Raw genomic sequence first — 42,954 nt, forward strand, 5'->3', positions numbered from 1 at the left:
GCAGCCAACGCTTGGCGACCTCTCGCACTCACAGATTGAATGTGAACAGGCCCTAATGCAAATCAACGGAGGTCAGTCATGACGCGCATGTTCAACCCGCCGCACCCGGGCGCGGTCCTGAGGGAATATCTGGGTGAGATGACCGCGACGGAAGCAGCCATGCGCCTGGGCGTCGCCCGTGTCACGCTGCAGCGGATCGTCAATGGCGCTGCCGGCATCTCGCCGGACATGGCCTATCGACTGGCGGCAGCCTTCGGCACCAGTCCCGAGCTCTGGGCCGGGATTCAATTGCAGTATGACCTGCATGAAGCCGGCAAGCTGGCGCGTCCCGTGATCGAACGCATTACGGCATGACAATGCAAAACCGCCGGCACCTCACGATGCCAGCGGTCTTCACCAAACGCGGTCCGGGCGCCGGACGGCAGCGCCCGGCATGGGCCATCGATCAGCCCGGTACCTTGCCGTCCACGCCTTCGACGTAGAACTTGATGCCATGCAGGAAGCCGTCATCCGCCACGGCATCCTTGCCCAGCACTTCCTTGCCGGTATTGTCCTTGATCGGACCCTTCCAGATCGGCGCGCTGCCGTCGATGATGGCCTTCTTGCGCTCTTCGACCAGCGTCTTCACGTCGGCCGGCAGGTCAGGATTGAAGGCAGCCAGGTCGATGCCGTTGTCCTTCAGGCCGATCCAGCTGGTGCTGCTCTTCCAGGTGCCATCCAGCACGGCCTGCACGCGGGCGGTGTAGTACACGCCCCAGTTGATCATCGAGGCGGCCAGGTGGGCCTTGGGGCCGAAGCTGGTCATGTCGCTGTCCCAGCCGAAGGCATACACACCCTTTTCCTGCGCGGTCTGCACTACGGCGGCCGAGTCGGTGTTCTGCATGAGCACGTCCACGCCCTGACCGATCAGGGTGGTGGCCGCTTCACGTTCCTTGCCCGGGTCGAACCACTTGTTGACCCACACCACGGCAGTGGTCGCCTTCGGATTGACCGAACGTGCGCCCAGGGTGAAGGAGTCGATGTTGCGGATCACTTCCGGAATCGGCACCGAGGCCACCACGCCCAGCTTGCCGGACTTGCTCATCTTGCCCGCGACCACGCCGGCCAGGTAAGCGCCTTCATAGGTGCGCACGTCGTATTGCGCCAGGTTGTCGGCGGTCTTGAAGCCGGTGGCGTGTTCGAACTTCACGTCCGGGAATTCCTTGGCGACCTTGAGCATGGCTTCCATGTAGCCGAAGGTGGTGCCGAAGATCAGCTTGTTGCCATCGGTGGCCAGCTGGCGGAAGACGCGCTCGGCGTCGGCGGCGGATTCAGGGATGTTTTCCACGAAGGTGGTCTTGACCTTGTCGCCGAACTTCTCTTCGACCGCCTTGCGACCCTTGTCATGCGCGAAGGTCCAGCCGGCGTCACCGACCGGGCCGATGTAGACGAAGGCGACCTTCAGCGGATCAGCCGCCGGAGCAGCTGCAGCCGGCGCAGCAGCGGGCGCGGCGGCAGCAGGTTCTTCCTTCTTGCCGCAACCGATCAGGGTTGCCGCCGCCAGGGTGGCGAGCATCGTCAAGGATGCCCTGCGCGAAATCTTCATTGTGTTCTCCCTCAAGGTCAGTGGATAAATGCAGGTGCTGCTACAAAAACGACTAAACGAAATAAACGATATAAATGATATAAAAAATTTAGGAAGCCCCCGGGCGGAACGGTTTGCCCAGCGAGGCCGGCATGTTCAGGCGGATCCAGTCAGGGTTGCGCGAGATCAGCGCCAGCACCACGATGGTGGCCAGGTAAGGTGCCATCGACAGGATCTGCGAGGGCACCGTCACCCCCATGCCCTGCAGGTAGAACTGGGCGATGGTGACGCCACCGAACAGCAGCGACCCCAGCAAGACCCGTGCCGGACGCCAGGTGGCGAAGGCGGTCAGGGCCAGCGCGATCCAGCCGCGGCCGGCCACCAGGCCCTCGACCCACATCGGGGTATAGACCAGCGACATGTAGGCGCCGGCCAGGCCGCAGCAGGCGCCGCCGAACAGCAGCGCCAGATAGCGGATGCCGCGCACCGAATAACCCAGTGCGTGCGCCGATTCAGGCGACTCGCCCACCGCGCGCAAGACCAGCCCGGCGCGCGTGCGATAAAGGAACCAGATGCTGGCCAGGCACAGTGCGAAGGCGACATAGCTCATCCAGTGCTGATGGAACAGCGCCTGTCCCAGGAAGGGAATATCGCCCAGCAGCGGAATCGAATTCGGTTGCGCCGGCAGTGCCAGGCCAACGAAGCGCTGGCCCACGAACGCCGACAGGCCAGCACCGAAGATCGACAGCGCCAGGCCGGTGGCCACCTGGTTGGTGGCCAGGCGCAGCGCCAGCCAGGCAAAGAGCGTGGCCATGAGCATGCCGCACACCGCCCCGGCAGCAAATCCCAGCAGCGGGCTCTTGGTGGCATAGCCGACCGCAAAGCCGGCGATGGCCGACACCAGCATCATGCCCTCGGCGCCCAGGTTGAGCACGCCGGAGCGTTCATTGATCAACAGCCCGATGGCCGCCAGCAGCAGGGGGGTGCCGGCATTGATGGAGGCTGCGATGAGAGGAGCGAGTTGTTCCATGTCCTGTCCTGATTCCTTAGACTTTCTTTTTCCACGCCAGGCGGTAATCGATGAGCGTATCGCAGGCCAGCAGCAAGAACAGCAGCATGCCCTGGAACACCCCGGTGATGGCCGAGGGCAGCCCCAGACGCGATTGCGCCAGCTCGCCGCCCAGATACAGCAGCGACATGATCAGACCGCCGAGGATTGCCCCGATGGGATGCAGGCGTCCGATGAAGGCCACGATGATGGCCGCAAAGCCATAGCCCGGCGACACCGAGGGCAACAACTGGCCGATCGGACCGGCGATCTCGAAGGCTCCGGCCAGCCCGGCAAAGGCACCCGAAATCAGCAGCGACACCCACAAGGCCGAGCGCGCCGAGAAGCCCGCATAGCGCGCCGCATGCGGGGCCACGCCACCGACCATGAGCGAGAAGCCGCGCAGGCTGCGCATCATGAAGATCGCCATCAATACGGCCGCCACGATGGTCACCGCAAAGCCGATGTGCAGGCGCGTGCCGGATATCAGCATGGGCAACATGAATTCGCTGGAGAACACCTTGGACTGCGGGAAGTTCATGCCATTGGGATCCTTCAGCGGACCGTTCACGGCCCACATCAGTAGCAGCTGCGCCACATAGGTCAGCATCAGCGACACCAGGATCTCATTGGCATTGAACTGGTCGCGCAGGAAGGCCGTGATGGCTGCCCACAAGGCCCCGCCGATGATACCGGCCACGATCATGAGCACCAGCCCCATGCCGCCGGAGATGCCATGCCCCGGCACATCCAGCCACACCAGCATGGCCCCCGAACAGAGCGCACCGACCGTGAACTGGCCTTCGGCACCGATATTCCAGATGCTGGCGCGGAAGCACACTGCCAGCCCCAGTGCGCACAGGATCAGCGGCACCGATTTCAACAGCAGTTCGCTGATGGCGCGCTTGCCATTGAAGGGATCGACCAGGAACACCTTCAGCCCGGCCAGCGGATCCTTGCCCAGCGCCAGGAACAGCAGCGCACCGAGCAACAGCGTGGCGATGATGGCGATCACCGGCGAGAGATAGGTCATGGTCCTGGACGGCGCACCGCGCAGTTCCAGTCGCAGGGGGAAGCTCAAGCGTTCAGCCATGACGCACCTCCGTAGCGGCTGCCGCCGGTTCATCCCACAAGCCGCTCATCCACACGCCGACCTGCTCGCGCGTGGCCTGTTCAATCGGAATGGAGGGCGACAGGCGCCCCTTGGCGATGACGTGCAGGCGATCGCACAAGGCGAACAATTCATCCAGTTCTTCCGAGATCACCAGCACGGCACAACCTTCCTGTTTCAGTTTCAAGATTTCGCCATGGATCTGGGCCGCCGCGCCCACATCCACACCCCAGGTCGGCTGGGCAACCACGAAGACCGCAGGCTTGCGCTCCATTTCGCGGCCGACGATGAATTTCTGCAGATTGCCGCCCGAGAGGCTCTTGGCCGGCGCATCCGGTCCTGCCGCCTTGACCTTGAAACGCTCGATGATGGATGCCGCCGCACGGCGGGTGAAGCCGAAATCGATCATGCCGCGCTTCACGTAAGAGGCCTTCTGATGCGACAGCAGCATGTTGGCCGTCAGCGACAGAGTCGGCACGGCGCCGCGTCCCAGGCGTTCTTCCGGCACCAGGCCCAGACCCGCCGCGCGGCGCGGATTGGGCGAGAGATTGCCCACTGCCTTGCCGGCCAGCAGGATCATGTTGGGGGCGGCGCGCTGGTCTTCCCCGGACAGCGCCGCCAGCAGTTCCTGCTGGCCGTTGCCCGAGACCCCGGCGATGCCGACGATCTCACCGGCGCGCACTTCGCATTCGATGTCCTTGAGTTCGGTGGCAAACAGATGCGCCTTGGGCAGCGAGAGACGGTTCACGTGCAGCTTGCGCTCGTTGCGCAGCGAATCCGGATTGCGCTCGCGCTGCAGGCGCACCAGTTCGTCACCGATCATCATGCGCGAGAGGCTGGCGCTGCTTTCATTGCGCGGATCACAGTTGCCGGTCACGCGGCCACCGCGCATGACGGTGGCGCTGTGACACAGTGCGCGGATCTCGTCGAGCTTGTGGCTGATGTAGAGAATGCTGCAACCCTCATCGGCCAGGCGACGCAGGGTCACGAAGAGTTTCTCCACCGCCTGCGGCGTCAACACCGAGGTCGGCTCATCCAGGATCAGCAGTTGCGGTTCGGTCAGCAGGGCGCGCACGATCTCCACGCGCTGGCGCTCGCCGACCGACAAGGTATGGACGTGGCGCTGCGGTTCCAGCTCCAGGCCGTATTTTTCGCCGGTGCGGGTGATGCGTTCGGCCAGTTCCTTCAGATCGGTCCTGGCGTCCAGACCGAGGGCGATGTTCTCGGTCACGGTGAGGGTGTCGAACAGCGAGAAATGCTGGAACACCATCGCAATGCCCAGCTTGCGCGCCACCTGCGGATTGGCGATCTGTACCGCCTCTCCGTTCCAGCGGATTTCGCCGGCATCGGGCTTGACCGCGCCGAAGATGATCTTCATCAGGGTGGACTTGCCCGCACCGTTCTCCCCCAGCACGGCGTGGATCTCGCCGGGCGCCACCGCCAGGCTGACATCGTCATTGGCCAGCACGCCCGGATAGGCCTTGCGTACCTGGTTGATTTCAAGACGGAGTGGAACTGCGCTCACGTGATTTCCCTGTGGTGATGGTTGTCGTCATGTCGTATTGCAGCGGTCCGCGTGCCTGCGGCCACCGCGAGCGCCCCCGGCGGCTCGCACGCGCGACATCATAGACAAATTGCGCTGCGCCGCATACCGCTTTTGCCGGGATTTCCGCCGCGACGGCAGCGCAAAGCCGGATTTACCTCATTTTCCGCGATGCGCCCAACCGGTGGTGCGTTTCTCGATGATGGCAAAGAGCTCGTACATGGCCATGGCCATGGCACCGATCACCACCAGCCCGGCAAAGGCCAGCGGCATCTTCATCGAGGAGCCGGCCGAGACCAGCAGGTAGCCGATGCCCTGGTTGGAGGCATTCATTTCAGAGACGGTCGAGCCCACGAAGGCCAGCGTGATGGCCACCTTCAGCGAGGCAAAGAAGTAGGGCATGGAGCGCGGCAGGCCGACCTTGAGCAGGATGTCCATGCGGCGTGCACCCAGTACCCGCAACACGTCTTCCAGCTCCGGTTCCAGCGTGGCCAGGCCGGTGGCGATGTTGACCATGATCGGGAAGAAGGAAATCAGGAAGGCTGTCAGGATCGCCGGTCCCGCACCGATGCCGAACCAGACCACCAGCACCGGCACGAAAGCCGCCTTGGGCAAGGCATTGAAGGCCGTCATGAGCGGATAGGCGGCGGCATACAGCATGGGTGAAGATCCGATCACCAGGCCCAGCGTCACACCGACCACCACGGCGATGGCGAAGCCCACCATGGTGACCCAAAAGGTAGAAAGCGCGTGCTCGGTAATCGGGCCGGCGTAATCCACCATGGCCTGCAGGATGGAGGCCGGACTGGGGAAGATGAAGTCGGAGACCTGCCACACGCTGCAGATGAACTGCCACACGCCCAGGATGGCGACGAGGAGGAACCAGGGCGCCAGCGTGGTGGCGGCGCGATTGAGTTTGCCGTTGAACGGAGTTTTCATGAGTTTCCTTGGCCGGGCCGTGGGTGGTCAGGTATTGCGCACGTGGCCGATGTGCTCGCGCAGCTCATGTACCAGCGCGTTGAAGCCGTCGGTATAGGTGGTTTCCAGCGGGCAGGGGCGCGGCAGCGGATTGTCGCGTCGAACCACGATACGGCCTGGCCGCTTGCTCATCACGTAGATGGTGTCGGCCAGGAAGGCCGCCTCGCGCAGGTCGTGCGTGACCAGGATGACGTTGAAGCGGCGCTCGGCCCACAGGTCGCGCAGCACGCACCACAGTTCTTCGCGGGTGAAGGCATCGAGCGCGCCGAAGGGCTCGTCCAGCAACAGCATCTTGGGTTCATGGATCAGCGCGCGGCAGATCGAGGCACGCTGCTGCATGCCACCCGAGAGTTGCCACGGAAACTTGTCGGCATAACCGTCCAGCCCCACGGTCTTGAGCAACTTCTTTGCACGCTCGATGTATTCGGCCTTCTTTTGCTTGAAGTCGTGCCGGTAGGGCTCGACGATTTCCAGCGGCAGCAGCACGTTCTCCAGTGTCGTGCGCCACGGCAACAGGGTGGGCGCCTGAAAGGCCATGCCGACGAACTTGAGCGGCCCGCTGACCGTCTGGCCATTGATCACCACGCTGCCGCGATTGGGTTGTTTCAAGCCCGTGGCCAGTTTCATGAAGGTCGACTTGCCGCAGCCGGAGGGCCCGACGATGGCGATGAATTCACCGGCGCGGGTCTGCAGGTCGATGTCTTCCACCGCAAAGTCGGCGGCGCCATCATAGGCCAGGTAGACGTGGCGGAAATCGACGAAGGGTTCGCTCATGAATGCAGTCGGGTGAAGATGGGTTGAGTAAACGATATAAATGATTTACTTGGGGAACACGTCCAGCTCGGTCCTGGACGGCAGGAAACTGCCATTCCAGATCTTGTCGGCGTTGACGCGGGTCTTGGTGCCATAGGCGTCCGAAACCTGGGAGGCCATGAGGGTCAGGCGCGGGCCGTAGACCTGGCCATAGCCTTCCGATTTTGCGTGCGGCGTGGCGATGGCACTGGCGATGGCCAGCTTCAGGCGGCGCAGTTCCAGTTTCTCGTCAATCAGGCCGTCACGTTCCTTCAAGACCTTGATGGCCGCTTCCGGGTTGGCCATCACGTCGCGGCTGGCCTTGGCGAAGGCGCGCAGGAAGCCCTTGATGGCTTCCGGCTTGTTCCTGATCATGGTGTCGGAGGCGATGATGGCATTGCCATACAGGCGCACGCCGTAGTCCGGATACATCATCACGTTGATGTCGTCATCCTTGATGCCGCGCGCATTGAGGTTCAGCAGCGAGGTGAAGTAGAAGCCGGTGATGGCATCCACGTCGCCGCGCGCCAGCATGGTCTCGCGCAGCGGCGGGTCCATGCTGGTCCACTGTGCCTTGGCGGCGTCCAGGCCATTGGCCTTGGCAAAGATGGGATAGGCACGGCGACCGGCATCGAACACCGGTGCGCCCAGTTTCTTGCCGGCCAGATCGGCCGGTTTCTTGATGCCGGATTTCTTGAGTGAGAACACGGCCGCCGGCGTGTCGTTGTAGACCATCATGACCGCCACCGGCTTGCCAGGGGCATCGGGGTTGTTGGCCGTGAATTCCATCAGGGCGGCCATGTCGGCAAAGCCCATGTCATAGGTGCCCGAGGCCACGCGATTGACGGCGTTGCCCGAACCGTTGCCGGCGTCGATGGTGACATCCAGTTTTTCCTGCGCGAAGTAACCCTTGGACTTGGCCACCAGGAACAGGGCGGCCGGCCCTTCGAAGCGCCAGTCCAGCTGGAACTTGATCTTGGTGTCCTGCGCCTGGGCCAGCGAGGAGCTGGCGGCCAGCATGAGGCTGAAGAGGCTGATGCCGAGTTTGAAGAGCTTGCTGGATTGCACGGTGGACTTCCTTCCCTGGTCGTTTGAATGTCGGATCCCGCAGCTTCAATAGCATTTAATGTGCCAAGCCTGGGGACAGTTCGCGTCCGCGCTCCTTGCCCTGCCGTTGCAGGCGCAAGGACGTCGGCAAGAGCCGGGCCGGATGATCGACAGCACCCGTTATTTTTGTCGACAATCAAAAAATTCATTTGCAACAATTTGGTGCTTGTCTGCACCTAAGTAGAAAAAGATGCACTAAAAAAAATGGACTTGCAGGGCTGGAAGGCCGATGGTGTGCGCCTCCTGGGGGCTTTTGTCGTATCGCATCGGCTTGTTGTGATTGTCGACAATGCGAGTAGCCAAGCTGGGGAAAGTGGTGAGAGGGCTTGGGAAAGTGGCCGGACTCGGCTAGGATTGCGCCCCGGCGCGCGCGCGACCTTGACCATCGGGGCGGCAGTTCACTCGCGTTGGGCATGGCCGCGTGTCGGCCGGAGGGGCCGGTCTGGGGGCTGGCACGGGCTTTGCGTAAACGCTGCCGTCGGTGCGGGTGTCGGCAGCGCTGTCAGCAATGGGCCAGACCTGATTTGACGAAGGCAAGCACACGAGGTGTCCGGATCTCGATGCTGTGGCGGGGAGAGCGCAGTGCGCCGCAGGATGCGAACCGGGCACCGGATCAACAGCCATTTTTTTTAGACAAGCAATACAGGGAGAAACTTATGAAGAAGGGTATCAAGGGGAAGTACTGGATGATGGCGGCGGTGGTTGCTTCGTCCGCAATCAGCATGTCGGCTCATGCCTTGGACTGGTCGGACACCTCGATCGGCTACCGTTACGGCACGAAGTTTGCCGAGCCCTTCAATTCGAAGGACATCAGCAAGAACATCGTCAACCTCCAGCACTCCGATGGTTACAAGTACGGTACCAATTTCCTCAACATCGACATGCTGCTGTCGGACAACAAGAATGACAATGCCACGGAATTCTACGTCGTCTATCGCAATACCCTGGATATCGGCAAGATCAGCGGCAAGGACCTTTCCTTCGGACCGGCACGTGGTGTCGGTCTGACCCTGGGCTTTGACTGGAACACCAAGAACGACAACAGCTACGCCTCCAAGAAGCGCATGTGGGTGGTCGGTCCGACCCTGATGATGGATGTGCCTGGTTTCCTGAACGTGAGCGTGCTGGCGCTGTTCGAGAGCAACAAGCCCATCGGTGTGACGAGTCGCTACGAGTACGCTACTCACCCGATGCTGAACCTGGCCTGGGGTATCCCGCTGGGTGGTTCGGGCTGGGCCTTCGAAGGCTACATGAACTATATTGCGGCCAAGGGCAAGAACGAGTTCGGTGGTCCGACCTCGCCCGAAGTGAACTTCGATGGTCAGGTCATGTATGACCTGGGTACCTCCATGGGCTTGGGCAAGAACAAGCTGCGCGTGGGTCTGGAGTACCAGTACTGGCGCAACAAGTTCGGCAATCCGAACACTGTCGCCGGTTCGCTGGCCAAGACCCCGATGGTGCGCGCCGAGTACCACTTCTAAGCGTCCGGTCGATCCGGCTGCTTGCAGCATCATGGCGATGCCGGGTCTTCGGATCCGGCATTTTTGTTGGGCGTCCGGTGCAGTGCAAGCAGTGACATGTGAGTCGGGTGGCGATTGGCTACACTGTATAGCAGCAGGTGGGGCCGGGCGTGCTCATATTGATATGGGTGCAGACATATGCTGTCTATATGTTTGCAGGCATATGGTATCGGTCGGGCTGATATCTAATTGCTGGGTTTTGAACAGGGTGGAGGTGCGCGTGTTGCGGCCTTCGTCATCGATAGGGATTTGAGAGCGGAGCATCATGGAAGCATACTTACTTGACTGGCTCAATCTGCTGCTGCGCTGGCTGCATGTGATCACGGCGATTGCCTGGATCGGGTCTTCGTTCTACTTCGTCTGGCTGGACAACAGTCTGGTGGCACCGACCGATCCGGAGTTGAAGGAGAAGGGGGTGGGGGGCGAGTTGTGGGCGGTGCATGGGGGCGGTTTCTACAATCCGCAGAAGTATCTTCTTGCACCCAAGGTATTGCCGGAGCATCTGCACTGGTTCTATTGGGAGTCCTACAGTACGTGGCTGTCAGGCTTTGCCTTGTTCTCGCTGCTGTATCTCTTCAATGCGAACGTGTTCCTGGTGGATCGCAATGTGTTCGACATGTCGGCGTCGATGGCGGGTGGAACGGCGATTGCCTTCCTGGTCTTCAACTGGCTGATCTATGACGCGATCTGTAGCACCATCGGGGATCGGCCGGGGGCGGATCGTCTGGTCAATCTGTTGGTGGGCTTGCAGGTGATCGTGTCGGTGTGGGCGGCTTGTCATCTGTTCTCGGGGCGCGCTGCCTTCCTCATCAGCGGGGCTTCGCTGGCGACCATCATGAGCGCGAACGTGCTGGTGTGGATCATTCCGGGGCAGCGCAAGATGGTGGCTTCCATGCGAGCCGGGCAGGCGCCTGATCCAATTCACGGCAAGCGGGGCAAGCAGCGCAGCGTCCACAATACCTACTTCACTTTGCCAGTGCTGTTTGCCATGCTGTCCAATCACTACAGCATGACCTACAGCGCGCCGCATAACTGGGTGGTCTTGTTGTGCATCATGGCCGCCGGTGCCTTGATCCGGCAGTTCTTCGTGTTGCGGCACAAGGGCGTCTACAACTGGTGGTACCCGGGAATCGCCGTGGGCTTGCTGCTGGCCGTGATCCTGTGGATGAGTCCGGCCATGCAGGCCAAGCCAGCGGCCGCCGCAGCTCCTTCAGCCGACAATACATCGGCGACCGCCGCAGCCAGCAATGAACCCGTCGGATCGTTCGCTCAGGTTCAACAAGTCATCCAGGCACGCTGCATTCAGTGCCATGCCGCTCAACCTACCCTCATGCCCGTTCCCGGCAAAGGCATCTTGCTGGACTCTCCTGAACATATCTCCCAGCATGCACAACAGATTTATCAACAGGCCGTCGTGCAGAAGGCCATGCCTCTCGGGAACATGACCCATATCACCGATGATGAACGCGCCATCATCGGGAAGTGGTTTGAAAATGGTGCTCCCGTTAAGTGATGTTTGGGGTCTGGTTTGGCTTGGCGGGCTTGGTTGTTGGTTTTTTGTTTTTGGGTAGTCTGCACGGGCCTCTTTCCTGCGCTCTAGCTTAATTATTTTCTCTCTCCGGGCGGAACGGAGAAAGATAGGCATTAAGCTAGAGCGCAGAAAAGCATTCCGTGCAGACTACCCCAAACCTAAAAACCACCGCCGAACTAAAAAAGTACCGCCAAAAATTAAATCAGCGCTCCGAAAAAGGATGCGTCTTCTTCCAATGTTCAGCAATATCGATGCGTCGGCAAATCCAGACCTTGTCGTGTGACTGCACGTAATCGAGGAAGCGTTGAAGAGCACGGAATCGTCCGGGTCGTCCGAGCAGGCGGCAGTGCATCCCGATGGATAGCATCTTCGGAGCCTCTTCACCCTCTTCATAGAGCACGTCGAAACTATCCTTCAGGTACTGGTAGAAGTGCTCGCTGGTGTTGAAACCTTGCGGCGTAGCAAACCGCATGTCATTGGAGTCCAGCGTATAAGGCACCACCAGATGCGGCACCTTCACGTCGGCACTGGTTTCCACCTCCATCCAGAACGGCAGATCATCCCCGTAATAATCCGAGTCATACGCAAAGCCACCGTGTTCCACCACCAGCTGCCGCGTATTGGGCGAATCCCGCCCCGTATACCAGCCCAGCGGCGCGCTCCCGGTGAGCTCACGGAAAATCTGCACCGCCTCCTGCATATGCGCCCGCTCGGTCTCAATATCCATGTTCTGATAATGAATCCACTTCAAGCCATGGCAAGCGATCTCATGCCCCAATTCCTGGAACGCCTGGGTCACATCAGGCGAACGCTGCAAGGCCGTGGCCACGCCAAAGATCGTCATCGGCAGACCACGCTTCTCGAACTCCCGCAGGATGCGCCACACCCCCACCCGCGACCCATATTCGTAAATCGATTCCATCGACATGTGCCGCGCCGGATAAGCCGCCGCCCCCACGATCTCGGAAAGGAATTGCTCCGACGCAGGATCACCGTGCAGCACGCAATTCTCGCCGCCCTCCTCATAGTTCAGCACGAATTGCAAAGCCACCCGCGCCTGGCCAGGCCAGCGCGCATGCGGCGGGTTGCGGCCATAACCGGCCAGGTCGCGAGGATAAGTTTGTTGCTGTGACATAAGTTCTTCGTTTGGCTGTCAAGAAAAGAAATCGCAGCGCCGGACAACAGCACCGCATGGAAAATCAGACACGGGCAAAACCGCTGAGCAATCCATGATAAGCCTTGGGCAAGGGCCGCGCCCATTCACCACCCTTGGCCGTGCCCAACCCCAGTGCCACCAGCGACTCCGCCAGCTTGACCGCTGCGGTCACGCCATCGATCACCGGCGCACCAATGTCGCGGCCAATGGCCGCACACAGGTCGGCCATGCCGGCACAGCCCAGCACGATGGCCTCGGCCCCGTCCTCGGCCAGTGCCCGCCGACACTCCTCGGTAATGCGCGCCCGCGCATCGGACGCCGGATTCTCCAGCTCCAGCACCGCAATCTCGCAGGCCCGCACCTTACGGCAAAAACGCTGCATGCCGTAACGCTCGGCCAGATGCCAGGCCATGCCGCTGGTGCGCGCCAGCGTGGTCACCACCGAGAAGGAGGGCGCGACCAGGCTGGCCATGTGCATCGCCGCTTCCGCAATCCCGATCACCGGTCCCCGCGCCAGCTCACGCGCCGCTGACAAACCAGGATCGCCGAAACAGGCAATCACGTAGGCATCCACGCCCTCGCGCTCACCCCGCTCGATTTCCTGCAGCAGCCCCGGCACGGCCAGCGCCTCGTCATAGTGGCTCTCGATCGAGGCCGGTCCCATCTGCGGACTCACGCCCATGATCTCGGTGCCGGGGGCCGCCACCTGGCGGGCACAGGCCGTCATGGCCTCGGTCATGCTCATGGTGGTGTTGGGATTGATCAGCTTGATGCGCATGCTTGTTCCTTGATGCAATGAAGTCCAGGTCAGCGACGCTCAGCGCTTGCGCGCGAACATCAGGTAAAACACCGCGCCCAGCGCCGCACCGATGAACCAGGAGAAGTCCGCTGCTTTACGCAGCTGCGGCAGCATCACGCAGGCCACGCAGACGGCAGCGGCCAGCACCAGCGCCTTGACCGCATCACGGTTGACGCCATTGGTGTACCAGTAGCGGCCTTCAGGACGCATGGTGTAGAGATCCTCGACCTTCACCTGACGCTGCTTGACCAGGTAGTAGTCCGACAGCAGGATGCCGTACAGCGGGCCAATGAAGCCCCCCAGCACATCGAGCGTGTAATGGATCACTTCCGGGTTGCCGAACAGGTTCCAGGGCGTGATGAAGATCGACGCGGTGGCCGCGATCATGCCGCCGGCACGCCAGCTGATGCGGCTGGGCGAGAGATTGGAAAAGTCGAACGCCGCCGAGACGAAATTGGCCACGATGTTGATGCCAATGGTGGCCGTCAGGAAGGTCAGCGCGCCAATCACCGCAGCCGTGGTGCTGTCGATGCGCGAGACCGTTTCCACCGGGTCGGTGATCAGTTCACCGAACACGGCAATGGTGGCCGAAGTGGTCACCACCGTTACTATCGAGAACGCCAGGAAGTTGACCGGCAGGCCCCAGAAGTTGCCGCGCTTCACATCGGCGAAAGTATGGCAGTAGCGGGAGAAGTCGCCGAAGTTGAGCATCGGCCCCGAGAAATAGGACACCACCAGCGAGATGGCCGTAATCATCACCGAGACTGCCGCCCAGCCGCTGTACTTGATCTCGCCCAGGTTCAGGCCGACGTTCTGCCAGCCGGCCTTGTAGATCATCCAGCCGGCCAGGATGAACATGACCACATAGACCGCCGGACCGGCAAAGTCGATGAACTTCTTGATGGTTTCCATGCCGTTCCAGAACACCAGCGCCTGCAGCACCCACAGCAGCAGGAAGCCGCCCCAGCCGAGCGTAGAGAGACCGGCGAAGGAATGCACGTGAACATCGGCATAGGGCTTCAGTTCAGGGAAGAACTTCAGCACCACCACCACGAAGGCGGCCGAGGCCAGGTAGGTCTGGATGCCGTACCAGGCCACCGCGATCAGGCCGCGGATCATGGCAGGGACGTTGGCACCCAGGACGCCAAAGGACAGCCGGCTCATCACCGGATAGGGCACGCCATGCGCCTGGCTGGGACGCGCCACCAGATTGCACAGCAGATAGACGATGCTGATGCCGATGAGCAGCGAGATCAGCACCTGCCAGCTGGTCAGGCCCAGTGCGAACAGGCTGCCGGCAAAGACGTAGCCGCCCACGCTGTGCACGTCGGACATCCAGAAGGCAAAGATGTTGTAGGAACCCCAGGTCTGCTTCTTCAGCGGGGCAAGGTCTTCATTGATCAGGCGCGCGTCGTCGGCGCCGGCGATATAGGCGCCGGGTGCAGCGGAGGGGGAAGCATCGGTAGTCATGGCCGGTCTCCATCAAAGAGAAAGGGTGGGGCGAAACGAATCACGCCCGGCCTCAGCCGGGCTGTTCAACGGACTTCCTGCATGCTCTTGTCGGCATGGTGGTGGTCACACGGTCTGCATCGAGCCGCGCGACGTGGCCCTGTTCTGTTTCTCACTTCCTTCTTCCATCTTCCTGACGCTTCCTGTCGGAAAGGTCAGGGTGTGCGCGCCGGCCCGTGGGTCACAGTCCCTTGCCGAGCACGGCGCGCAGATCGAACTGATCATCCGCATCCGGCCGCACCCGGTCCTCGCACAAATGCAAGTGATGTGCCATATGCGACTGGGCAGCGGCAACGTCACCTTTTTCCAGCGCTTCCAGCACGGTCTCGTGTTCATCGAAGGAGCAGGCGTTGTGGCCCGGTGCCTCCGTCTTGGCGATCATCAGCGTGGTGCGCGAGACCAGCTTGCGCAGCGTCTCCACCAGCAGCGCATTGCCGGTCAGCTCCGCCAGCGCCAGGTGGAACTGGGCGGAAAGCCGGATCCAGCGCGGCCGGTCACCGTTGAGGTAACAATCCCGCTCCTCTTCCACCATGCGCCGCAAGCCGGCAATCTGGCGCGTACCGGCCTCGCGTCCGACCTTCTCCAGCACTGCGTGTTCGAGGATGTTGCGCAGCTCGAACATGTCGCGCACCTCGGCATGCGAAGGACTGGCGATGAAGGCGCCACGGTTGGCCTCCAGATCGACCATGCCCTCCGAGGCCAGGCGCGAGAGTACCTTGCGCACCGTGTGGCGGGCCGTATCGTAGATCTGGCACAGGGTCTGCTCGGTCAACTTGGTTCGCGGCGGCAGCCGATGTTCCATGATGGCGTCGTAGATGTCCTGGTACATCCTTTCCTCCACCGCGCCCGTACTTTCGCGCTCGCGCGCACTGGCACGCGCCGGGGCGGCAGGGGAGCGTGCGGTTTTGCTGGCTTTGTTCATGATGCTCATGCTCTGGCTGGAATGACTATCGGGAGGGTCTTGCCGGTCAACAACGAGGCGCATGGATCGTCAACAATCTGAAAAAATATTTGCAACAAAATGGGGCTCATTCTGCACCAAAAAGAGAGGCGTGTGACCCGCTTTGGGTCAGCGCAGGCAAGACTTTCGATGCTGCGGCGCAGCGCCGATAACGCAATCTTCCCTTGTAGCCAATAGTGGAGCCCATGCTGCATGGCGTAATCTTTATTTCAGAAATTGTTGTCAATCTGTGTGTTCGATTGCGGCAAAAATGTGTGGTCAATGGCGCAGGAGGTGCGCCGCAAAACGGCGTCCGGACCGTTGCCAATCCCCACGCACACTCATGCAAGAAGTGTGCTTGACCGTCGGGGATGCGAAAACGCCCGGCGCAGGGCCGGGCGTGGTGATTGACGACGTGGCTTGCTCAGTGGCTGGCGGCGTACTGTTCCAGCTCCTGATGCAGGGTGGTCTTGTCTTCGTCGGAGAGGAAGCAGGCATCGATGCCATTGCGGGCCAGTTGCAGCACCTGCTCGCGCGAGAGGTTCAGCGCGCGGGTGACGGCGTGGTAATTGGCGTTCATGTAGCCGCCGAAGTAGGCCGGGTCGTCGGAGTTGACGGTTACGGCCAGGCCGGCATCGAGCAGGCGTGCCAGGTTGTGTTCGGCCATGTCCTTGACCACGCACAGCTTGAGGTTGGACAGCGGGCACACCGTCAGCGGGGTGCGCTGTTGCGCCAGGCGCTGCATCAGGGCCGGATCTTCCTCGCTGCGCACGCCGTGGTCGATGCGTTCGACGTGCAGCACGTCGAGTGCGCCGATCACGTAGGCGGCCGGACCTTCTTCACCGGCATGGGCCACCAGGCGCAAGCCCAGTTCGCGGCAGCGCGCGTAGACGCGTTCGAACTTCTCCGGCGGGTTGCCGCGTTCGGAAGAATCCAGGCCGATGCCCAGCCACAGGTCGGCGTATTGCTCACGCAGCGGCAGTGCCGCTTCCAGGGTGGCGAAGGCGTCCTCTTCCGAGAGGTGGCGCAGGAAGGACATGATCATGACGCTACCGAAACCATCGCGGCGGCGCGCATCGCGCAGGGCGGCGGCGATGCCGGCGAATACGGTGGCAATGGGAATGCCGCGCTCGGTATGGGTTTGCGGATCGAAGAAGATCTCGGCATGGCGCACGTTGTCGGCTTGCGCACGTGCGATGTAGGCGGCGGTCATGTCGTAGAAGTCCTGCTCGGTGCGCAGCACGTTGGCACCAGCGTAGTACAGATCGAGGAAGGACTGCAGGTCGCTGAAGTTGTAGGCCGCACGCAGGTCCTCTACCGAGGCGTAGGGCAGGGCGACGTTGTTGCGCTGGGCCAGGGCGAACATCAGCTCGGGTTCCAGCGTGCCTTCGATGTGCAGGTGCAGTTCGGTTTTCGGCAGACCGGCGATGAAACCGTCCAGCGCGGCGCCGGTAGCGGAGGAAGAAATGACAGCTGAGCTCATGGAAACGACCCTTCAAAAATGGCAGAAACAGGGAAGGCGTGCGCAGGGAGAGTGTTCCTTGGCACCGCGCGACACCTCGCCGCGCCAGCATAGCCGCCTTCCGGACCCCGCATTATCACGCAAATCGCATACCTGGCTCCACAAAGCCAAAGGCCGTCAGGTCACTGAACCAAATGAGGTGCCATGGGCTCTGAGCAGCAGTGCTGTGCCTCCCGCGGGGCGGGACTTTGGCCGGGATGCAACTAAATCTCGCCAGCATCGGGCCAGCCATGTTTAAATGCTAAGCTTCTTGGGGGAAACGAATGCGCAAGTCGATCACGCAAAGCATGCAGTGGGTCTTGGGTGGCGCCGTACTGGCGGCCATGGCGGGCTGTTCCATGATGCCGTGGACGGATCCCGAGGACCCGACGGTCGTGCCTTACAAGACTGTCCTGAGCGGTTCGTATCAGGGGTTCCTGAAGAACTGGGATGAGCAGCGCCAGCCGGTCTTCTGCGCCCTCATCCGCAGCCGCGCCGACTGGGACCGCTGGATGCAGCCGGCACCGGTGATGGAGGACAAGCGCCCCTTCGGTCCCTCGGCCGATCATTTCGAACGCAAGCAATATCTGGTGGTGGCGCGCAGCATGACCGCTCCGGATGCGGCCGAGCGTCCACACATCTTCACCCCGCTGTCGGTGCGTTTGCGCGATGGCTCCCTGCGCCTGAACTATCTCTACCGCGCACCTGCTTCGGGTGCCTCGTACCGCGTCAAGGACTATCTGATGGTGTCCATTCCCAAGGACCGGTTCACTACGGGGCCGGTGGTGTTTTATGAGAATGACAGCAAGGTGTGTGAAGTGGCACGGTGATATCCCGGCTCTTCTCCAGGGGGAGGCTGCATGCTCCCCGACCAAGAATGAAAAAGCCGAAGGCAAAACATGCCTTCGGCTTTTTTCTGACGATCTTTCGGCTGCCGCTTCAAGCCCCCTGCGTCATCCCGATGAACTGCTGCAATTCCGGCGTCTTGGGATTGCCGAACAATTCTTCCGGCGGTCCGATTTCATGCACCTTGCCCTGGTGCATGAACACCAGGCGGTTGCACACCTCGCGTGCAAAACGCATCTCGTGCGTCACCATCAGCAGCGTCATGCCTTCCTTGGCCAGGCCGCGCATGACGGTGAGTACTTCGTTGACCAGTTCCGGATCCAGCGCCGAAGTGATCTCGTCACATAGCAGCGCCTGAGGATTCATCGACAGCGCACGCGCAATCGCCACGCGCTGCTGCTGGCCGCCGGAGAGTTGATCCGGATAGGCATCGAACTTGTGACCCAGTCCGACCTTCTCCAGATTGGCCTTGGCAATGGCCATGGCCTCGGCTTCGGTCGTGCCCTTGACGATCATCGGCGCAATCATCACGTTGCGACCCACCGAGAGGTGCGGGAACAGGTTGAACTGCTGGAAGATCATGCCGACCTTCAGGCGCAGGTTGCGCAGTTCCAGTTCACTCGCCCCCAGCTTGGCACCGGCCACGCTGATGTTGCCTTCGTCGATGCTCTCCAGGCCGTTGATGCAGCGCAGGAGGGTGGATTTGCCCGAGCCGCTCTTGCCGATGATGGCGATCACTTCACCCGGTTCGACGTCCAGGCTGATGCCTTTGAGGACTTCGTTGTCGCCGAAGCGTTTCTTGACGTTGTCAATGGCGATGAGCGGCATTGTATTTCCTTTCTAAAGACTGGCTGTACTTGGACAGCGGCCAGCAAAGCACGAAGTAGAAGGCACCCACGATGGCAAACACCGTGAAGGGGCGGAAGGTGGCGTTGGTGATGACGGTGCCGGCCTTGGACAATTCGATGAAGCCGATGATGGAGGTCACCGCAGTGGACTTGATGATTTGCACGCCAAATCCCACCGTCGGTGCAATCGCAATGCGGAAAGCCTGCGGCAGCACGATGTAGCGCATCTGCTGGAAGTAACCCATGGCCAGCACCGAGGAGGCTTCCCACTGCCCCTTGGGAATGGCTTCCACGCAGCCGCGCCAGATCTCGGCCAGATAGGAGGCGCTCCAGCACATCAGCGCCAGTCCCGCCGCCAGCCAGGCAGGCACTTCGAGACCGAACAACGCGATGCCGAAGAACACCAGGAACAACTGCATCAGCAGCGGCGTGCCCTGGAACAGTTCGATGTAGAGCCGCGCCGTCATGCGCAGCCAGCTCTGGCGCGAGGTGCGCATGAACAGGATGATCAGGCCCAGCGTGCCGCCGAGCAGAAAGGTGACCAGTGACAGGAGAATGGTCCAGCGCCACGCCAGCATCAGGTTGCGGACGATGTCCCAGGTGGTAAACGAGATCATGCGGACCTCCGGGCAGTGATGAAGTAGTTGCCGATCAGGCGCAGCAGCTGGCGCAGCAGGATGGCCAGCACCAGGTAGAGGGCGGTGGCGACGATGTAGGCTTCGAAGGCGCGGAAGTTGCGGCCCTGGATGTAGTTGGCCGCGAAGGACAATTCTTCCACCGCGATCTGCGAACACACGGCCGAGCCCAGCATGACGATCACCACCTGCGAAGACAGTGCCGGCCAGATCTTCTGCAGCGCCGGACGCAGGATGATGTGGCGGAAGATCTGCCCGCGCGACATCGACAGCGATTGCGCCGCCTCGATCTGTCCGCGCGGAATCGCCTGCACCCCGGCACGAATGATTTCGGTGCTGTAGGCACCCAGGTTGATCACCATGGCCAGGATCGCCGCCGTGATTTCACTGATGTGGATGTCCAGCGAAGGCAGACCGAAGAAGATGAAGAACAACTGCACCAGGAAGGGCGTATTGCGGATGATCTCCACATAGCCGCTGACGATGGGTTTGAGCCAGCCCGGCCCCTGCGTGCGCGCCCAGGCACCGAAGATGCCCACGGCCACGCCCAGCACGCCGCCGATGGCGATGAGCTCGATGGTGGTCGCCACTCCCTTGACGATGACGTCGGTGTAGTCGAGCGTGGAAAGAAAATCGAATTGATAAGCCATGATGTCGTGTCTGCCCTGCCTCGAAAATGCTGCGTTTGCCGGGTTGTCCGCCTGCCTGCTGCCTGGATCAAACTGTATTGCTGCTGTATTGCTGCTGTATTGCGGAGGTATCGCTACTATATTTTTACTGTACTGCTACTGTATTGCTGTCGTGTCGAGACTGTACCGGAGCTCTTTGGCCACTGTATTGCTGCACCCCCCGAGGTGTGCAGCAATACGGCAATACGGCAATACAGCAAATTACAGGCCAGCCGGCAGGGGCAGGCCCAGCCACTTCTGCGAGATGGCGTTGAGGCTGCCATCCTTCTTGGCTTCGGCCAGGATGGCATCGACCTTGTCCTGCAGCTTCTTCTCACCCTTGTTCAGACCGATGAAGCAAGGCGAATCCTTGATCAGGAACTTGGTCTCGGGCTTCTTGGGCGGGTTCTTGGCGATGATGGCGGCAGCCACCACGTTGCCGGTGGCCACCAGCTGCACCTGACCGGAGAGGAAGGAACTGATGGTGCTGTTGTTGTCCTCGTAGCGCTTCACGGTGGCCGAGGCGGGCACGATCTTGGTCAGTTCCAGGTCTTCCACCGAGCCACGGGTCACCGCAATGGTCTTGCCGGCCAGATCGGCTGCACTCTTGACGGGCAGGTCGGCCGGGCCGAAGACACCATTGAAGAAGGGAGCATAGGCAGTGCTGAAGTCGATCACCTTTTCACGCTCGGCATTCTTGCCCATGCTGGAGATGACCAGGTCGACCTTTTTGGTGGTCAGGTAGGGAATGCGGTTGGCGCTGGAGACCGGGATCAGTTCGACCTTCACGCCCATCTTCTTGGCGATCAGGGTGGCCACGTCAATGTCGAGACCCTGCGGCTTGAGGTCGCTGTCGACCGAGCCGAACGGCGGGAAGTCCGCCGGCACCGCCACGCGCAGCGTGCCGTGCTTCTGGATATCGTCCAGGGCGTCGGCACGGGCGGCCGAAGCGGAGAACATCATGGCGCCGGCCATCAGGCCGAGCAGGAGTTTGGTCAGTTTCATAGCAGTTTCCCTTGGTTGACTACGTTGATGAGTGGCCCGTGCGATGCGCTGGCTAAGGCCGTTTGTTTTCCTGACGCGTTGGTCCGCTCTCGCCGGCGGCCCCCTGCCGCGAGACGGACGCCAGCGCCTGCCGCAGCGGTTCCAGCGGATCGCTGCTGCGCACCTGGGTGAGCCCTGATTCCACGTGTTGCAGGTGGTCCTGCATCAGTTGCTCCGCCTGTTCCAGATCGCCGCGCTCCAGCGCCTGGACGATCAATACATGTTCCGAACACGAATCCTCGGCCTGTTCCGACGACTGGTGCAGCATGGCCGTGAGCGTGGTGCGTGCGGTCAGGTCGCGCAGCGTCTCCGACAGCAGCGAGTTGCCCAGGCATTCGCACAGGCAGACATGGAAGTCGCCCAGCAGATAACTGCGTGCTCCCACGTCGGCCCCGGCAATGGCGGCCTCCTCGCGTGCAATGTGATCGCGCAGCTGGCCGATGGCCTGGGCACTGATGGGGCGCACACGCGCCTGGCGCAGCAGGCCCAGCTCGATCACGCGGCGCGCCTCGAAGGCTTCACGCGCCTGTTCGGCAGTCGGCTCGATGACGAACCAGCCGCGCCGCGCACTGACGGTGACGATGCCGCGCGCCATGAGCCGGGTCAGCGCTTCGCGTACCTGGGTGCGCGAGACGCTGAACAGGTCGGCCAGTTGCTGTTCGCCCAACCGGGTCCCCGGCGCCAGTTGCTTGGCGAGGATGGCCTCGGTGATGCGGACCGCAATCTGCGACGACGACTTGGCGGAAGGATCGATGCTCATGAGCTCTCATCAGCAAGTTGTGTGCCACACTGATATACAAGATTGGCATACAACAAGCCGCGACGATTATTGGCGGCCAGAGGTCGATGTGGCAAGGGTTTGCGGCAGGTGTGGCAGCGTGGTCACGGTGGCATCGATGGCGCTGATGCGGTGCGGCAACACTCAAATGAAGGTTCAGGCATCGCTATTGCCTGCTTTTGGTGCGCCTGACCCCATTTCAGGCGGGCGCTGGCTGCCCCGCTTTTGTGCAGCGCGTTAGCTGATATGAAGGAAGTTGTCTGTTTTTGGCAGTGAATGGTGGCCCGGTCATCGCGGCAGCTCCCGGGCCTGCCATTTTTTCCACCGGCGGTGCATGCGCGCATGCCCGTCCTTGACCTGGCCGGCCAGGTAGCCCCGCGCGTAGGCGATGCTGGGTGCCAGGCGCGCCTGCTTCTGCTGCAGTTGCTGCAGCAGGGCATCGGCCACCACCAGGTCGTTCTGCAGTCCCAACTGTTCCTGCAGGCGCGACAGGGCCTTCAGGTAGGGCCGACTGCTCTTCTCCCCATACAGGGCCTGGAAGAATTCGATGTCATAGCGCATCTTCTTGGCCGCGATGCGGGTGCGGTGCCGGGCACGGTCGTTTTCTTCAAGATGTGCGCCGCGCTTGTTGAGTCGCTTTTCATCCCGTCGCAGCATCTGCCGCGCAAAACGCGAGAGTGTTTGTGCCAGGGCTTCCTGGGCGTCCTCATCGCGACCATCACGCCAGCCCGCCAGCAGCAGCCAGCGGCTGAACTGCAAGACCAGTGCGGTATAGCGCGGGGAGGCTACGGCCTGCACGGCATGCGCATGTTCCTTGCCGGCCTCCACCAGCGCCGCGTGGCGCACCCTTTCCAGATCGATGGCGCCGATGGCCTGCGGGGGCAGCTTGCCCAGCGTCTGGGTCGCCAGCACATCCCAGTCGCGCGCGTGGCCGATGGCTTGCGACACCCACTCGAATTCGGTCGCCAGGGAGGCCGGCAGAGCGATCACCTCATCAAACAGGGTGAAGGCCGAACGCAGGCGGCGCAGGCCCACGCGCATCTGGTGCAGGCGTTCGATATCGTGGCTGTCCTGGTCGGCGATGTCGTTGGCCTGGATCTGCTCCACACAATTGCTGAGCACGGCCAGGAAGGCCTGCTCCACCGTCATCTTGCGCGCCAGTCGCAGCGGCCTGGCGTGGCTGGCGGAGGAAACGGCGGCAAGGCCGTTCTGTTTGCGGATCGCCTGGTGGAACAGGCCATAGCCGCGCTGCGCCTTGCTCTGGATGCCGATGCGCAGCGGCAGGTCCTGCAGCAGTTGCAGGGCGAAGTCGAACAGGGCGCGGGCATTGCCCTCTTTGAGTTCGAGTTCGATCTCGCAGACCTGCGCCTTGAGGTCGCCGTGTTCCACCGTACCCTGGTCGAGCACGCATTCGACCTGTGTGCCCTCGTCCAGCACCAGGTCCCACACCATGCGCTGGATGCGGGTACTGAAGATGGGCGTGAGCTGCGCGGCGGTGCGCTCGGAGAAGATCTTCCTGGCCCAGTCCTCGTCGGAGGCGACCAGGTCGCGCAGCACCGGAAGGTCAGGCGCTTCACCTTCCACCAACGACTCCCATTCATTGCGCTGGTGCAGGCCGCCATGGACGCCACCGCCGGCCTTGAGGGTTTGAACAAATTCATTTCCGGTCCGACGCACCCGCAGGCCGGCCTCGTTCTGGCGCAGCAGCAGGTCCGGCGTATCGAAGTAGGTACCGGTCTGGTCCTTGATGCGTGGTGCGGCCTGGGCATGGCGCTTGATCAGCGGATGACGGATGAAGGCCTTGGTGTGCTCGGGGGCGAGCAAGAGTTTCAGTTCGGTTTCCATGAGGCTTGCCGTGTCGGTTGGAAGTAGGGCGCCGTCGGACTGAGTGGCGGCACAGCGTTTGAGCGGGCAAGTGGCGCCTGGCGTTGCGCCATGTAGCGCGCGGGTGGTTTACCCAGGGTTTTCCGGAACATGGTGATGAAAGCGCTCACCGAGTCATAGCCGAGATCCTGCGAAACACGCTGCACCGAGCGGCCCGAGGCCAGCCATTGCAGGGCCAGCATCAGGTGGATCTGGCGCCGCCAGCGGCCAAAGCTCATGCCGGTCTCGGCCTGTACGAAACGCGCGAAGCTGCGCTCGCTCATCGCATGGCGCTGGCCCCATTCGGCCACCGTGCTGCGATCGGCCGGATGCTCGGCCAGGTGACGCGCAATGGCGCGCAGGCGCGAATGCTGTGGCACCGGCAGATGCAGGGGCAGGGCGTGACGCTGGCTGTGTTCCAGTTCTTCCACCAGCACCGCCGCCAGGCGGGCGGTGCGCTCGTGCGGGGCGTAGTCCTGGCGCTGCTCGGCCAGGTGACAGATCATCTGCACCAGCAGGGGCGTGAGTGCCAGAGAACAGCACTGGTCCGGCATGCTGGCCGCCTGGGGCGCGATGAAGAGGAAGCACAGCTGCCCGTCCAGGGTGACCCGGTTGCTGTGCGGCATGCCCGGCGGAATCCAGACCGCCGATTGCGGCGGCACGATCCACAGGCCCAGGGCCGTCTCGCAGGTGACCGCACCATGCAGGGCCACCACCAGCTGGCCCTTGCGATGACTGTGGAAGGGCGTCTCGCGCTCATGCTGGCAGGTATGCACGCGCAGAGCCGTGACCGGCGTATCGAGACGGTCCGGATCATGGTCGATCAGGCTGGCGTAGAGAGTGGCCATGGTGAGCGGGGGTTGACCGTTTTTAGCAATAAGCTGGCATTGTAGCCAAATACGTGCAAGCGGCGATTGGCTAAGCTGGGTGCTCCCTGCTTTCGATCACTCTTTCTGCTTTCTTCAGGCCGGCCATGCACGCTACGCACCCCCCTCACGTTCGCCCCGTTCATCGTGGTCTCTGGCTCATTGCCGGCATCCTGCTCATCGCCGCCAACCTGCGCGCCCCGGTCACTGCCGTCGGGCCGGTGATGGGATTGTTGCAGCAGACCTTTGCCCTTTCAGCGGGTGCGGCAGGGCTGATGCTGACCTTGCCGCTGCTGTGTTTCGCCCTGGTGTCGCCCATGGCTGCCCGCGTGGCGCGCGCCCTGGGACTGGAACGCACGCTGTTACTGGCCCTGCTGCTGATCGCGGGCGGCATCGTGCTGCGCTCTTCCGGATCGCTATTGGCCCTGCTGGCGGGCACCTGCATCATCGGTTGCGGCATTGCGGGTGGCAATGTGCTCTTGCCCAGCCTGCTCAAGCGTGACTTCCCCGATGACCTTACCCGGATGACGGCCATCTATGCGCTGACCATGGGCGCTGCCTCGGCGCTGGGCTCGGTCTGCGCGGTACCGTTGGCAGCCGGTCTGGGCTGGGCGTGGGCACTGGCCGCGTTCATCGCGCTGCCCGCACTGGCGATACTGGTCTGGCTGCCGCAATTGCGGCGTGATACGCGCCCGGCCACCGCTTCGATGCGAAGCGCGTCGATGTGGCGCCAGCCGCTGGCGTGGCAGGTCACGTTTTTTCTGGGCAGCAATTCGCTGGTGTATTACGTGGTGACGGCGTGGCTGCCCTCCATTCTCGCGGCCAACGGCCACAGTGCGGTGGAAGCGGGCAACCTGCACGGCCTGATGCAGCTGGCGTCGGCGTTGCCGGGAGTGTTGCTGGTCCCGCTGGGGCCGCGCATCGGCGATCATCGTCCGGTCGCCGTCGGCATGTCTGCCGCCACCGTCCTCAGCCTGGTCGGCCTGATGGCCTGGCCGCAGGCGTCCATCGTGTGGGTACCGCTGTTCGGATTCGGCACGGGGGCGGTGCTGATCCTGGGGCTGGCCTTCGTCGGCACGCGGGTATCGACGCCGCCGCAGGCCGCCGCGCTGTCGGCCATGGCGCAGAGTGTAGGCTATCTGCTGGCAGCAGCCGGGCCCATTCTTATGGGGCGGCTGCATGATGCCAGCGGGGGATGGACGCCGGTGCTGGCCCTGTGCGCGGGCGGGGCGGTGTGTATGGGCGTGCTGGGCTGGCTGGCGGGGCGGCCGGGGAGGGTAATCGGGGCGCAGGTGTAGAGGGTCGCTACGCGACTGGAAAAAGTCGGCGGCTTCGCCGATGATGGCGGCTGCATCGTGAACGGGTGACCTGATGGTCGCTGGTTCCTGGCCTTCCTGATCTGCGACGACTTGCTGGTAATGCCCACCATGATTGATTCTTTATTTTCTCCGGTAGACCTGTATTGCGAACGGATCGGTACTGCTTTCTGGGCGGAACCCGTGAACGCGATTTCCAATATTGCCTTCCTGCTGGCGGCGTATTTCCTGTGGTGCCTGCCACTGCCGCAGGACCGCAGCACGATGGTGATGTCGCGGCTACTCACGCTGATGGTGGCCGTGATCGGTGTGGGCAGTTTTCTTTTCCACACCTTTGCACAGCGCTGGGCCTTGTTTGCCGATGTCATTCCCATTTCCATTTATCAGGTGTTGTTCCTGGCCTTCTACGTACGCAAGGTGGCGCGCTGCAATTGGGCTGTGACGATGGGCTGGGTGCTGTTTTTCCTTGTGCTCACCTATGGCGTCGGCATGCTGCCGCAACAGTGGCTCAATGGATCGGTGGCGTCCTATGGATCGGCCTGGCTGTTCATCGGCGGACTCGGTCTGTATCACTGGCGCACGGGCAGGCATGAGCCCATGAGCCTGTTGCTGGCGGCGAGCTTGTTCACGCTGTCGCTGGTGTTGCGGTCCATGGATATGGCGGTGTGCCCGACCATGAGCATCGGGACGCACATGTTCTGGCATGTGTTGAATGGGCTCGTGCTGTATCTGAGCACGCGGGCATTCATACTGCAGGCAGGCTGCCAGCCCAGGTAACCAGGGCCGTCATTTCCGTCTGTATCGCACCGTGTTTTTTGCGTGGTCTTTGGTCATTCTTTTGTCAGTATCAGATGCGAGCATGAAAGCGAAAGGAGCTCGCATGTATCGCAAAAGGAAGACGCAATCCTGGCTCAGTGAAGAGACCCCTCCTGCTGAAAGAACGGAAGCGTGGCAAGCTGCACTGCGCCGTTCCTATCGCCACTGGACGCTGACCAAGCCCCTTGCTCCCGGCTTTCGCGCCCACCTCGTCAGACACGAATTCAGTGAGATCGTACTCATCAATACGATCTGTGATCCATGCGAGGGAGAACGCGATTACCAAACGCTAAAAAGGGATGACGAATTGTATATCGGTATCCAGCTTGCGGAGAGTGGCGCCGAGCGTTTCCACTCCACCGATCAGCGTCTGGAAGTGGGCGCAGGTGACCTGATCGTATGGAGCACGGCCAATGCCACGCGATTCGAGGTGACCGCGACCTTGCACAAGGTGACGCTGATGCTGCCCTGGCGTCTGTTGAGAGAGCGTTTTCCCGAGCACAAGGAACCGCCCGCGGTCGGGTTGCGCGACGGACGTCGTGGTATCGGTTATCTGCTGGTCAATCAGATGCGCGCAATGGCTAGCGAAATCCTGCATCTGGACCCTCATGTGGTCGGTGCCGCCAGTCGTTCACTGCTCGAACTGGTCAATGCACTGCTGCATCAGGATACCCGTGCCGCCTTGGATAATGCGTCCGTCAAACTGCAATTGATTCAGGAATACATTCTTCGCCATCTTCATGATGAGGCGCTCAATCCGGGCGCCATCGCAGCGGCGCATCAAATTTCCGTACGCCACCTGCATTCTCTTTTTCAGCATGAAGACGTCGCAGTCTCTCGCTTCATCCTGCAGAGGCGTCTGGAAGCCTGCAGGAAAATGCTGTGCGATCCCGCTTTCAATCATTTGCACATCTCGGAAATCGCCTACAGCAAGGGCTTTTCTTCCATCAGCCATTTTTGCAGGGTGTTCAAGGCAACTTTCGGACAGACACCCAATGAAGTTCGCCGGCTGGTGGCCAGCCGGATGACCCGACGATAGTGTGTCGGCGCGGAGAATTTATAGTGATCTCGTGATACGACTGCGCTGTCAGTCAATGCTGATGCGCTCTCAGGCAAGGACCAGATTCCTTGGCTGATACCTTGTCCGGGGGCTACTCACCTTGAAGCGCGGGTCTTGCCGTGCAGCCCGCAAAGATTGACCAGTACCGCCTTTGTTCTGTGCCGCTCTTGCCGCTTCTGGCAGGACCGCAGTGGACAGGAATGTGTCTTCGCTGTGCCAGCCATGCGCGCATGGTATCGCTCGCCTGTCTCAAGTGATTCAGTCCCGATTTATCCATCAATCAATAATTCGGGGGTAGTGTGAAAAAAATTCGTGATCTCAAGATCGCCAAGAAACTCGTCATCTCATTCAGTCTGATCTTGTTGTTGACGATGAGCATCGGTTTGTTTTCGATTTGGCAGCTGCATCGAGTCAATGCGTCGGCCAACGAACTGGCGAGCAACTGGCTTCCCAGCATCAAGACCCTGGGAGACATCAAGCTGTTGCTGGCGAGATTGCGCAGCAATGAAGCGCAAATGATCATCTATGCAGGGGACCGCGTTCAGACCGAGGTGCTCACCAAGCGGACATCGGAGTTGCTCAGTGATCTCAAGACGACGCTGGAGACCTATGAGAAGCAGATCTCCGAGCCTGAAGAGAAGTCCATTTATCCGGAGGCGAGTCTGCGGATCAAGCGACTGCTGCAGTACCACTTTGCATTGATGGCGGCGCTGGAAGGTGGTCGCATCAACGAGGCGACGTCAATCTTTACGGGCGATTCCTCGGATATCTACTTCTCCCTGCTCAAGGACATTGCTACGCTGGCCGATGTCAATCAGCGAGGTGGAGATCAGTCAGCCGCCGACACGAGTCGCATCTACGGGCAGTCTCAGAGTTTGATCTGTTATGCGTTGGTGACTGCCCTGTTGCTGGGAGGCGGACTTGCGGTGATGGTCGCGCGGGCCATCGCCCAGCCGCTCAGGCTGGCGGCCCGGATCGCCAATACCGTGGCTTCGGGCGACCTGTGTACCGAGATCGCGCTGGTTGGCAACGACGAGACGGGTGAGGTCATTGCCGCTTTGCGGCACATGAATGAAAATCTTCGAACGATTCTTCAGGGGGTCAAGTCCGGTGCCGAGAGTGTCGCCACGGCATCACGGCAGATCGCCAGCGGCAACATCGACCTTTCTTCCCGTACCGAGGAACAGGCCAGTTCGCTGCAGCAGACGGCGGCGGCAATGGAGCAGATTACCAGCAGTATCTTGCAAGCCAGTGCCCATTCACGCCAGGCCGATACGCTGGCGGTCAATGCGTCTGCCGTGGCCGGGGAGGCCGGTCAGGTGGTGACGAAGGTGGTCACGACCATGTCGGCCATCAAGCAGGCATCAACGCGTATTGTGGAGATCATCGCCGTCATCGATGGCATCGCATTCCAGACCAATATACTTGCGCTCAATGCTGCGGTGGAGGCGGCCCGTGCCGGTGACGAGGGGAGGGGATTCGCCGTGGTGGCCGCTGAAGTCCGCAATCTGGCGCAACGTTCGGCGACCGCAGCCAGGGAGATCAAGGGGCTGATCGACAATACGGTCGAGCAAGTGAGTGCGGGCAGCTTGCTTGTGCAGCAGGCGGGCAAGACGATGAGCAGCGTGGTTGGTAGCGTGGAGCAGGTCACGGCCATCGTTGCCGAGATTGCGCGCGCCAGCGACGACCAGAGCAAAGGCATTACGGAGATCAATTTTGCCATCGGACAGATGGACGGCGTGACCCAGCAGAATGCCGCCCTGGTGGAGCAAGCCGCGGCGGCCTCACAGGGACTGCAGGACCAGGCCAGTCTGCTGTCCACATTGGTGGGCCGCTTTCAACTTCCTGCCGAGCCGACGTCGGCGGTGGTCTCGTTGGCGGTGGAGGCGCAATGAGTCAGGACAGCCAGCCACCACAGACGCCGCTCTCGCTCGAAGATCTGCGCAAAGTCGTCAGCAGCACGATCAGGTTGGCCGAGGAGCTGGATCGGCTCTGTTCGGCCTTCGAGTCGGTCGCCGGCCAGATCTCCTCACCGACAGCGAACGCGCTGGAGCAAGAGCTTCACGATGTGATAAAGCAGTGTTACGGAGACGTTGCGGATCAGTTCGAATGTCAGACGTGTGTCGATCTTGTCAGAGAGATCGGTGCGGTTCAATTCGTGCAAAAGATATTGTGGAGCGAAGATGTGACGGATATGGCGATTGCCACATCCTTGCAGACAATCGTGCCGCACCTTAACGTGTTGGTCGAGCGATATCCCGACATATTGATGCGCAATGCGCATGGCGCGCTGCTACGGCTAAAGCAGAGCGGGAGCGGTGATTGAGTCTGCAGTCAGGGAGGGCGCCTGCCCGAAGTCAGCCCTTGCCAGCCCGGCTTCGCGTAGCGCGTGTCGCTTCCAATGTTCCCCCCTTGTAAGGCACCCGCCCCGACGGCACCACCACGGCCGCCTTCTGCACATGTCCTTCCTGGTCGTCAAAGAACATGTGCGCGCCGAAGGCCTGCAAGACCTCGGCCTTGTTCAGCCCGCCCAGGAAGAAGGCCTCATCGACCGTCACGTTCCAGGTGCGCAGGGTATGGATCACGCGCTGGTGCGCCGGGCTGTTGCGCGCGGTGACGATGGCGATGCGCACCGGACACTGCTTGGGCGGAAACTGTTTCTGGATCGCCGACAAGGCCAGCAGCAGCTTGGCAAACGGACCTTCCTTCATGGCCTTCTTGCGATGGCGCTGCTCGTGCCGCGCAAAAGCCTCCAGCCCCTTCTCCGCAAAGATGCGTTCAGACTCTGCCGAGAACAGCACGGCATCCCCATCGAAGGCGATGCGGATCTGCTTGTCCGGCGCGCTGTAGTCCAGCGGGGCGGCATACAGCTGGGCAGCCGCTACCCCGGCATCAATGGCTTCCTGTACGTCGCCGGTATCGCGCGAGAGGAACAGGTCGATCTTGAAGGCTTGCAGATAGGGCGCAGTCGGCCCGCCCCCGGTGAAGGCGGCGCGGCTGATGTCGAGCTTGTGGGCGGCAATGGCGTTGAAGGCGCGCAGGCCGGTGTCGGGCGTATTGCGCGAGATGACCACCACCTCCACCAGACGACGTTCCGGGATCAGTTCATTGAGTTGCAGCAGCGCCCTGACCAGCGGGAAGGCCGTGCCGGGTTGCAACGGATCGTTCTCGTGGTCGCGCTGGTATTGCGCATAGGCATTCACGCCCTGCTCGTCGTAGATGGCGTTCTCCACTTCGAGATCGAAGAGGGCGCGCGAAGAAATTCCGATAACGAGCTTGTCCGAGAGATCGTAAGGCATGCGGCACACATCCGTGGCAGGAAAGCCCTGATTGTAGAGCCCCCGGCCCGCCCACGCAGCTTTCGCGCAGATATTCGTATTCTTGATGTCTGGAGCGAACTACTGCATATATCACCTCAATTTCCGTCATCAGGCGACAAAATTTGCCAAACGAGGCTGTTACTCCGCGTAAAGAGAAAAAATCGGATTGCCCAGCTCAAAATAAATTTGTATGATGACCGGATAACTTTACGATAACGACCGCGAGACAGCATGTTTCAGAAGATCCCCGCCCAGGCGCTCAGCGACACTGTGGCCAGGCAATTGCTGGAAAACATCGACGCCGGTGCCTTCCCCCGGGGCAGCAAGCTGCCCACCGAGGCGGTGCTGGCGCAACAGTTCGGTGTGAGCCGCACGGTGGTGCGTGAAGCCATTGCGCGCCTGAAGCATGAGGGCGTGGTCGAGCCGCGTCAGGGTAGCGGCGTATTCGTGACCGAGCAGGCGGGTATCAAGCCGCTGCGTATCGATTACACCGAGGTCAGTTCGCCCGACGCGGTGCTGCAGATCGTCGAGCTGCGCCGCGCCATCGAAGCCGAGGTCGCCGCGCAGGCGGCCAAGCGCCGCAACGACGACGACTTGCAGGCCATCGAGGCGGCGCTGATGCAGATCGGTGTGGATGTCGCCGCAGGCGGTGATGGCGTGGCCGCCGATGTGGCCTTCCATCGCGCACTGGCGCAGGCCACGCGCAATCCGTACTTCATCAAGACGCTGGAGTTCCTGTCCCAGTATCTGGAAGCGGCCACGGCGGTGACGCGTGGCAATGAAGCGCGGTATGAGGATTTCTCGCGCCAGGTGCGCGAAGAACATGAGGCCATCGTCGCGGCCATTCGCGCCGGTGATGAAATGGCGGCCCGCAATGCCGCCCAGACCCACATGTTCAATGCGGCACGGCGCTTGAGCCAGGGACAGTCCTGAACGGGATGTCCCGGCTTGAATGGCAGTAAATGAATTAAATGCTTTAAATGTTTTAAACGATTTATACGTTTTTCGAAATCTGGAATTCTGACGCCGGCCTCTGCCGGCGTTGCATCATCAACCCGGCGCAATGTCCTGCCCGTCATGAGCGGCAGCGGCGTCATCAATGCGGAGGCAATTATGTCCAAAAATGTAGGTGTGATCGGTTTGGGAGCCATGGGTTATGGCGTGGCCAGCTCGCTGTTGCGTGCCGGTTTCAATGTGCATGCCTGCGACGTGCGCAAGGAAGTCCTGGACAAGTTCGCCGCCGCCGGTGGCGTGGCCTGTGCCAACCCGGCCGAGCTGGCCGGCAAGGTCGATGTGGTCATCACCCTGGTGGTCAATGCCGCGCAGACCGAGATGGTGCTCTTCGGTGAGAACGGTGCCGTCTCCGCCATGAAGCCGGGCAGCGTCGTCATCTCCAGCGCCACCGTGGCGCCTGACTTCGCCGTCGAACTGGGCAAGCGCCTGGCCGACAAGGGCCTGCTGCTGCTGGACGCGCCCGTCTCCGGTGGCGCTGCCCGCGCCGCTTCCGGCGAGATGACCATGATGACCTCCGGCCCCGCCGAGGTCTACGCCAAGATCGAAGACGTGCTGGCCGGCATGGCCGGCAAGGTCTATCGCCTGGGCGACACGCACGGCATCGGCTCCAAGGTCAAGATCATCAACCAGCTGCTGGCGGGCGTCCACATCGCTGCCTCCGCTGAAGCGATGGCCCTGGGCCTGCGCGAAGGCGTCAATCCGGATGCGCTGTATGACGTCATCACCCACAGCGCGGGCAATTCGTGGATGTTCGAAAACCGCGTGCCGCACATCTTGAACGGCGACTACACCCCGCTGTCGGCCGTGGACATCTTCGTCAAGGACCTGGGCCTGGTGCTCGATACCGCCCGCCGCAGCAAATTCCCACTGCCGCTGTCGGCCGCTGCGCACCAGATGTTCATGATGGCTTCCACCGCCGGTCATGGCGGCGAGGATGATTCGGCCGTCATCAAGATATTCCCCGGCATCGACCTGCCGCCGGCCAAGGCCAAGTGATCCAGCGTCGTCCCTGCATCTGAATCGAGGAGTTTTCATGTCCACATCCCGTCCCTTGCTCGGTTGTATCGCCGATGACTTCACCGGCGCCACCGACCTGGCCAACATGCTGGTCCGTGGCGGCATGCGCACCGTGCAGACCATCGGTGTGCCCAGCGAAATGCCGGCCGTGGCGGCTGACGCGCTGGTGATCGCGCTCAAGTCGCGCACCATTACCGCTACTGAGGCCATCGAGCAATCGCTGGCGGCACTGCGCTGGCTGCAGCAGCAGGGCTGCACGCAGTTCTTCTTCAAGTACTGCTCCACCTTCGACTCCACCGACGAAGGCAACATCGGTCCGGTGACCGATGCGCTGATGAAGGAGCTGGGCGTGGACTTCACCATTGCCTGCCCGGCCTTCCCGGAAAACGGCCGCACCCTCTATCGCGGCTACCTGTTCGTGGCCGATGCGCTGTTGAATGAATCGGGCATGGAAAACCATCCGCTGACTCCGATGACCGATGCCAACCTGGTCCGTGTATTGCAGCGCCAGACCGACTCCAAGGTCGGGCTGGTGCGCTACGACACCGTGGCGCGCGGTGCGGCGGCCACGCAGGAGCGCTTCACTGCGCTGCGCGGCGAAGGCGTGAAGATGGCTATTGCCGATGCCGTCTCCGACAAGGACCTGTTCACGCTGGGCGAAGCCTGCGCGGAACTGAAGCTCATCACCGGTGGTTCCGGCGTGGCGCTGGGCCTGCCCGAGAATTTCCGCCGCGCCGGTCTGCTCACTGCCGCCGGTGAAGCCGCGCAACTGCCCAAGGTCGATGGCCTGTCGGTGGTGCTGGCCGGTTCCGCCTCCAAGGCGACCAATGCGCAGGTGGCCGAATGGAAAGCCAAGCGTCCCGCCTTCCGCATCGACCCGCTGGCCCTGGCCCGTGGCGAAGACGTGGTGGCACAGGCGCTGGCCTTTGCCGATGAACGCATCAAGAACGAGCCGGTGCTGATCTACGCGACCGCCACCCCCGACGAAGTCAAGGCGGTGCAAAAGGAGCTGGGCGTGGCCAAGGCCGGTCACCTGGTCGAACAGGCGCTGGCATCGATTGCCGCAGGTCTGAAGCAACGTGGGGTGCGCCAGTTCGTGGTGGCCGGTGGCGAGACCTCCGGTGCGGTGGTGCAGGCGCTGGACGTGCGCGCCCTGCGCATCGGCCCGCAGATCGATCCGGGCGTGCCGGCGACCGCCACGCTGGATGAGCAACCGGTGGCGCTGGCCCTGAAGTCGGGCAATTTCGGCAGCGTCGATTTCTTCGAGAAGGCACTGCGCTATCTCGACGGGAAGACGGCATGAACCGCAACACCAACGAAAGCGCGCTGCGCGAAGAGATCTGCCGCATCGGCGCTTCTCTCTACCAGCGCGGCTATACGGTCGGTTCGGCCGGCAACATCAGTGCGCGCCTGGATGACGGCTGGCTGATCACGCCGACTGATGCCTGCCTCGGCTTCCTCGATCCGGCGGCCATCGCCAAGGTCAACGCGGCCGGCGAATGGGTCTCGGGCGACAAGCCTTCCAAGACCCTGGTCCTGCATCGCGCCATCTACGACAACAATCCCGAGATGCACGCGGTGGTGCATACGCACTCCACGCATCTGGTGTCGCTGACCATCAATGGCGTCTACAGCGAGCAGGATGTATTGCCACCCATCACGCCGTATTACGTGATGAAGGTCGGCCACATCCCGCTGATCCGCTATGCCCGTCCGGGTGCGCCGGAAGTGGCCGAGCAGGTGGCAAAGATCGCCACGCAGGTGCGCGGTGTGCTGCTGGAGCGGCTCGGTCCGGTGGTGTGGGAAAGCTCGGTCTCCAAGGCCGCTTTCGCACTCGAAGAGCTGGAAGAAACCGCCAAACTGTGGCACCTGGCCGGTGGCCGTGCCACGCCGCTGCAAGAGTCCGCGCTGCAGGATCTGCGCGACACCTTCAAGGCGCGCTGGTAGCAGTAGCGATAGCGCTCAGGCAGCTTCAGCAACCCATAGCAACAAAGCGTCATGGCGGCCGATGTTGGCCCGCCATGCCCCGCTTGCGCCCAACGGAAGGTGGTGGGTGCAGCCAAGCCGGCACCAGACCGGCCAATCAATACCGGCCTTCGTACCGTTCCGAAAAGAGCGGTACGCGGGTCCGATTGAATCCATAAATTGCCCGTCAGACCACGGGCACCAAGCAACCAGCGGCCGTGCATAGACAGCCGCGACACTCTTCGGGAGATGTAACACCATGACCACCGCAAGCACTACCGGCGTCGGACTCGACGTCAATGACAAATCCAAGGACGGACTGTACAAGAAAGTCTTCTGGCGCATCATGCCGTTCCTCATGCTGTGCTACGTGATCGCTTATCTGGATCGCGTCAACGTCGGCTTCGCCAAGCTGCAGATGTCGCAGGACCTGGGCTTCTCCGAGACCGTCTTCGGTCTGGGGGCAGGTCTGTTCTTCATCGGCTACTTCCTCTTCGAAGTGCCCAGCAACATCCTCATGCACAAGGTCGGCGCGCGCATCTGGATTGCCCGCATCATGATCACCTGGGGCATCCTGTCGGCGGTCTTCATGTTCGTGCAGAACGCCACGCAGTTCTACATCCTGCGCTTCCTGCTGGGCCTGGCTGAAGCCGGTTTTTATCCTGGCATCATCCTCTACCTGACCTACTGGTTCCCTTCGCACCGTCGTGCCAAGGTGATCGCGGTCTTCATGTCCGGCATTCCGGTGGCCGGCATCCTGGGCAACCCGCTGTCGGGCTGGATCATGGATGCCTTCCATCACAATGGTGGACTGGAAGGCTGGCAGTGGATGTTCCTGATCGAAGCCATTCCGGCGGTCCTGATCGGTGTGGCCACGGTGCTGTACCTGGACAACGACGTCAAGAGCGCCAAGTGGCTCTCCGATGAAGAAAAGGCCAGCCTGCAAGCCGATATCGATGGCGACGCCAAGGGCAAGGAAAGCAAGCACGGCTTCGGCGCCATCGTCAAGGATGCGCGTGTCTGGCTGATGTGCCTGATCTACTTCTCCTTCGTCATGGGCCAATACGGCCTGACACTGTGGATGCCGACCCTGGTCAAGGCCACCGGCGTGAAGGGCAACCTGGAAATCGGCTTGCTGTCGGCCATTCCGTTTGGCTGCGCCATCGTGGCGATGAACCTGATCGGCCGCAGCGCCGACCGCATGCGTGAGCGTCGCTGGCACCTGGTGATTCCAGCCTTGATGGGCGGCGTGGGCTTCGTCGGTGCAGCACTGTTCGCTGACAACACCGCCATCTCGATCGCTTCGCTGTCGCTGGCCGCAGCCGGCGTGCTGACCTGCGCACCGCTGTTCTGGTCGCTGCCGACCGCCTTCCTGTCGGGTGCGGCGGCAGCCGTCGGTATTGCCGCCATCAACTCGGTGGGCAACCTGGCCGGTTTCGTCAGTCCCTACCTGATCGGTTACTTGAAGGACCTGACCCACAACAACGCTACCGGCATGTACATGCTGGCGGTGATGCTGGTGGTGGGTTCGATTGCCACCCTGGCTACCAAGCCGGGCATGGTCAACAAGTAATGTGATGTCCCGTTCAAAGCCCGCATGCCTGTGCCTGCGGGCTTTGACGTTTTCTGCACCTTCTGCCGGTGTGGGCGCGCGCAAGCGTGTTCGCGCTACACTGGCTCCCTCGTTACCAAGGAGAATCCGATGCTGCGTTTTGCCGCCAACCTGAGCATGATGTATGTGGAACACGATTTCCTGGATCGCTTCGCCGCCGCCGCCAAGGATGGCTTCTCCGGCGTCGAGTTCCTGTTCCCTTATGACTATCAGCCTGAAGAGATCAAGTCGCGCCTGGAGGCCAATGGCCTGACCCAGGCGCTGTTCAATGCGCCCCCGGGCGACTGGGCCGCCGGTGAGCGCGGCATCGCCTCGCTGCCGGGCCGCGAGGACGAATTCAAGCGCAGCATCGAGACTGCGCTGAAGTACGCCTCTGTCATCGGCAACAAGACCTTGCACGTGATGGCCGGCCTGATCAAGCCCGAGCAGGACCGCGCACGCCACCGCGCCGTGTATCTGGACAACCTGTCCTATGCGGCGCACCAGGCCGAATCGGCTGGCCTGACCGTGGTGATCGAGCCGATCAACACGCGCAACATTCCCGGCTTCTTCCTCAATCGCCAGGACGATGCGCAAGCCATCTGCGCCGAAGTGGGCGCGCCCAATTTGAAGGTGCAGTTCGACTGCTACCACTGCCAGATCGTCGAAGGTGACGTGGCCGTGAAGTTGAAGCGCGACATGCCCGGCATCGGTCACATCCAGATTGCCGGTGTGCCCGAGCGCCACGAGCCGGATGTGGGTGAGCTGAACTATCCGTATCTGTTGAAGCTCATCGATACCCTGGGTTATCAGGGCTGGATCGGTTGCGAATACAACCCGGCGGGGGCGACCTCGGCGGGATTGGGATGGTTGAAGGCGCTGGCTGAGCAAGGCCTGACCACGCTCAAGGCCTGATCACGACATGGTGTCAGCCCGCGTAAAGCGGGCAAGAAAAAAGCGGAGCCCATGTAACGGGTTCCGCTTTTTTGTTTGGACGATGGGTTCGTTCAGAACAAATCAATTTCCCCACCCACCGGCTTGGCCTGCAGCTTGGACGCATATTCACGCTCGCGGCTGGCCAGATCGGCAGCGGCATCCTTGATCTTCTTGACCAGCACCTTGCCCGTGCGCGGGAAGAAATGCACCTTGCGCGGCCAGATGTCGTTGAGGTCTTCGGCCACCACGCGGATCTTCTCGGCCGAGAGATAGTTCTTGACGAAGGCGGCATTGCGCTCGCCCACGTTCATGGCGTTCATGCCGCGCAGCACCGCGCCGCCGCCGAAGACCTTGCATTCCAGGTTCTCGCGCCGGGCACCGGCCTTGAGGACGTCGTTGATCAAGACTTCCATGGCATAGGTGCCATAGCGCATGGAGGCCGAAACCGGGCTGTCGGCCTCGCCGCCGCCATCGGGCAGCATGAAGTGATTCATCCCGCCCACACCGGTGACGCGATCACGCAGGCAGGCCGACACGCACGAGCCCAGCACGGTCACGATCATCATGTCCTCGCCGGTATAGAAATATTCGCCCGGCAGGATCTTGGCGGTGTCGCAATTGAAGGCCCGGTCGTGATATCGATACGACGCGAAATTTTCCGGCTTGTTGATGACGGTCTGCATGCGGGCCCCTGATGGATTTTCTCCGCGTCCCGGTGAGGGACGGTGAGTGTTGATTGTTCCTGCATTGTCAGCCAGGCATGGTGGTGCCGATATCGGGGAATTCCCTATCCGGAAACCGGCCTGCATGGGGCCGGTGGCAGCATCGTCAGACCAAAAGACAGGGCACTGCCCGTCAGCAGGCCCTGACGGCGGTTTCAGCTGTTTTTTTGGTCATGCGGATATGAAGTTTTGTTGGAAAAACCGGGAGCCGGTGCAAGCCGGTCCATCCATGGCTCATGGCCGCTGGGCAGTACAGGGTAGCGGCAGCGCCAGCAGGCTGGGCCAGGCGCGGTCCCAGTCGCTTTCGTGCGCCATGTCCGGCACGATCGTCAGTGCGGCGCAGCGTCCCACCCGGTCGACATAGCTGCGCGTGATGGCGGTGGGGACGACGGTATCGTCGGCACCGCTCACATGTCGTTGCGGGATGCCTGCCACCCGGGATGCGACATCGATGGCATTGAGCGAGCCGGGCATCTGCGAGACGGCATGCCAGCGGTTGACGGCCACATGATCGAGATTGCCGGCCACGGTGCGAATGGCGCTGACATCCTTGCGTCGCGCCGCCAGCAGTACGGCGAGGGCGCCGCCTCCCGAATATCCCACCAGTTCCAGCCGCGCCGGTTGCAGGCGCGTGACATAGTGGCTCAGAGCCTCATCCATGGCACTGACCACTTCCGGGGAATAGCGCAGGCCGGACCAGTAGGCCGGCTGGCATACGGGATTGCGCGCCATCGGCGTGAACTGGCAGGGGCGCGCCAGGTACACCACATCACCACCATCGCTGGCGGCCAGCCGCAGGCCCATGGCCGTGTGCGGGGTCGGATCGGGCGAGACCTGGTTGCGGGTGATCCAGGCGCGGCCGTCGCCCTCCAGATAGACGCGCAGCAGGGGCGCGTTGGGGCGGGCGTGGACATAGGCCGTCAGCAGGAAAGGACCACCCTGAACCTGCTCGCGTTGCAGGCCGGCGGGCGCAGCCAGTGCATCGGCGCGCTGCACCAGGTCGGTGGCGCAGCCGGTCAGCAGGGCGATGCTGGTGAGGGTGAGGACAAGGTGTCGGAACCGGAGCAGGGATGGGAGGCGCATCGCGCGATTGTCGCCGGACTGGAATCGGCCCGCAAGCCTTCGCTGCGGGCCGGGTCTCATGCGGCAGGGGAGATGCGGTATCAGAACAGCCAGCCTGCGCGGGCGGTGAGCTGGTGCATCAGCGCGCTCCTGGATGGGTGAGGTGGCAGGGTAATCCGGAGTGAACGGGGCTTTTTGTCCCTCGGTGTGGTCTTTCTGATAATCTCCAGTCCTAACAAGACGCTGACCATGTAAAGAACAAGGGGAGAACAAGAATGAAAAGCTTCGTCATGCAGGCGGGGGCTGGTCATGGATAAGTCGGTATGGGGCTTCCTGCTGCCGCAATGGGACGGTTCGGCCTATGGCGGGCTGCAATGGCTGTTTGCGTTGCTATTGCTGGTGGCCGTGATCGTGCTGCCGCTGCTGCTGGCGCGCAATGCCCGTCCATTGCACTGGCAAGCGCGCCTGGCCGGGCTCACGGGTGAGCGAGGGCTTTTGCCGCCGACCACCACTCCGGAGCAATTGAGCCAGGCCGTGGCCACCGCCCCGGAACGCTGGGCCACCGTGATGCCGGGGCTGATCCTGATGCTGGGATTGCTGGGCACTTTTGTGGGGCTGGGGCTGGCGCTGACTGCCACCGCGGACATACTCGGTGCGCAAGCTGCGCCGGGTGCACTGGCGGCCGTCATCGATGCGCTGGGCAGCAAGTTCAAGATTGCGGCGTGGAGCATGCTGGCGTTTCTGATCCTGAAGTCATGGATGACGCTGCGTGCGCACGAGCAGGCACGTCTGGCGTGGTGCATGGCCAAGCTCAAGGAGGTGGCGGCTACGGCGGAGCAAGAGCAGGTGCGTCAGCAGGCGGCAGATCTGCAGCGCCTGGTCGAGGCCATCACGCAGAGCGGACAGGCTCTGCTGGCTGCACAACAGGCCGAGGCGCAACGGGCGCATCTGCGTCATGGCGAGTGGATGGAGGCGCTGCAGCGCCAGTCCGGGCGTTCTTCCTGAGGTTGTGATGAGGGAATCCGATCTCGAGTGGATTGCCGCCACGGGCCTGATGGCGGCGCTGGCGGGGGTATTGATCGTGCTGCTGGCGGTGAGCCGGGCAGGTGGGCCGACGCTTGCACAGGTGCGCGCCGAGGCAGCGCCGGTGGCGGCATCTCCGGCATCTCCAGCGGCCCCGGCACCTTTGCCTGCCGCTGCGGCCATCCCGTCTGCGCCTGCTGCGGGGGCTGAACCCGTTGCGCCGCCGGCTGCACCCACGGTGGCTGCCCGGCGCGAAGCTGATGGTCCCGGGTTGACGGTCGTCTTGCGCCAGGTGCAGACCGTGTTTGCGCAGCAGGGGGCGTCCAGGCTGGTAGCGGTGGATACCGAGGCTGGCAAGATCACCTTGAAGGAAGGAGCGTTCCGTCGTGGCAGTGCATGCGTGGAACCTGAAGCGCGGGCGGCTTTTGCGCAGGTCGAGGAGCGCATTGCGGAGTATCTGCAGCAGCATCCGGCGGGGCGCATCTATGTGGAAGGGCATACGGACGACAAGCCGGTGAAAGCCCCGGTGACGGATGTGCGTGCGTATTGCACGGTCTACGATGACAACTTCACGCTCTCGGCGGCGCGTGCGCGCGAAGCGCGCTTGCTGCTGATCGGACGCAGTGCGCCGGAAGCAGCGCGCCGCGTGATCGTGGCGGGGTATGGGGATTCACAGCCGCTGCCGGGATTGCCGGCCAGTGATGAGCGCAACAGGAGGGTGGAGGTGCGGTTCGTCAATGGGGGAGAGAAGAATTGAGCTGATCTGCTCATCGTGAGCGCATCCGCTTCTCATTGCGTTATAGATGAGCAATCTCAAACTTCCGCGATGTGCACTGCAGTTTCAAGCTGTTAACTTCTGTGCCCTCTTCATTGTTCAAGGGGCGAATATGCGCAGAGGTTTGATGTTGTTGGTGCTGGTAGCTGCTGTTGCTGGATGTAGCGATCCGAAGACGGCCAACGAAAGCAATTTCAAGGTGGCGATTCAGCAGCATCTGGATGTGGTTTATCCGCGTTGCTATCTAACGGTCAAATTCCCGTTTTCATCGCGAAGTGATTGGTTGAATACCTCCAGGCAATTGGATGCACTGGTCAGTGTCGGCGTGGTGAGTGCGACGGATGCAGGTAACAAGGAAAAAAACTATGAGCTCACCGAACTCGGCCGGAAGTTCTACAAGCAAGATGCCGTCAAGGGACTCTCTGGTGATTCTCACGGGGGATTCTGCTTCGGCAAGGCGACGGTCACAGCGGTGAAGCAGTTCAGTGAGCCGGGTGATATTCTCGGGCACAAACTCTCGCGTGTGAACTACGAGTACAGCGTCAGTGACCTGCCTGATTGGGCACAAGGCGAGCAGGTTCAAGCGCAATTCAAGGAGCTGAAAGCTGACGCGGGATCCAGGGACAAGCCGCTCAAGGCGATGGATACCGTTTTATTGACCAACAAGGGATGGGTGCACGAAAAGCAATTCCGTCAATGAAGTGTTGCGCGCCAGAGCTTGCGGGTGCGCATGTCGGGAAGGAAGAGACGGCGAGGCGCGCAGAGTGCTGCGTGTTGTATGCAGTGGCTCTCGGGCCTCGCAAGTTTTGGTGGCCGCAGCACGCTTATGAAGTGCGGAGTGCATCAAGCCACGGATTCCAGTCTCGGAAATGAAAAACGCCAGCCGGTGAGGGCTGGCGTTTTTGCTGAAACATTCTTGGTGGCCCGGGGCGGAATCGAACCACCGACACAAGGATTTTCAATCCGATCCTCTGTCTCCTACTTGAGACGCCAAACACACACACGAAATTTTAGGTACGCACATTAGCATTTGTGTAGATTAGCTTACGAAAAAGCCCCGGATGTTACCGGGGCTTTTTTCATTTTTCGTCTTGCAATTACTTAAGCCGCGCTTCGTATTGTTTAGCTAACTTTATCAAGCGTTCCACAAGCAAATGTACGGTGGTTATAGGCTTCGATTGGCACTCCTTACCCTCAACGAGTGGAAATTCTTTTGCCAGCCTCTTTGCCAATTTTATTGCCTTGGATTGTCCAGGTAACACGGACTCGTACATGCTAGGATCGCTCTTCCTGTACGACCTTCCTAAACGCTCACTTAGCATTCGTGGATACTCCGATCTACTGATACCAGAATCTATGTAATCGTAATGAAGTAGATACCAGAGCTCAAAGCACTCATTCGAGAACGCTATATTTATCTTTGCTTCTTTTGCCAAAGAAAACGCAAGTGCGACGTTTTTCGCCGGAAAATCATCTCGATCAAAGACGCACCAAACCTCCTCGTACCCGTGAGCATTCTTCAATTCGATCGCTTGCTGAACAAGCGCGTGCGTATTACTGCCAGCCCCCTGAATATCAATAACCTCCTTAGGGAGAGAAAATGACCGGAAGTACTCCGGTTCAGTTTTGGCTCCTTTGACCTGCTCCCCAAGATTAGTACGGTAATGATGTAGAGTCTGCCCCATACGGA

At 61.6% G+C, this 42,954-nt stretch carries 41 protein-coding genes; 18 read left to right on the forward strand and 23 right to left on the reverse strand.

Features of this window, described 5'->3' with window-relative positions; genetic code table 11:
• Positions 1–78: 78 nt before the first annotated feature.
• The gene (locus HNO82_RS19845) at positions 79–354 is read left to right on the forward strand and encodes a HigA family addiction module antitoxin (protein WP_175344857.1); all 276 of its coding nucleotides are present in this window, start codon (positions 79–81) and stop codon (positions 352–354) included.
• A gap of 91 nt (positions 355–445) precedes the next feature.
• Here HNO82_RS19845 and HNO82_RS19850 read toward each other — a convergent pair whose 3' ends face one another.
• The 7 genes from HNO82_RS19850 to HNO82_RS19880 all read right to left on the reverse strand — a co-directional run bounded on the left by HNO82_RS19850 (position 446) and on the right by HNO82_RS19880 (position 8,104).
• The gene (locus tag HNO82_RS19850; RefSeq protein ID WP_008332774.1) at positions 446–1,585 is read right to left on the reverse strand and encodes a BMP family ABC transporter substrate-binding protein; all 1,140 of its coding nucleotides are present in this window, start codon (positions 1,583–1,585) and stop codon (positions 446–448) included.
• Between the two features lie 88 nt (positions 1,586–1,673).
• Positions 1,674–2,594 (reverse strand): ABC transporter permease, encoded by a 921-nt coding sequence (locus HNO82_RS19855; protein WP_008332772.1) that lies wholly within the window; start codon positions 2,592–2,594, stop codon positions 1,674–1,676.
• Positions 2,595–2,610: 16 nt separating this feature from the next.
• Complete coding sequence (locus HNO82_RS19860) at positions 2,611–3,705, reverse strand: ABC transporter permease (protein WP_175344858.1); 1,095 nt, start codon at positions 3,703–3,705, stop codon at positions 2,611–2,613.
• On the reverse strand, positions 3,698–5,248 hold the full coding sequence (locus tag HNO82_RS19865) for an ABC transporter ATP-binding protein (RefSeq protein WP_175344859.1): 1,551 nt from the start codon (positions 5,246–5,248) through the stop codon (positions 3,698–3,700). The genes HNO82_RS19860 and HNO82_RS19865 overlap by 8 nt, the downstream gene beginning before the upstream one ends.
• A gap of 177 nt (positions 5,249–5,425) precedes the next feature.
• Positions 5,426–6,205 carry an ABC transporter permease gene (locus HNO82_RS19870; RefSeq protein WP_008332768.1) on the reverse strand — a complete coding sequence of 260 codons (780 nt, stop codon included), beginning with the start codon at positions 6,203–6,205 and terminating at the stop codon, positions 5,426–5,428.
• A gap of 27 nt (positions 6,206–6,232) precedes the next feature.
• Complete coding sequence (locus HNO82_RS19875; RefSeq protein WP_008332765.1) at positions 6,233–7,018, reverse strand: ABC transporter ATP-binding protein; 786 nt, start codon at positions 7,016–7,018, stop codon at positions 6,233–6,235.
• Positions 7,019–7,063: 45 nt separating this feature from the next.
• The gene (locus HNO82_RS19880; protein WP_175344860.1) at positions 7,064–8,104 is read right to left on the reverse strand and encodes an ABC transporter substrate-binding protein; all 1,041 of its coding nucleotides are present in this window, start codon (positions 8,102–8,104) and stop codon (positions 7,064–7,066) included.
• 695 nt (positions 8,105–8,799) lie between these two features.
• Between HNO82_RS19880 and HNO82_RS19885 the strand changes: the two genes are divergently transcribed.
• Positions 8,800–9,624 carry an outer envelope protein gene (locus HNO82_RS19885; protein WP_034351360.1) on the forward strand — a complete coding sequence of 275 codons (825 nt, stop codon included), beginning with the start codon at positions 8,800–8,802 and terminating at the stop codon, positions 9,622–9,624.
• Between the two features lie 304 nt (positions 9,625–9,928).
• Complete coding sequence (locus tag HNO82_RS19890) at positions 9,929–11,176, forward strand: urate hydroxylase PuuD (protein WP_175344861.1); 1,248 nt, start codon at positions 9,929–9,931, stop codon at positions 11,174–11,176.
• A 220-nt stretch (positions 11,177–11,396) separates the two neighbouring features.
• On the opposite strand, the gene puuE is transcribed toward HNO82_RS19890, so the two are convergent.
• The 5 genes from puuE to HNO82_RS19915 form a co-directional block, all read right to left on the reverse strand.
• Complete coding sequence (puuE, locus tag HNO82_RS19895; protein ID WP_008332755.1) at positions 11,397–12,329, reverse strand: allantoinase PuuE; 933 nt, start codon at positions 12,327–12,329, stop codon at positions 11,397–11,399.
• Positions 12,330–12,393: 64 nt separating this feature from the next.
• Positions 12,394–13,128, reverse strand: coding sequence for an aspartate/glutamate racemase family protein (locus HNO82_RS19900; protein ID WP_175344862.1), 735 nt, complete (start codon positions 13,126–13,128; stop codon positions 12,394–12,396).
• 39 nt (positions 13,129–13,167) lie between these two features.
• A complete protein-coding gene (locus HNO82_RS19905; RefSeq protein WP_008332751.1) occupies positions 13,168–14,619 on the reverse strand; it encodes an NCS1 family nucleobase:cation symporter-1 in 1,452 nt (483 codons plus the stop codon).
• A gap of 220 nt (positions 14,620–14,839) precedes the next feature.
• Positions 14,840–15,580 carry a GntR family transcriptional regulator gene (locus tag HNO82_RS19910; RefSeq protein WP_008332749.1) on the reverse strand — a complete coding sequence of 247 codons (741 nt, stop codon included), beginning with the start codon at positions 15,578–15,580 and terminating at the stop codon, positions 14,840–14,842.
• Positions 15,581–16,022: 442 nt separating this feature from the next.
• Positions 16,023–17,081: an adenosine deaminase gene (locus tag HNO82_RS19915; protein ID WP_175344863.1), complete on the reverse strand. Its 1,059-nt coding sequence runs from the start codon at positions 17,079–17,081 to the stop codon at positions 16,023–16,025.
• A 302-nt stretch (positions 17,082–17,383) separates the two neighbouring features.
• Between HNO82_RS19915 and HNO82_RS19920 the strand changes: the two genes are divergently transcribed.
• Positions 17,384–17,929, forward strand: a complete 546-nt coding sequence (locus HNO82_RS19920; RefSeq protein ID WP_175344864.1) for a hypothetical protein — start codon at positions 17,384–17,386, stop codon at positions 17,927–17,929.
• Between the two features lie 109 nt (positions 17,930–18,038).
• Here HNO82_RS19920 and HNO82_RS19925 read toward each other — a convergent pair whose 3' ends face one another.
• The 7 genes from HNO82_RS19925 to HNO82_RS19955 form a co-directional block, all read right to left on the reverse strand.
• On the reverse strand, positions 18,039–18,773 hold the full coding sequence (locus tag HNO82_RS19925) for an amino acid ABC transporter ATP-binding protein (RefSeq protein ID WP_008332735.1): 735 nt from the start codon (positions 18,771–18,773) through the stop codon (positions 18,039–18,041).
• Complete coding sequence (locus HNO82_RS19930; protein ID WP_008332734.1) at positions 18,754–19,410, reverse strand: amino acid ABC transporter permease; 657 nt, start codon at positions 19,408–19,410, stop codon at positions 18,754–18,756. The genes HNO82_RS19925 and HNO82_RS19930 overlap by 20 nt, the downstream gene beginning before the upstream one ends.
• The gene (locus tag HNO82_RS19935) at positions 19,407–20,078 is read right to left on the reverse strand and encodes an amino acid ABC transporter permease (protein ID WP_008332733.1); all 672 of its coding nucleotides are present in this window, start codon (positions 20,076–20,078) and stop codon (positions 19,407–19,409) included. The genes HNO82_RS19930 and HNO82_RS19935 overlap by 4 nt, the downstream gene beginning before the upstream one ends.
• Before the next feature lie 240 nt (positions 20,079–20,318).
• Positions 20,319–21,101: a transporter substrate-binding domain-containing protein gene (locus tag HNO82_RS19940; protein ID WP_008332732.1), complete on the reverse strand. Its 783-nt coding sequence runs from the start codon at positions 21,099–21,101 to the stop codon at positions 20,319–20,321.
• 52 nt (positions 21,102–21,153) lie between these two features.
• Entirely contained in the window at positions 21,154–21,900 is a 747-nt protein-coding gene (locus tag HNO82_RS19945; protein ID WP_008332731.1) for a GntR family transcriptional regulator, read from the reverse strand.
• A gap of 306 nt (positions 21,901–22,206) precedes the next feature.
• Positions 22,207–23,763 (reverse strand): CYTH and CHAD domain-containing protein, encoded by a 1,557-nt coding sequence (locus HNO82_RS19950; protein ID WP_175344865.1) that lies wholly within the window; start codon positions 23,761–23,763, stop codon positions 22,207–22,209.
• On the reverse strand, positions 23,748–24,629 hold the full coding sequence (locus HNO82_RS19955) for an AraC family transcriptional regulator (RefSeq protein ID WP_175344866.1): 882 nt from the start codon (positions 24,627–24,629) through the stop codon (positions 23,748–23,750). Before HNO82_RS19955 ends, HNO82_RS19950 begins: the two co-directional genes overlap by 16 nt.
• 125 nt (positions 24,630–24,754) lie before the next feature.
• Between HNO82_RS19955 and HNO82_RS19960 the strand changes: the two genes are divergently transcribed.
• The 5 genes from HNO82_RS19960 (at position 24,755) to HNO82_RS19980 (ending at position 30,165) form a co-directional block, all read left to right on the forward strand.
• Complete coding sequence (locus HNO82_RS19960; RefSeq protein WP_175344867.1) at positions 24,755–25,945, forward strand: MFS transporter; 1,191 nt, start codon at positions 24,755–24,757, stop codon at positions 25,943–25,945.
• Positions 25,946–26,065: 120 nt separating this feature from the next.
• Positions 26,066–26,740: a ceramidase domain-containing protein gene (locus tag HNO82_RS19965; protein WP_249777053.1), complete on the forward strand. Its 675-nt coding sequence runs from the start codon at positions 26,066–26,068 to the stop codon at positions 26,738–26,740.
• 103 nt (positions 26,741–26,843) lie between these two features.
• Complete coding sequence (locus HNO82_RS19970; RefSeq protein ID WP_175344868.1) at positions 26,844–27,818, forward strand: helix-turn-helix domain-containing protein; 975 nt, start codon at positions 26,844–26,846, stop codon at positions 27,816–27,818.
• 320 nt (positions 27,819–28,138) lie between these two features.
• The gene (locus HNO82_RS22430) at positions 28,139–29,734 is read left to right on the forward strand and encodes a methyl-accepting chemotaxis protein (RefSeq protein ID WP_175344869.1); all 1,596 of its coding nucleotides are present in this window, start codon (positions 28,139–28,141) and stop codon (positions 29,732–29,734) included.
• Positions 29,731–30,165, forward strand: coding sequence for a hypothetical protein (locus HNO82_RS19980; protein WP_175344870.1), 435 nt, complete (start codon positions 29,731–29,733; stop codon positions 30,163–30,165). The genes HNO82_RS22430 and HNO82_RS19980 overlap by 4 nt, the downstream gene beginning before the upstream one ends.
• A 31-nt stretch (positions 30,166–30,196) precedes the next feature.
• Here HNO82_RS19980 and HNO82_RS19985 read toward each other — a convergent pair whose 3' ends face one another.
• Entirely contained in the window at positions 30,197–31,138 is a 942-nt protein-coding gene (locus HNO82_RS19985) for a 5'-nucleotidase (protein WP_175344871.1), read from the reverse strand.
• Between the two features lie 252 nt (positions 31,139–31,390).
• Here HNO82_RS19985 and HNO82_RS19990 point away from each other — a divergent pair, with 252 nt between their 5' ends.
• From HNO82_RS19990 to otnI, 6 genes are all read left to right on the forward strand, one after another.
• Entirely contained in the window at positions 31,391–32,092 is a 702-nt protein-coding gene (locus HNO82_RS19990; RefSeq protein WP_008332719.1) for a FadR/GntR family transcriptional regulator, read from the forward strand.
• 180 nt (positions 32,093–32,272) lie between these two features.
• Positions 32,273–33,169, forward strand: a complete 897-nt coding sequence (ltnD, locus tag HNO82_RS19995) for an L-threonate dehydrogenase (RefSeq protein WP_175344872.1) — start codon at positions 32,273–32,275, stop codon at positions 33,167–33,169.
• Positions 33,170–33,206: 37 nt separating this feature from the next.
• Positions 33,207–34,493, forward strand: coding sequence for a 3-oxo-tetronate kinase (gene otnK, locus HNO82_RS20000; protein WP_175344873.1), 1,287 nt, complete (start codon positions 33,207–33,209; stop codon positions 34,491–34,493).
• A complete protein-coding gene (gene otnC, locus HNO82_RS20005; RefSeq protein WP_175344874.1) occupies positions 34,490–35,137 on the forward strand; it encodes a 3-oxo-tetronate 4-phosphate decarboxylase in 648 nt (215 codons plus the stop codon). Before otnK ends, otnC begins: the two co-directional genes overlap by 4 nt.
• Before the next feature lie 277 nt (positions 35,138–35,414).
• Positions 35,415–36,728 carry an MFS transporter gene (locus tag HNO82_RS20010; RefSeq protein ID WP_175344875.1) on the forward strand — a complete coding sequence of 438 codons (1,314 nt, stop codon included), beginning with the start codon at positions 35,415–35,417 and terminating at the stop codon, positions 36,726–36,728.
• Between the two features lie 129 nt (positions 36,729–36,857).
• Complete coding sequence (otnI, locus tag HNO82_RS20015) at positions 36,858–37,661, forward strand: 2-oxo-tetronate isomerase (protein ID WP_154135452.1); 804 nt, start codon at positions 36,858–36,860, stop codon at positions 37,659–37,661.
• 92 nt (positions 37,662–37,753) lie between these two features.
• Here otnI and cheD read toward each other — a convergent pair whose 3' ends face one another.
• A complete protein-coding gene (gene cheD / locus HNO82_RS20020; RefSeq protein ID WP_008332701.1) occupies positions 37,754–38,365 on the reverse strand; it encodes a chemoreceptor glutamine deamidase CheD in 612 nt (203 codons plus the stop codon).
• A gap of 273 nt (positions 38,366–38,638) precedes the next feature.
• Positions 38,639–39,487, reverse strand: coding sequence for an alpha/beta fold hydrolase (locus HNO82_RS20025; RefSeq protein ID WP_175344876.1), 849 nt, complete (start codon positions 39,485–39,487; stop codon positions 38,639–38,641).
• A 288-nt stretch (positions 39,488–39,775) separates the two neighbouring features.
• Between HNO82_RS20025 and HNO82_RS20030 the strand changes: the two genes are divergently transcribed.
• From HNO82_RS20030 to HNO82_RS20040, 3 genes are read left to right on the forward strand one after another with little or no spacing between them, the layout of a single operon-like run.
• Entirely contained in the window at positions 39,776–40,471 is a 696-nt protein-coding gene (locus HNO82_RS20030) for a hypothetical protein (RefSeq protein WP_175344877.1), read from the forward strand.
• Between the two features lie 7 nt (positions 40,472–40,478).
• Positions 40,479–41,246 carry an OmpA/MotB family protein gene (locus tag HNO82_RS20035; protein ID WP_175344878.1) on the forward strand — a complete coding sequence of 256 codons (768 nt, stop codon included), beginning with the start codon at positions 40,479–40,481 and terminating at the stop codon, positions 41,244–41,246.
• A gap of 46 nt (positions 41,247–41,292) precedes the next feature.
• Complete coding sequence (locus tag HNO82_RS20040; protein ID WP_175344879.1) at positions 41,293–41,964, forward strand: SEN1982 family lipoprotein; 672 nt, start codon at positions 41,293–41,295, stop codon at positions 41,962–41,964.
• Between the two features lie 397 nt (positions 41,965–42,361).
• Here the strand turns inward: HNO82_RS20040 and HNO82_RS20045 are convergent.
• A partial coding sequence (locus tag HNO82_RS20045) for an RloB family protein (RefSeq protein ID WP_175344880.1) occupies positions 42,362–42,954 on the reverse strand: 593 nt, incomplete at its 5' end.

Source organism: Herbaspirillum sp. C9C3 (genome assembly GCF_013359625.1).
GTDB lineage: Bacteria > Pseudomonadota > Gammaproteobacteria > Burkholderiales > Burkholderiaceae_D > Herbaspirillum.

Coding starts and splice junctions, on each gene's coding strand:
- HNO82_RS19845 (WP_175344857.1), top strand. CDS start 79: ATGACGCGCATGTTCAACCCGCCGCACCCGGGCGCGGTCCTGAGGGAA.
- HNO82_RS19850 (WP_008332774.1), bottom strand. CDS start 1,585: ATGAAGATTTCGCGCAGGGCATCCTTGACGATGCTCGCCACCCTGGCG.
- HNO82_RS19855 (WP_008332772.1), bottom strand. CDS start 2,594: ATGGAACAACTCGCTCCTCTCATCGCAGCCTCCATCAATGCCGGCACC.
- HNO82_RS19860 (WP_175344858.1), bottom strand. CDS start 3,705: ATGGCTGAACGCTTGAGCTTCCCCCTGCGACTGGAACTGCGCGGTGCG.
- HNO82_RS19870 (WP_008332768.1), bottom strand. CDS start 6,205: ATGAAAACTCCGTTCAACGGCAAACTCAATCGCGCCGCCACCACGCTG.
- HNO82_RS19875 (WP_008332765.1), bottom strand. CDS start 7,018: ATGAGCGAACCCTTCGTCGATTTCCGCCACGTCTACCTGGCCTATGAT.
- HNO82_RS19885 (WP_034351360.1), top strand. CDS start 8,800: ATGAAGAAGGGTATCAAGGGGAAGTACTGGATGATGGCGGCGGTGGTT.
- HNO82_RS19890 (WP_175344861.1), top strand. CDS start 9,929: ATGGAAGCATACTTACTTGACTGGCTCAATCTGCTGCTGCGCTGGCTG.
- puuE (WP_008332755.1), bottom strand. CDS start 12,329: ATGTCACAGCAACAAACTTATCCTCGCGACCTGGCCGGTTATGGCCGC.
- HNO82_RS19900 (WP_175344862.1), bottom strand. CDS start 13,128: ATGCGCATCAAGCTGATCAATCCCAACACCACCATGAGCATGACCGAG.
- HNO82_RS19905 (WP_008332751.1), bottom strand. CDS start 14,619: ATGACTACCGATGCTTCCCCCTCCGCTGCACCCGGCGCCTATATCGCC.
- HNO82_RS19910 (WP_008332749.1), bottom strand. CDS start 15,580: ATGAACAAAGCCAGCAAAACCGCACGCTCCCCTGCCGCCCCGGCGCGT.
- HNO82_RS19915 (WP_175344863.1), bottom strand. CDS start 17,081: ATGAGCTCAGCTGTCATTTCTTCCTCCGCTACCGGCGCCGCGCTGGAC.
- HNO82_RS19920 (WP_175344864.1), top strand. CDS start 17,384: ATGCGCAAGTCGATCACGCAAAGCATGCAGTGGGTCTTGGGTGGCGCC.
- HNO82_RS19925 (WP_008332735.1), bottom strand. CDS start 18,773: ATGCCGCTCATCGCCATTGACAACGTCAAGAAACGCTTCGGCGACAAC.
- HNO82_RS19930 (WP_008332734.1), bottom strand. CDS start 19,410: ATGATCTCGTTTACCACCTGGGACATCGTCCGCAACCTGATGCTGGCG.
- HNO82_RS19935 (WP_008332733.1), bottom strand. CDS start 20,078: ATGGCTTATCAATTCGATTTTCTTTCCACGCTCGACTACACCGACGTC.
- HNO82_RS19940 (WP_008332732.1), bottom strand. CDS start 21,101: ATGAAACTGACCAAACTCCTGCTCGGCCTGATGGCCGGCGCCATGATG.
- HNO82_RS19945 (WP_008332731.1), bottom strand. CDS start 21,900: ATGAGCATCGATCCTTCCGCCAAGTCGTCGTCGCAGATTGCGGTCCGC.
- HNO82_RS19950 (WP_175344865.1), bottom strand. CDS start 23,763: ATGGAAACCGAACTGAAACTCTTGCTCGCCCCCGAGCACACCAAGGCC.
- HNO82_RS19955 (WP_175344866.1), bottom strand. CDS start 24,629: ATGGCCACTCTCTACGCCAGCCTGATCGACCATGATCCGGACCGTCTC.
- HNO82_RS19960 (WP_175344867.1), top strand. CDS start 24,755: ATGCACGCTACGCACCCCCCTCACGTTCGCCCCGTTCATCGTGGTCTC.
- HNO82_RS19965 (WP_249777053.1), top strand. CDS start 26,066: ATGCCCACCATGATTGATTCTTTATTTTCTCCGGTAGACCTGTATTGC.
- HNO82_RS19970 (WP_175344868.1), top strand. CDS start 26,844: ATGTATCGCAAAAGGAAGACGCAATCCTGGCTCAGTGAAGAGACCCCT.
- HNO82_RS19980 (WP_175344870.1), top strand. CDS start 29,731: ATGAGTCAGGACAGCCAGCCACCACAGACGCCGCTCTCGCTCGAAGAT.
- HNO82_RS19985 (WP_175344871.1), bottom strand. CDS start 31,138: ATGCCTTACGATCTCTCGGACAAGCTCGTTATCGGAATTTCTTCGCGC.
- HNO82_RS19990 (WP_008332719.1), top strand. CDS start 31,391: ATGTTTCAGAAGATCCCCGCCCAGGCGCTCAGCGACACTGTGGCCAGG.
- ltnD (WP_175344872.1), top strand. CDS start 32,273: ATGTCCAAAAATGTAGGTGTGATCGGTTTGGGAGCCATGGGTTATGGC.
- otnK (WP_175344873.1), top strand. CDS start 33,207: ATGTCCACATCCCGTCCCTTGCTCGGTTGTATCGCCGATGACTTCACC.
- otnC (WP_175344874.1), top strand. CDS start 34,490: ATGAACCGCAACACCAACGAAAGCGCGCTGCGCGAAGAGATCTGCCGC.
- HNO82_RS20010 (WP_175344875.1), top strand. CDS start 35,415: ATGACCACCGCAAGCACTACCGGCGTCGGACTCGACGTCAATGACAAA.
- otnI (WP_154135452.1), top strand. CDS start 36,858: ATGCTGCGTTTTGCCGCCAACCTGAGCATGATGTATGTGGAACACGAT.
- cheD (WP_008332701.1), bottom strand. CDS start 38,365: ATGCAGACCGTCATCAACAAGCCGGAAAATTTCGCGTCGTATCGATAT.
- HNO82_RS20025 (WP_175344876.1), bottom strand. CDS start 39,487: ATGCGCCTCCCATCCCTGCTCCGGTTCCGACACCTTGTCCTCACCCTC.
- HNO82_RS20030 (WP_175344877.1), top strand. CDS start 39,776: ATGGATAAGTCGGTATGGGGCTTCCTGCTGCCGCAATGGGACGGTTCG.
- HNO82_RS20035 (WP_175344878.1), top strand. CDS start 40,479: ATGAGGGAATCCGATCTCGAGTGGATTGCCGCCACGGGCCTGATGGCG.
- HNO82_RS20040 (WP_175344879.1), top strand. CDS start 41,293: ATGAGCAATCTCAAACTTCCGCGATGTGCACTGCAGTTTCAAGCTGTT.